Genomic DNA, 57,671 nt, shown 5'->3' on the forward strand with positions numbered 1-57,671 from the left:
GTGCTACGACCGGCTCACCTCGGACATCGCGGGTCATCGGCTGACCAACGAGGACATGGTCAACCTGCCGAACTGGCTGCCGCTGACCTTCGCGACGCCCGGCTGCCCGTGGTTCTCCCCCGGCACGGCGGACCTGCTCGGGTACCGGCAGGACCTGGACATGCGCCACGCCGTCCTGCACCGGCTGATCCGGTTCCGGGACGCCGAGGGCCGCGTCACGTCCGTACGGCAGCGCCGCCTGGTCTCGATGGCCGACCCCTACCTGGCCGCGCTGGAGACGACCTTCACGGCCGAGAACTGGTCGGGGCCTCTCCGCGTACGCTCCGGGCTCGACGGCCGGGTGGCCAACACGGGAGTGGCGCGGTACCGCGACCTGCGGGGCGACCACCTGACAGGGCACGCGACGGGGATCCGGGAACCCCTGACGTGGCTCCGCGCGCGGACCCGCTCCTCCGGCATCGAGGTCGCCCTGGCCTCGCGGGTCGACGTCTCCTCCGGCGGCGGAGGCGGGCCCGAGGCCGAGCGGCACGACGACCACGTCCAGGAGACACGCGTGCTGCCGCTGGACCGTGGCCACCCCGTCGCGGTCGTCAAGACGGTGGCGCTCACCACGTCGCGCGACCTGGCGCTCTCCGACGTGACCTCGGCCGCGCTGCGCCGGGCCGGACTCGCGCCCGGCTTCGGCGAACTCCTGGAACAGCACGAGATCGCCTGGCGTGACCTGTGGGAACGGGCCCGGCTGGAGGTGACGGGCCCAGACACCCAGCGGGACATCCGCCTGAGCACCTTCCATGTGCTGCAGACCCTGTCACCGCACACCGCCGACCTCGACGTGGGCGTGCCCGCACGCGGCCTGCACGGCGAGGCCTACCGGGGACACGTGTTCTGGGACGAGCTGTTCGTGCTGCCCTGGCTGACCCTGCGTTTCCCGGAGACCGCCCGCGGGGCGCTGCGCTATCGCCTGCGGCGGCTGCCGGAAGCCCAGGCCGCCGCCCGCGCGGCAGGCCTGCGGGGAGCGATGTTCCCCTGGCAGAGCGGCAGCGACGGACGCGACGAGACCCAGCGGTTCCACCTCAACCCCCGCTCCGGGCGGTGGACGCCCGACCACACCCACCTTCAGCGGCACGTCGGGCTGGCGGTCGCCTACAACGCCTGGCAGCACTACGCGATCACCGGCGACGTGGAGTTCCTCGCCGGGACCGGCGCCCACCTCCTGGTCGAGATCGCCCGCTTCTTCGCCTCGGTGGCGCGGCTCGACCCCCTGTCGGGCCGCTACGAGATCAAGGGGGTGATGGGCCCGGACGAGTATCACGACGGCTATCCGGGCGCGGCGTCCCCGGGCCTGGACAACAACGCGTACACCAACATCATGACGGTGTGGCTGCTGCTGCGCACCCGTGAGGCGCTCGACCTGATGCCGCGACGCGCACGGGAGGATCTGCGCCGCCGTCTCGCTCTGACGGACGTGGAGACCGAGCGGTGGGAGGACATCACCCGGCGGATGCGGGTGGACTTCCACGACGGCGTCATCAGCCAGTTCACCGGATACGAGCACCTGGCGGAGCTGGACTGGGATCGTCATCGGGGCGTGCGCCGGCTGGACCGGGCCCTGGAGGCCGAGAACGACAGCCCCGACCGCTACCGGGCGTCGAAGCAGGCCGATGTGCTCATGCTGTTCTACCTGCTCACGGCCCGGGAGGTGCGGCAGATCCTCGACCGGCTGGGCTATCCGGCGGCGCCGGGCCTGACCCGCCGCACCATCCGCTACTACCTCTCCCGCACCTGCCACGGCTCGACGCTGAGCGCCGTCGTCCATGCCTGGGTGCTGGCGCGCTCGGACCGCACCGGCTCATGGCGCTTTTTCACGGAGACGCTGACGGGCGACATCACCGACGTGCAGGGAGGGACCACAGCCGAGGGCGTCCACCTGGGCGCCATGGCCGGGACGCTGGACCTGGTGCAGCGCTGCTACCTCGATCTCGAGGCCCGGCCCGACGGCCTGCACCTGAACCCGGTGCTCCCGGAACAGCTGACCACGCTGTCGCTGTGCCTCCGCTACCGGGGCGCGGAACTCGTCGTCGACGCCGACCCGGCCCGCGTACGGATCGCCCGGGCCGACGACGGCCCCACCGCCCTGGACCTCGTGGTGCACGGCCACCACGCCCGGCTCCGGCGCGGCGACAGCCGTACGTTCCCCCTGCCGGAGCCGAAGCGCGACGGGTGATCGGAGGCCGCGTGGAGACACCGTCAGCTGGGCTGCCACAGCTCGATGCGGTTGCCCTCGGGATCAGTGACCCAGCCGAACCGGCCGACGCCCTCCATCTCCTCGGTCTCCTTGGCCACGTCCGCGCCCTTGGCGCGCAGCTGCGCGAGCATCGCGTCCAGGTCGCGGACCCGGAAGTTGAGCATCGTCCGCTGGGCCCGGGAGCCGAAGTACTCGGTGTCGGACTCGAAGGTCGCGAAGACCGTCACCCCGGCTTCCTGACGCCACATGCCGTTCTCGTCGGCGTCCAGGCCCAGGCACTCGCGGTACCACGCGCCCAGGGCCGCCGGGTCTGCGGCCCGCAGGAAGTATCCGCCGATTCCAAGCACACGTTCCATGTCGCTCATCCTGCCAGGACGGCGATCACCCGCCACACCGCTCGCCATGGCCGCGTCATCTCCGCGCGGTGCGGATGGTGATGCTGCCGTAGGGCAGGTCACCGGTGATCTGGACGTGCAGCCGGCCCGGACACCGGCGGCCCGCCGCCTTGGACGTCACCCTGCCCCAGCCGATGCGCACCCCGTCGGCGTTCGCGCTCGCGCCCGCGGGCAGGGTGATCGTGGCGCCGCCGTACGCGAGCCGGAGCTCGATGTCGATTCGCGGGTACGGGATGTGCGCCTGGGACAGGTCGAGCTTCACCCTGCCGTACTCGGAGTCGATGCGCAGCCGGCGCGGGACGTGCCAGTCGCCCACCCGCTTGACGAGCCCTCCGGTGGAGGCGATGCGCACCACTTCGTCGTCTTCGTCGTCGTCGGCCAGGCCGGCGACCACCGGCTCCAGCTCGCCCGGGGCGGTGGCGGTGAGCGCCAGTTCCAGCCGCCGTTCCAGCTCGGCGGGGCCGAGCCGACCGTCCGCGTACGCCTGCTGGACCAGCTCCACGGCCCTGTCCCGCTCCCGGTCGGGGACGCGTCCCATCGCGTGGCTCATCGGCTGACGGCTCTCTTGTACAGCCGCGTGGCCAGCGGCACGAACACGACCAGGAGCACGGCCGTCCACAGCAGTGACACCGGCACCGCGTGCCGCAGCGGCCAGGCGCCGGGCACCGGGAGGGCCGGGCTGGTGTTGCCGAACAGTTCGCGTGCGGCCTGGACGAGCGTCGAGACCGGGTTCCATTCGGCGATCGGCCTCAGCGGCCCGGGCAGCCGGGCGCTGTCGACGAAGGCGTTGGACAGGAAGACCAGCGGGAACGACATGATGGTGGCGATGTTGTTGAAGACCTCCGGCGTGCGGAGGGCCAGCGCGACCGTGGCCGTCACCCAGGAGAAGGCGTACGCGAACAGCAGCAGCATCAGGAACCCGAGGGCGGCCTCGAACGGCGAGCTGTGGACGCGCCATCCGACGAGCAGCCCGACGACGGCCATGGTGGCGATGCTGGTGACGTTCATGATCAGATCGCTGAGGGTCTGACCGGTCAGCACCGCGGAGGGCGACATCGGCAGCGTGCGGAACCGGTCGAAGATGCCCTTCTGCAGGTCCTGGGTCAGCGTGTATCCGGTGATCTGGGCGCTGGTGACGATGGCCATGACGAAGATCCCGGGCAGCAGGTACTCCCCGTACGACATGCCGGGCAGGCTGATCATGCTGCCGAAGACATAGGTGAACAGCAGCACGAACACGATCGGGAGCATGACCACGCCGCCCAGCAGGTCGGGAGCGCGCCGGATCTTCAGGGCGTTGCGCTTGGTGATCGTCACGCCGTCGGCGACGGCCAGCCGCAGGGTGTTCATCACGCGGTCTCCTTGCTCTTCTCGTCGGCCTTCTCGTCAACCTTCGCGCCGGCCTGGCGGCCCGTGAGGCTCAGGAACACGTCGTCCAGGGTCGGGCGGCGCAGACCGGCATCGCGTACGGTGATCCGCTCGGCGGCCAGGTGGCCGAGCGCCTCGGTCAGGGTGGCCGCGCCGCCGGTCACCGGGATCGTCACCCGCAGGGCCGCGGTGTCGATCAGCACATCCCCGACGGCCAGCGGCGCCAGCGTCCTGGCGGCGCTCTCCAGATTCGCCGTGCTCGTCACCGACAGCTGGATCCGGTCGCCGCCGACCTGGTCCTTGAGCTCGTCGGCCGTGCCGAGCGCGATCACGCGGCCGTGGTCGACCACCGCGATGCGGTCGGCGAGCCGGTCGGCCTCCTCCAGGTACTGCGTGGTGAGCAGCACCGTCGTGCCTCCCGCGACGAGCTCGGCGATGACCTCCCACAGCCCGATCCTGGCCCGGGGGTCCAGGCCGGTGGTGGGCTCGTCGAGGAACAGCACAGGCGGTGCGGCGACCAGTGCGCCGGCCAGGTCGAGCCTGCGCCGCATGCCGCCGGAGTAGCCGTGCACGGGGCGGTCGGCCGCGCCGGTCAGGTCGAAGCGGTCCAGCAGCTCGCGGGCGCGCTCCCTGCTGCGCCTGGTGCCCAGGTGGTGGAGGCGGCCGACCATCTCCAGGTTCTCGGCGCCGGTGAGGTGGTCGTCCACGGCGGCGTACTGGCCGGAGACGCCGATGTGCGCACGCAGCCGGTCGGCGTCACGGACGACGTCGAACCCGGCCACCGTGGCGTGGCCCGCGTCCGGTTTGAGCAGTGTGGTGAGGATTCGCACCGTGGTGGTCTTGCCGGCGCCGTTCGGGCCGAGCAGCCCGAACACCGTCCCCTCGGGGACGGTCAGCCCCATCCCGTCGAGGGCGGCGACGTCGCCGTACCTCTTGACCAAGCCCTCGGCCACGATCGCGTCTGGCATGAGAATCCCCCTGGTGTCAGGAACGGTGGACGACGATGTCGCCGTAGGTGGTGTGGGTACGAACCTCGACGATCCGGTCTGTCCGTCCGGGATCGTCGCCGGGGTCGTCGCCGGGGTCGAGGGAGACGTCCACGGTGCCGTACGTGGAGGCCACGTCCAGCCAGGCGGCGGTGCCCTCCCGGATCCCGACGTCCAGGCCGCCGCCGGTGGTCTCCATGGCGATCGAGCCGGACACCGCCTCGCCGATCCGCAGACTGGCGTACGCGGTCTTGGCGGCGACGCCGGCCAGGGCGCGGTCGACGGCGATGTCGCCGTGGGCGCTGTTCAGCCGCAGTTCGCCGGTCACCTCGCGGATGCGGACGGCGCCGTGGGAGGTCCTGACCGCGGCGGTGCCGTCGACCTCGCCGATGTGGATGCCGCCGTGGGTCGTGGTGACCTCGGCGTGCCCGGAGGCGCGGACGACCGAGATGTCGCCGTGGGTGCTCTTCACCCGGAGCCGACCGGCCTGTTCGACCCGGATGTCGCCGTAGGAGGTGGTGAGCGTCACCTCACCGAGCGGCCCGCGGCACAGGATGGTCCCCGCCGTCTTGGCGTCGACGCGGGAGCCGGCCGGCAGGTCGATCGTCACGTCGGCCGAGCCCGGGCCGAGCAGCAGCGAGCGTGCCCAGCTCGCGGGCGACTCGACGAGCCTGCCGAGCGAGAGCCCCCGCCCGGAGGCGGAGCCCGCGTGCTCCCTGTCGGTCCGCACCAGGAGCCTGCCGTCGGCGTAGTCCACCTGGATGTGCCGGGCGGCCTGCACGTCGGCGTCGTTGAGTTCGTCGCTCGGGCGGACGTCGACGACGGTGTCGGTGCGGCCGCTCGCGTTGATCCGGACGGTGGCGGTCGCGATGTCGAGGACGGCGAGAATGGGCTGCGGGGTGTCGAAGGCCCGCGTCCCGGCCTCCTTGCCGGCGCTCATCAGCGCACCCAGCCGCTGTAGCGGTTGCCGGTCCGTTGCGCCTGGCTCCGGCCGGAGCGGCGGTCGGCGGTGCCGGGGTCGAGGGCAGCGGCGACGGCGCGGACCAGCCAGGCGTTGACCGACAGCCCCTCACGTGCGGCCGCCTCCTCGATGCGCGGCTTGAGGTGCTCGGGGACCCGGAGCGAGATCCGGGACGTCCCGCCCTCGTCGGCGTCCGAGGGGGGCGGCGGTGCGGGCGGCCTCTCGGCCTGCCCGGTCTCGCCTCCTCCCTCGTACGGGCGAGGGCTCTGCGGTGGTGGCGTCACGACGAAACCGGGATCGCGCCCGCGTAGCCGCACCTCGACCGAGCCCGGCGCGAGGTCCTGGGTGATCTCGTCGGCGGCGGCCGACAGAGCCTCCAGCAGCGCGAGCCGGGTGGCCGATTCGAGCGTCGCGGCGAGGCGCTCGGCGAGCGAACGGACGTCCTCGCCGCCCGCCCCGGCGACCATCGCGAGCTCACGCCGCAGGTGATCGACATAAGGTGCAAGGTCCATGACGTCAGCATGACACCACATTGACGCCATAACAAGCCCGAAGATCCCGAGAAGTAGCGTCATCGAAGACGCCACATGCGTGACGGTGGCCCGGTGACAGCGCCCCTGACGAGATCCCCCGCCGGGGAAAGGCGCGTCTGCCTGCGGCTGCGCCGCCTCACGCCCGGCGGTGGACGATCACCGGCAGTAGGAGGAGCCGGGCGGCACGGCCACGAACCTGACCGGCACGGTGAATCCGAGCTGCGCCTTCACTCCGAAGCAGCCACCCAGGGCGTAGGCCTCGTTCAGGCGGTTCCTGGCCCTGTTGTACGGGTAGAGCAGCGCGATCGAGCACCCCAGGGCGACGAGCCGGTTGGGAACGCGGGCGCAGATGATGTCGGTGGTCGGCCCGGACAGCCAGTCCGCCCGGTCGGCCGCCCTTTTCATCGCGGCCGTGGTCGTGGAGGTGAAGTAGAACGAACAGCTCGACACCGTGCAGCCGCTCCACCGGGCCGCGGCGGAGGCGGCGGTCGCGGATGCGGTACGGGCGGGCGTCGTGACGGCGGCGAGGGCCACCGCGCACACAAGGGTCGTGGTGATCAGGCGAGCGGGCATGAACGCCTCCGGAGGGAGAGTCTGGGGTCGCCGCCCACAGTGCGAGCCCCTCCGCCCGTCCGGCCAGAAGGACCGGACGGCTATGGGGCGGCGCCCTCGTTCGCGCTGTTCAGACCGTGCTCGGCGGTGGTTCACGGGTGTCCGGAGGTCCGGACACCTCAGGCGCAGGTCGCCTCAGGGTCTTCACCGGGCGCGAACTGGTTCCACTCCTGCGGCGTCATGGCCCGTCCGGCCAGGGCGCACACGGCGCGGTACGGGTCGGCCGGCAACGGTACGGGCCAGCGCGTGATCGTGCCGTTCTCCGCGACGGCCAGCACGGTGGCGCCGTCCGCACCGAACGCCAGACCGTACGGCCGCTCGGGGTCTCCGGTGGGCTGTGCCACCGCGATCTCCCGCCGGGTACGCAGGTCCCACAGGCGCAGGATCCCGTCGGTGTCTCCGGTCGCCAGGTAGCGGCCGTTCGAGCTGACGGCCATGGCGACGACGGAGCCAGGGCTGGAAATGCTGCCGATCTGGCTCCAGTCGCCGACGCGCCACATGTGGATGACACTGCCGGTGCTCGCGCCGTTGGTCTCGGTGGTGATGACCAGCTTGCCCGTGGAATCGAAGACGGCGGCGACGACGTGGTCGTCGTCGGGGTGGCCCAGAACAGGTGAGGCCGCGATCCGCCGCAGCGTCGTGGTGCCGAGCAGGACGATCCTCTCTCCGACCGTGGCGATCACACTGCCGTCGGCGCTGATGGCAGTGGCACTGATCGCATCCGGATAGCGGTCGATCGCACCCTTCCGGCGGCGCGTGGCCAGGTCGACGATCACGAGCTGGCCGTCGTCACCGGCGAAGGTCGAAACGCCCTGCTCGTCGTCGGTGACATGGATGGCGTGGACGGCCAGGAGGCGACCGTCGTGGCTCAGCACCATCCCGTCGGGAGGCACATACATCTGATCACGCAGGCCGAGGCCCAGCCGGTCGCCTGTCGGCCGGCCGGTGACGGCGTCCAGCGGCCGCACCTCCGGTTCGATGTCACCCGGCCGGCCTGTCCACTCGATGACGGCCACGGCCCGTCCGTCACCGCTGATCGCGGCGCCGAAGGCGGACTGCTCGGCGCTGCGCGCGGGGCCGGGTGTCTGCGCCCAGACCGTGGTGTCCCAGATGCGGGCGCTCCGCTCATAGGCCGTGGTGACCAGACGGGTGCCGTCGGGGGAGTAGGCCAGGTCGGCGACGTAGGTGGTGTGGCCCCTCAGCACGGCACCCGCCTGCCGGAGGGTGCGGGTGTCGAGGAAGCGCACCGTGCCGTCGCCGCAGCCGATCGCGACGGTCCGGCCGTCGGGACTGTAGATCGTCGAGTAGACCGAGACGCCGACCCGCACCGGCTTGCCGAGCTTCGATCGACCGGTCAGGCGCCATCGCTGGACCAGGCTGCCCTCCTCGTTGAAGTTCCAGTACGCGGTCGTCATCGTCCGGCCGTCCGGGCTGAAGGCGAGTGCTCTCGCCGAGATGGGAGGCCCGAAGCTCCGGCGACCGGCCAGATCCCAGACCTGCCAGGTGGAGGAGTTGCTGAAGCGGTCGGTCTGGACGGCGATGGCTCTGCCGTCGGGGCTCAGCGTGGTCCAGACGTCGCTGCCACGCCGGAAGGGGCCGATGGGCTCACCCAGACGGCGCCACGTGCGGGTGTCCCAGCGCTGGACGATCTGATGGTCGTCCGCCGTGACCAGCTCCGCGCCGTCCCGGCTGAAGACCATCGAGGTCAGCTGGCCCTTGTGCCCGGTCAGCGGCGTGGTGAGAGGGCGTCCGGTGGCGACGTCGCGCACCAGGACGATCCCGTCGTGCTCCTCGTCGCCGTCACCCGAGGCGATGACGCGGTCGTCCGGACCGAACGTCACCGGATAGACGCCGGAGTGATGGCCGGTGAGCGGCGGGCCCTTGGGCCGGCCCGCGGCGTCCCACAGGCGCACCGTCCCGTCCATTCCTCCCGTCGCGACCATGCCGGTCCGCCCGACGGCGACCGCGGAGACCTCGGTGGACGAACCGTTCAGCACGGCCCGCAGCGGTGTGGCCAGCGCCGCCAGCATGCCGTACCTGGCCTCGTCGGTGTGCGCGTGGCGCCAGGCGGCCGCGGAGAGCAGGCCGGACAGAACCGGGTCGGCCGGGCGTATCACGTCGGCACGCGTCGACAGCAACCGCGAAAGGATCTCGCGGTGCTGCGTTTCGGTCCGGTCCGCCGCGCGCACCGCCAGCACTCCGGTGGCCGAGGCGGCCAGAGCCAGAGCCGTCATCAGGACCAGCGTCCCCCGGGCCAGCCGCCGCCGGCGCCTGGCCGTGCGCCTGGCCTCGGAGGCCGCGTTCTCGGAGGCGGCCAGGAAGGCGGGTGTGGCGGAGCCGTCGGCGGGATGCTGCCATGAGGCGGCGGCGTAGGCCTCGCGTGCCGCCTGCAGGCGGTTGCCGGCGTACAGGTAGGCCGGGTCGCGCCCACTGTGATCCCAATCGGTCGCGTCGGCCTCGAGCCGCTGCAGGACCACCAGGTCGGCGCGGTCCTCCTCCACCCAGGTGCGCAGCCGCGGCCAGCCGCGGATGAGCGCCTCGTGAGTGATCCGCGCGCTCTCCGCGTCGACGGTCACCAGGCGGGCCTGCGCCAGCCGGTCGAGCACCTCCTTGACACGCGGGTCGTCCGGCAGTTCGGCCAGCGGCATCCGCCGGGCCGTGTCCGCGGCGTCGACTCCCAGATGGACCAGCCGCGTGAGCAGTCGGCGGGCTGTCCGGCGGGAGGCCGGGTCAAGGGCGTTGACGGTGGCGTCCGCCGTCTGCGCCAGGGACCGGATGACGCCCCCGGACGCCCGATATCCGGCCAGTGTCAGGCGCGTCCCCTCTCGGTGCGTCCACGTCTGGCGCAGCACGTGTGACAGCAGTGGCAGCACTCCGACGGCATCGGCGTAGTCGCGGTCGCTGTACAGATCCTCGAGCAGCAGCTCGGCCAGGCCCTCCTCAAGGGTCAGGCCGGCCAGCCGTGCCGGGCCCCTGATGACCCGCAGCAGGTCGTCGCGCGTCATCGGCGTGACCACCACCGGCCGCTCGATCGCCGCGACGAGCTCCGGGTAGCGGGTGCAGTGGCCCAGGTAGTCGGCCCGGACGCCCAGGACGACCTCCAGTGGGCCCGCGCGCCCGCCGGCCCCGGACCCGGTGGCCAGGGCCGTCACGACCTCGATGAACCGCCCGCGGGCACTCTCGCGCGCGGAGGTGAACACGTCCTCGAACTGGTCGACGACGACGGCCCGGCCGGCCCATCGTCCCCTGAGGATCTCGCTCAGCTCGTCCGTGCTCACGTCGTGGCCGGCCCCGGCCAGGTCGCGGAGGGTAAGCAGCGGGTCGGCACCGGGTGTGAGGACGACAGGGGAGGTGGCGGCGTCCCGGGTCAGCGCGGACACCAGACCGGCCCGCAGCAGCGAGGACTTGCCGGAGCCGGACGGCCCCAGCACGATCAGCAGGCCGCCGGTGCCGGTCATCCGATCCAGCAGGGCGGCCGTGAGCGCGTCACGTCCGAAGAAGTAGTCGGCGTCTTCGGGACCGAAGGTCTCCAGGCCGCGGTAGGGCGCCGGTGGCTCGGCCGGGCGGGGAGCGCGGACCGCCGCCGGGCCGCGTTCCTCGGTCTGCTCGCGCAGTTCCCGGTACGCCTCGTCCCACGCCTCACGCTCGCCGAGCCCGTCGGGCAGAACCCGTCCCGCCGCGGCCGCCACCCTGAGGCAGGTGTCGACGAAGACTTCGAAGTTGTGCTGCTCGGGCAGGCTCGGCGAACTGGGGCTGGTCATGCCGCCCACCGTGCCGCGGGGCAACCGGATCGGCCTCTGTCCCGCACGGCGGCGAGGCGTCCGGGCGCTGGCCACTTCCAGCCCACGCACGGAGAGCCCGGAGGCATCCATCAACGCCCGTAATCGCCGGGCGAATCCGACCCTGGCGTCCTCCATGTGGCGAGTGTAGGTTCGGCGCCCTGGCTCCGCAGGTCTTCGCACACGCGAGGCGACGCCTCCGTACGGAGGACGGTCCGACCGTCGCCGGCCGGTGCCCGTCCGGTCTGTTTCAGGTCACCAGGCCTCTGCGGTAGGCGTAGACCACCGCCTGCACGCGGTCGCGCAGGTCGAGCTTGGTGAGAATGCGGGACACGTACGTCTTGACGGTCTCCTGGCTGATCACCAGTGCCGCGGCGATCTCGCTGTTGGACCGGCCGTCCGCGATGAGGCGCAGCACCTCCAGCTCACGCGGGGTCAGCGCGACGTCGTCCGGTGTGCCCGCGGCGGGACGGATGCGCGCCGCGTATCTGCCGACGAGCTGCCGCGTCACCTCGGGAGCCAGCAGCGCGGCACCGGTCGCGACGGTGCGGATGCCGTGCAGGAGCTGCGCCGGCGGCGCGTCCTTGAGCAGGAAGCCGCTCGCCCCCGCGCGCAGCGCCTCGTAGACGTACTCGTCCAGGTTGAACGTCGTCACCACGAGCACCTTGACGGGGTCCGCCACCCCGGCGCCGGCGAGCAGGCGGGTCGCCTCGATGCCGTCGAGCACCGGCATCCGTACGTCCATCACCACGATGTCCGGGCTCAGCCGACGGGCCAGATCGACCGCGGCGCGACCGTCGCCGCACTCGCCCACCACCTCCAGGTCGGGCTGGGCATCGATGATCGTCGCGAACCCGGTGCGGATCAGCGCCTGGTCGTCGCAGACCAGGACCCGGATCGGCGCGGTCACGACGGGCTCCCCGCGGGGATTCGCGCCCGCACGACGAAGCCGCCGTCCGTCCGCCGTCCGGCGCTGAACTCGCCGCCCAGGGCGTCGACCCGCTCGCGGAGCCCGGCCAGGCCCCGCCCGCTTCCGCCGGGCGAGCCGGCCCGGGAGGCGGAACCGCCGGTACTGACCTCCACGAGAATCTCCTCCTCGCCATAGCGCACGCGGACCGCCGTGGGGCTGCCGTGGGCGTGCTTGAGTGCGTTCGTCAGGGACTCCTGCACGACCCTGTAGGCCACGAACTCGGCGCTGCCGGCCGACTCCGCCCGCCTGCCGTCCTCGGCGAACTCCACCGGCTGCCCGGCCCGGCGCGTCTGCTCCACCAGCGTGTGGAGCTCGCCGACGGACCGCATCCTGACGTCGGTGTGGTCGGGGTTGAGCAGATCGAGCAGGTGCCGCAGGTCGGCGATGGCCCGCCGGCCGGTGTCGGTGACCGCGCTCAAGGCCGCGTCGAGGCGATCGGGCGCCGCGGTCAGGTAACGCGCAGCCTCGGCCTGCACGACCATCGCCGTCACATGGTGGGTCACGACGTCGTGCAGCTCACGGGCGATCCGGGTGCGCTCCGCGGCACGGGTGGTCTCGGCGACATGGCGGCGGCGTTCCTCCTCGGCGGCCCGGGCGGAGCGCAGCCAGGACCCGCTGCCCCACGCGAGGGCCAGCGCCAGGTAGAACACCGCGTAACCCTCCACCTTCTCGGCCGCGCCGATCCGCCCGAGCGCGTACGCCAGGGGCACGTACGCCGCGGAGAGGAGGACCACGGCGACGCGCCGGTGGCGCCGCAGATGGATGCCCGTGCTGATGAGCACGATGGGCATCGCGTTGCTCGCGAGCACGTGGTAGGCGCGGATCTGGTCCAGGACGAAGCCGAGCGACACCAGGGCCAGGCACACGGCCGGCCAACGCCGGCGCACGGCGAGCGGAAGGCACTCCAGGGCGATCACCACGTACGCCAGCGCGTCGAAGGGACGGGTCGGCAAGTCGCCGACCTGCGTCCCCTTGCCGTGGAGCGCCGGCAGGAACGACGCGACGGCCAGCAGCAGCCCGAACGGCAGATCCCGGACCACGACGTCGCACCGCCGCCACAGATCCGTGACCCGCCGTAAATCGATCACTGGGCGAGCGTAGCGGTCGCGCCGCGCCGGAGCGGGACCACGTTGCCGCGGCGGTGGGCCAGCCACATGAACACGAGCGTCAGCAGCAGGCCGAACACCACCGCGTACGGGCTCGCCTCCGGCCCGAAATCGCCGCCCGTGAGCAGGGCGGGACCCGACGTCACACCGTGCAACAGCCCCTGCGTCGCGCCGTTGCCCGAGACCTCGGTGCCGAAGATGCCGGCCGCGGCGAAGTTCCAGCCGAAGTGCACACCGATCGGCACCCACAGGGTGCGGGTGGCGGCGTAGGCGGCGGCGAGCATGCCGCCCGCCTCGATCGCGATGGCGATCGCGCCCCACAGGCTGGCGTGCTCGTTCGTCAGGTGCATCAGGCCGAACACCAGGCCGGTCAGCACCAGCGCGATCCACGTGCCGGTCCGCCCCTCGACGATCCGGAACAGGATGCCGCGAAAGATCAGCTCCTCCGTCACGGCGGCGGCGGCCATGAAGCCGACCTGCCCGACCGCGCCCGTCACCGAGCCGAGGCCGTCGACCCGGTAACCCCCCAGGAAGGCGATGTTCACGATGACGGCCGCGAACATCCCGACCCCGATCAGCAGCCCCCGGCCGACGGCGGCGACGGCACCTTCCCCAGCCACCTCCACCGGCGCGCGGCGCTCGGACCACCGCACCACCCGGGCGTACACGAACACCGCGAGCGCGGCTGTCGCGACACCGAGAACCAGGATGAGGAACGGGCTCCCCTGCACCGCGCCCACGATCGCGCCGCCGGCGAAGGCGATCAACGCGACGGGCACGAGCTGTTTCAACAACCGCATGACAACTCCCTGACGTGGGGGACTCCGCGACGGAGAGCCGCCGCTACGTCGGGAAACGCTAGGGATTCGACGGCCGGGAATCGTCCCCGCGCAGTGGACACTCGCGGGTAGCTCGCACGGGGGACAGGCGCAAGCAGTACTCCCCCGCGAAGCCGGTCCCGCCGAGTGAACGAAAAGGCGCGACCGAAAAAGATACGCCCCCTGGTCTTAATTGGGACATTCCTGCGTATCGCGTCCTTTTGCCTGGAACGCCGACAAGATTCCCGCGATTATCCGATTGACGGGTCGTCGGAGTGGGGGATCGATGGAAGTGCTGCTCGGCAACAGGCCCGTCTTCGCCAGCACCGATCTCGACGAGGTCCGTGACGAGGTGGCGAGGATCTTCTGCCCGCATCGGCTGGACCTGACCGGCGCGGCGTCCCTGCTGTCGGCGCGGTTCAACTCCATCCGGCTCGGCTCGGTCCGGATCAGTTACCTCGACTACGGGGCCGACGTCCGCATCGAACCCGGCGACCTCGGCACCTTCTTCCTGGTGCTGATCCCGCTGGCCGGGCGCAGCCTGATCCGCAGCGGGAGCCAGGAAGTCGTCTCGACCCCGACGACGGCCGCCCTCCCCTCGCCGACCCAGCATCTCGACATGCGGTGGGCGGCGGGCACCCCCAAGCTGATCGTCAAGTTCGAGCGCACGGCGGTCGAGCGTTCGCTGGAGCAGATGCTCGGCGAGCCGCTCGACCGGCCGGTCGTCTTCGACCTGGGCATGGACCTGACCGCGGGATGGACGCGCGCCTGGCGGGCGATGGCCGACCTGATCGTCCACGAGGCCGAGCACGACGACGGGCTGACCACGCAGCCGCTGGCCGTCGCCCACCTGGAGAACGCGCTGCTCACCTCCCTGCTCACGATGCAGCCCTCCAACTACCGGGAACGGCTGGCGGCGCCTCGGCCGCCCGTGCTTCCCAAGGTGGTGCGCCGGGCGCTGGAGTTCATCGAGCAGCACGCCCACCTCCCGATCACCACCGAGGACGTCGCGCGGGCGGTGGCGGTCAGCGGCCGCTCGCTCCAGGAGGGCTTCCGCGTCCACGTGGGCCGCACGCCGATGGCGCAGCTCAGAGAGGTACGGCTGACCAAGGTGCACGAGGAGCTGGCCGCCGGGGATCCGGCCCGCCACACCGTCACAAGCGTCGCCGCCCGCTGGGGCTTCCTCCACCAGGGCCGGTTCGCCGCGCTCTATCGCCAGAAGTACGGCCGGCACCCGTCGGAGACCCTGAGACGGGGCTGAGGACGGGGCTGAGGCGAACTCCGCGCCGGCTGGACGGAATCCGCGCTGAGTGGATGGTTCGCCGGGCCACCTCGCCCGTAGTTTCTGCTGAAACCCCTACTTTCAGCGGAAGGAAACACCCTCATGCGCAGAATCCTCGTCGTCGGTGCCGGTCAGGCGGGTCTGCACCTGGCCATCGGCCTGCTGCAGAACGGCTACGACGTCACCGTGGTCTCCAACCGCACCCCGGAGTCGATCCGCGACGGCCGGGTGATGTCGGGCCAGTGCATGTTCGGCACCGCCCGGGCACATGAGCGCGCGCTCGGCCTGGACTGGTGGGCGGACGTCTGCCCGCCCATCGAGGGCATCGAGTTATCCGTCCCGAGCCCCGCGGGTGGCAAGGCGCTCGGCTGGGCGTCCCGGCTGAGGACTCCCGCTCTCTCGGTCGACCAGCGGGTGAAGATGCCGGCCTGGCTGGACGAGGTCGAACGGCTCGGCGGCAAGCTCGTCGTCCACGACGCCACTCCGCGGGATCTGGAGACCTACGCGGCCCAGTACGACCTGGTCCTGGTCGCCGCGGGGAAGGGGGAGATCGCCTCGCTGTTCGAGCGGGACGCGGAGCGGTCGACGTACAGCACCCCGCAGCGGGCGCTGGCGGTCACCTACGTCAACGGTCTCACCCCCCGGCCCGAGCACTCCGCGGTCTGCTTCAACCTGCTCCCCGGCGTCGGCGAGTACTTCGTCTTCCCCGCTCTGACGCACGGCGGCCCGTGCGACATCATGGTGTTCGAGGGTGTGCCGGGCGGGCCGATGGACTGCTGGGGCGATGTGCGCGGCCCCGCCGAGCACCTGGCGCGCAGCCGCGAGATCCTGGAGACCTTCTTCCCCTGGGAGGCGGCACGCTGCTCCGGGATCGAGCTCACCGACGCCAACGGGGTGCTGACCGGGCGCTTCAGTCCCACCGTGCGCCGCCCGGTCGCCGTCCTGCCGTCGGGCGCCCCGGTGCTCGGGGTCGCCGACGTGGTGGTGCTCAACGACCCGATCACCGGGCAGGGCAGCAACAACGCCGCCAAGTGCGCCGCCGCCTACCTCCAGGCCATCCTGGAGCACGGCGAGCAGCCGTTCGAGTCGGCCTGGATGCGGCAGACGTTCGATCGCTTCTGGACGCAGGCCCAGCACGTCACCCGCTGGACCAACGCGCTGCTGGCCCCGGCCGAACCGCACCATCTGGCGCTCCTGGGCGCCGCCGGCCAGGTGCCGGAGATCGCCGCCCGCTTCGTCAACGGCTTCGACGACCCCGCCGACTACGCCGAGTGGTTCATGGACGCCGGCAAGGCACAGGCCTACCTCGACCGGGTCGCGTCATGAGATCGCTGCGCGATGCCTTGGGGCAGTTCGCCACCGGGGTCGCGGTGGTCACCACCGCGACCCCGAGCGGGGAACGGGCAGGAGTGACGGTGAACTCCTTCAGCTCGGTCTCGCTCGATCCGCCGCTGGTGCTGTGGTGCCTGTCGGATCGCGCTCCCAGCGCGCCCGTCTTCCTGCGCGCGGGGCGTTTCGCGGTCAACATCCTGGCCGCCGGTCAGGACGAGCTGTCGCGGCGGTTCGCGACGCCGGCGCCGGACAAGTTCGCCGGCGTGGACGTGCTCGCCACCCCCACCGGGCTGCCCATGCTCGCCGGAACCCTGGCCACCTTCTCCTGCCGTACGGTGTCCGTCCACGCCGGCGGCGACCACCACATCTTCGTCGGCGAGGTGGAGCACCACCAGCGGTCAGGAGGGGAGCCGCTGCTCTTCCACTCCGGCCGCTACCGCGCGCTCGCCTCCTCCCCGGGATGACGAGGAACGGACGCGTTCCTTCCGCCTCCCACGAGAGCCGGCGCCCCGGCCCTGTGGCGGCCGGGGTGCCGGTCTGAAATTTCAGCGCCGGATCGGACCGGGACGCGACCCACGCCGGCACGGAACGTGCGCGCTACCACGGCGACTCAGTCCTCTCACGAATCACCTTGCCACGTATCGCATTACTCGCAATACGCCTCCTTTGACACGCATATTCACTGCGAGATACCTGTATGTGGAACACAGGAAGGGCGCAAATCTCCCTGCCGAACTCGGACCACGATGGCGTTGATTCGCGTCACTTTCCGAGGCGTCGCGGCCGTTTTGGCCGGCCGTTTCGACCCGGATAACCGAGGAGGAAAGATGCGTGGCGAAAGAAGGGTCACCGGGAAATCCGGCTCCGGCGCCCTGTGGCGTGTGCCGGCGTGGCTGACCGCTGTGGTCGCACTGCTGACCAGCCTGGTGGTGACCAGTTCACCGGCGGCGGCCGGCCAGCCGTACGGGCCGTACACCTGTGCGAGCGGGTACGTGTGGCGGGAGGCCTACGCGGGCGACCAGGTCTGCGTGACGCCGGCGATCCGCACCCAGACCGCGACGGAGAACGCACTGGGCCCGTCCCGCCGGGAGCCGAACGGCGGCCCCTACGGGCCCGACACCTGCAAGCAGGGCTACGTCTGGCGTGAGACGCGGCCCTCGGACCACGTCTGCGTGACGCCGGCGAGCCGCGACCAGGCCTACAGCGACAACTCCAACGCCGTCCTGCGACTGGCGGACCCGGGCGGGACGCCGCACGGCGGCGTCAGCATCACCACCTCGCTCAACCAGACCGGTGGCCGCCTGTACGCCAACGGCAGCGGGCTCACGCCCAACGGCACAATATGGTTCTACGCGGTCGGGATCGGCACGACCGGGCCGTTCGTACTGGGTACGCGGACCGCCGACGCCTCCGGCAATCTGCCGGGATGGCAGTACGTCGCGGACGTCTGGTGCCGCAGCTACCAGACGGGGCCGGCCACCATCGTGGTCCTCGACGTGAAGGCGGGCCTCGTCACCACCGCGGGCACCACGACCGCGTTCCTCCACTGCGGCTGAGCCCGCGCGACATCACGGGCACGACCAGCGCGTACAGGCGGGCACGGCACCTTCCACGATGCCGTGCCCGCTGCGCCGCGCCGGCTTTCACACCGTGCGCAGGCGAGCGGCGACCGGCGATTAAGTGGGACATAAGGCATAAATAGGCCGGGAAACGAGCCTTCCCTGACCGGGTCCGCAGCGCTCATAATGCCATCAGGCCTGCGCCCGGTATCGGCAAGCGCGGCCCGGTCACCGTGGAGGTTTCGTGGCTCCCGAGAACGTCGGCCGTCTGCAGGAACCCGAGGAGCAAGAGCGCCTGATCGAGACGATCACCCAACTTGTGTCCAGTCGTGGTTGGGACGAAGCCGCGGCGACCGTTCAGAAGAATCACATCTTGTATGACCCAGAAGTCGATATGTGGTTCGCCGAGTTGATCAAGCACTCGGAGTCGATGGGCTATCACGAATTCGCGAAAAAGCTACCGCTGTGGCGTGATTTCCTGCAGATATGCAGAGAATTCGGCATCGTCAACGCGGTCGAGGCCGCAGGCGGCACCCTGGTCACCGCCCCCGAATCGATGCAGCCCCACGTGCGGCGGGCGGCTGAACTGGAGCAGCGGTACTCCGCGGGTGACCGTACGGCCCTGGAAGAACTGGTCGCCCTGTGGGCGAGGGTCGCGGAGGACCCGGCGGTCCGCCGAGATCACCTTCTGTTGCGCGCGGTGGCTCAGTACAACATGGGCGGTGCCCTGAGGCGCATGCCCGGCCAGGCGGCGAGGGCTGCCGCCGTGATCCGGACCGCCATCCGGCTCCTGCCCGCTTCCTCGGCGTACCGGTCGGCGTTCATGATCGGTCTGGCCCAGGCGCTGGCCGCGGAGCATGACCTGGCCGGGCTGCGGGAGGCCGTGGCGCTGGTGGAGGAGGCGGCACGGGCGGACCCCGGCACCGCCGCGCTGGGGGGCGCGGCGCTGCACGACGTCGGGGTCAGCGCCCACGAAGTCGGCGAGATCGAGTCGTCCCTGGAAGCGATCGACCTGAGCCTCACCGCTTTTCGGCTGCTGCACGAGGGGGTCTACCCGGATCCGGAAGAGCCTGGCGGTGCGGCGAGCGCGATGGTCCAGATTCTCCGCAACCGGCATCGGCTCTCTCGCGACCCGGACGACTTGTCCAAGGCCGTTTCCATGGCCGAATGGGCCGCCGCGCAAGTGCCCACGGGGTCGGCGGAGTGGGCGTCGAGGCGCAACGGGCTGGCCGTGTGCCTGCGCGTTCGCTACGACGAGGTCGGTGACCCCGCTGACCTCGATCGGGCGATCGACATACACCGGGATGCCCTCGGCCGGGTGGCGCCGGACGCCGAGATCCGCCCTTACCACCTGCATGGTCTCGGCGTGGCCCTGCGCCGGCGGTACGCCGTGCGCGACACCCCTGAGGATCTCACCCTCTGCTCGCGGGCCCACGAGGAGATGCTGGAGCTGGTCCGGCCCGGCGATCCCCTCTACCCGACCGCACTGGAAGGGTATGGCCACACCCTTCGCGCGTTGTACCAGGCGAACGGTCGCATCGGCCACCTCCGCCAAGCCGTGGCGCTGCACCGCGAGGGCCTGACGTACGAGGCCGGCCCGGGGCGGGTGTCGATGGTCTGCAACCTCGGCATCGACCTGCGGCAGTTGTACATGAGCACGGGGGACGTCGCGACGCTGGAGGAGGCGATCGACCTCCTGCGTGAGGCCACCGCGGGGCGACGGTCATCCACCGGGAACGACACGGCGCTGTTCACCCTGGGTTCGTGCCTCATGGACAAATATCAGGCTTTCGGCGACTCTGCGGTCGGTGCGGAGGCGATCCGGATCCTGGAGGACCTGCTGGCCCACACGCCGGAGAACTCCCCTGACCGCGAGGTCCGGCTCGGGAACCTCGCGGCAGCCCTGATCCTGCGGCACGTACACGAACCGGACACACACGCCGAGGATTTCCTCGACCGCGCCGAGCGACTACTGGAAGAGGCGGTCAGCCGGAGCAAGGGCCTCGACAGGGCCCGTCATCTGGTCAACCTCGCCCAGTGCGTCATGCAGCGCTCCGGCCACGAGAAGTCCGAACCCGGCATGCGCCGGCTTGTGGGGCTCATGGAGGAGGCGTGCGCGCTGTGCCCGGTCGAGGCGGCCAACGGCGCGGCGTACCGGATCAACCTCGCGATGGGTTACGCCAAACTCCACGAACTCACCGCGGATCCCGCCGCCCTGGCCCGCGGGCTCGGGCTGCTGCGGGAGGCCAGTGCCGCGGGCGTCGACCAGTATCCGCTCGCCGTTATGCGTTTGGCGCGGGGCTGGGGGGACCAGTCGTCCCATCGGGGTCGCTGGGACGAAGCGGCGGAGACGTACGGCTACGCCCTCGACGCGCTGGACCGGCTCGTCGACGAGAGTTCCGTGCGGGAGCACAAGCAGCAATGGCTGAGGCAGGCCGAGGGGCTGGCCGCCGCGGCGGCCGCCGCGCATGTGCGCGCCGGTGACCCGTGGAGTGCCGTCGTCGCGCTGGAACGCGGCAGAACCCGGCTGCTGGCCGACGCCCTCGGTGAGGATGCCGCGGAGACCGACCGGCTCGCGCGGGCACACCCGGCACTCGCCGAGGCGTACCGCTCGGCGGCCGCGACGCTGCGCGGAATGCAGAGCCTGAGCCTGGAGCCCATGCCCGGAGACAACCGGCCGCCGGCGCACGCGTTCGCCGAGGCGAGGCGGCACCGCGAGGAGGTGCTGCTGCGCATCAGATCCATGCCCGGATTCGAGCGCTTCCGCCTGCCCGACGCCGGCCGGGACGTCTCGAACGCGGCACGGCTCGGCCCGTTGCTGTACGTGGTTCCCGGCATCGAGGCCGGCTTCGCGTTGCTGGTGATCGGCGAATCCGTGCGCGTCCATGCCCTGCCCGCGCTGACCTGGGCTGAGCTCCGCCCGCGCATGACACGGTACTTCCAGGACTACGAACGTGCGGCCACCGACCTCCACCGCTGGCACAGGGCCCTCGACGACACCACCGCCTGGATGTGGGAAGCGATCATGGAGCCGCTGATCGACCTCGTGCCCGGCCGCGCCGAACTGACGCTGATCCCGACGGGGATGATCGCCTCGCTGCCGCTGCACGTCGCCTGGACCCCCGACGCCGGCACGGCGACCGGCCGCCGTTTCGCGCTCGACCACCTGCCCCTCGTCTTCGCCCCGAGTGCCAAGGCCCGCGCCGCCGCGGACCGAGCCGCTTCGACGGCCGTCTCGGCGCCTGCCGCACTTCTCGCCGTCGAGGACCCGCAACCGGTGGCCGCGGCCCCGCTGCGGTACTCGCGCTACGAGATCGACGCCGGCTGCGCGAGATTTCCGGAGGGCAGTCGCCTGACCGGGGAAGAGGCCTCCCGGGAGGCGGTGCTGGCCGCGCTGGACGGCCACACGGTGCAGCACTTCGCCTGCCACGGCTACGCGGACTGGGGGCAGGTCCTGGACAGCTACCTGTTGCTCGCCCACGATGAGCGCCTGACCCTGCGCGACCTGCTCGCCAGGCCGGCCGGGACACGCCGGCTCGTGGTCCTGTCCGCGTGTGAGACGTCGCTGCCGCACGTGGAACTCGCCGACGAGGTGGTCGGTATCGCCACCGGCTTTCTGCAGGGCGGCGCCGCCGGGGTCATCGGGTCGATGTGGCGAGTGCCGGATGTGAGCACCGCGCTGCTGCTCAGCCGGTTCTACATTCTGTGGCGGGACGGGGCCCATCCGGCCGAGGCGCTGCGTACGGCACAGCGCTGGCTGCGCGACGCCACCAACCGCGAGCTGCGGTCGGCCTATCCCGAGATCATGGACAGGTACGCCCCGATTCCGGAGCCGCTGCGGGAAGTGTGGGGCACCGGGCGAGACTTCGCCCACCCCGCGTACTGGGCCGCCTTCACCTACATGGGGGCGTGATGACCGGCCACGCGCGCTCGGTCGTCGACCTGGCGAAGGCCATCAGACCGGAACTGCCGGCGCTGCTCGGTGCGGAGGCGGAGGAGGTGGACACCGCCCTCGGCCGGCTGCTCGCGCGGAGCACGGAGGTCGAGCAGGAGATCCTGACCCTGCTGCAGCGGTGGCCCGCCACCCGCGAGTGGGCCTATTCCTACCTGGGGCGGACACACGACGGCGGACTGCGCGATCCCGGTGCCGCGTACTATCCCCTGACCGGCACCGGGGGCGTTGTGCACTCCGAGACCTACGTCTGCCCGGAATGCGATCAACGATGGCGCCGCCGTGCCGTGGGGCAGGCCGTTCCCGCGTGCCCGGAACACGACAAGCCTCTCGTCCGTACGCCGGATTCGGAGACATAGGTGGTGGACGGTCTGTGGAAGGGGCTGACGGACAGGATCGCGGAACGGTGGGCGAATGTCGTCCTCCTGCCGGCGGCGCTGTTCTGGCTGGGAAGCGGGCTGGTCTGGCTCTTCCACAACGGTTGGGGGCCCCAGGCGGCCGAGCGATGGATCACGCAGCACATGACTTCGTGGTGGACCGCGTCCGTCCTGGTGGTGGTGCTGCTGTCAGGGCTGCTGGCCAGACGCCTGACGGATCCGGCGCTCACCCTTCTCTCCGGCCGGTGGCTTCCCCGACTGGGCTGGTTGACGCGCCCGATGGCGCGCAGGTGGGCCAGTCGCGTCGCCCGGCGCGAGGCGCGCTGGCAGGTGCTCGCCTCTCGTAGCCGCGCCTGGGCGGAGGAGCAGGAGTTCGTGACGTTGGACGCGTGGCTGCGCACCATGCCGATCGACCCACAGCGGTGCCTGCCGACCCGCCTGGGCAACGCGCTGGCCGCCGCGGAGCGATGGCCCAGGGAGAAATACGGGTTGGACCCGGTGCGATGCTGGTCCCGGCTGTGGCTGGTGATGCCCGAAGACACCCGGCAGGAGCTGGCCAGGGCGCGCGGACGGCTGGAAGCCCAGGTCACCGCCTGGCTTTGGAGTGTGGCGTTCGTCGCCTGGACACCGATGGCGTGGTGGGCGGCCCCGGTCGGCGCGCTGGCGGCCTGGCTCTCGTATCGGGGCGCCGTCCGATGCGTGATCGAGCTCGGCGACCTGCAGGAGGCGGCCTTCGACCTGCATCGGACCGCCCTCTACCGCCAGCTGCGCTGGCCCCCGCCGGAGGACGCCGCCGCCGAGCACTCCACCGGCCGCCGGCTGACGGCGTATCTGTGGCGTGGTTCCGACGAGGCGGTTCCGCTCTCCCTGGACTAGGGCACGTGGCCGCGTACCCATACCGAGGATGGGATCGTGATGCTGCCCTGCGGTGGATCCGGAACGGGTCCGGATCCACCTTGCCGGTGACCGCTCATCGGCCGAACCTGCTCACCACAGCAGGCTCGGCCGGCGGCGGGCCGAGCGCGAGCGGCCGGCGGCGTCAGGACAGCAACGTCTCTCCGATCCACCCCTCCGGGCCGCAGCCGGGAGGAACGGCGAACACGGCGGAGCCGATCGGCGTCGTCCACTCGTTCAGCAGATCCGCCTCGGCCAGCCGCTCCTGAATCGGGATGAACTGCCGGGCGATGTCGGCCTGGTAGGAGGCGAACAACAGCCCGGTGTCGGCGGTGCCGTCGGCGGAGACCCCCTCGTCGTAGTTGTAGACACGACGGAGGATGCGCGCGCCCGGGTCGGCCACGTGCGCCCGGCGGATATGGGCGTACTCGGAGATGACCGGCAGTCCGGCGGGGGTGAGGCGCGCGAGGTCCGGTTCGTCGTGCTCGCGGGCGCCGGTGAGCGGAGCGCCGTCGGTGAGGCGGCGGCCGATCGTGAACTCCTTGGCGACGGTGTCGGCGGCGTCCCAGGTCTCCATCTCGGCGCGGATGCGCCGCAGGACCAGGGTGGTCCCGCCCCGCAGCCACTCCTGCTCCCCGGCGAACCAGACCGCCCGATCGAAGTCGGGTGTGCCGGCGACGGGGTTGACGGTCCCGTCGAGCTGTCCCATCACGTTGCGCTGTGTGGTGTGGGGCTGCTGGGAGTGCGCGGCCCGCCGGAAGCCCCGCTGGGTCCAGCGGACCTTCGCGAACGACCGGGCGTCCTTGACGAGCACCCGCAGCGCGTGGGTGACGGTGAGCGGGTCGTCCGCGCAGATCTGGACGAGCAGGTCGCCGCCCGTCCACCGCTCCTTCAGCCGGTCGATGCCGAACGCGGGGAGGGGAGCGACGGACTCCGGCCGCTGATCGGACGTCTTGGTGGCCGCGAACAGACCCGGTCCGAAGCCGAAGGTGACGGTCAGCCGGGCGGGCAGCACGGCCAGATGGGGCTCGGTGTCGGCGAGCGCGGGCTGTCCCTGGGTGATGCGCCGGGCATCGTCGGTGAGCACGCGCATCAGCCGCGCCACACTCTCCCGGTCCGAGCCCGACCGCAGGTCGAACGTCACGAACGTGGCGTGCGCCTGCGGCGCCGTCGCGACACCGGCCTGGTGGGCTCCGTAGAACGGCTCCACCGCCGTCGCCCGGGGCGAGTTCCCCTCCGGATCGACGGTACGGCCGGCCGTACTCGTGTCGTCGGCGCTCGCCCGCGCCACGACGGCCCCGCTCGTCGCGGCGGCGGCCACCACGGCGCCGCCGGACAGCAGCGCCCTGCGGCTCAGGCGCGGGCGGGGGAGACGCTCCGCCTCGTCATGCCGCTCACTCATCCATGCCGCCCATGTCGGCGCCCGGCTGGTAGTTCTCCTTGGCGCTGGCGAAGTCCTTGCCCAGAGCCGTGAAGGTGTAGGTACCGCCCCCCTTGAGCTCCAGCGTGAACGGCACCTCGGACCCCGGCTTGATCTCGGAGGGCACGTCCATGACCATGATGTGGTCGCCGCCGGGCTGCAGGACGTGGGAGCCGTGGGCGGGGACCACGAAACCGCCCTTCTTCGGCCGCATCACCATCTTGCCCTTGGACTCCACGACCTCGTGCAACTCCACCATGGGTGCCGCGGGCGTGCTGCCGGCGATGACGGTGACGTCCGAATCGGAGTTGTTGACCAGCGTGCCGAAGGCAGCGGTCATCCCCTTCTTGGCGGTCTTGACCCACGGGTCGGTGATGCTGAGCGCGGCTGGGGCGGATGACGGAGAAGCCGCCACCACCGACGGCGACGCCGCCGAGGCGGAGGACGGCTCCTCGGAACCGCAGGCCGCCGTGGCGGTCACTGCGCCCAGGCTGAGAACGACGAGCATGACACGGGAGAACATGAAGATCCCTTCACCCCGGCTGAGCCGGTACTGGTACCGCTGCACTGAACGATTTCGGCGTACGCGAGCGCACGTCGGACGCACCCGCCGCTGAGGGGGGTGCCGGTCACATCAGAGAGAGCCCGCCGACCAGGTGACGGTCAGGCAGGAACAGTGCGAACGGTGCCAGGAGGGCCGCGCCGGCCCACCGAATGGCCGAGCACGACCGGCCGAGCGACCACCCGGCGCTCGATCACCGGGACGACGACCGCGCCGTACGCCGGGTCCGGGAAGACGGCGAGCACGATGCGCAGCCGGACGGCCAGCCGGCGCAGCAGCGCCCAGAGCAGGGCCTCGCCACGCGCCAGCCACGCCGCCGTCAGTGCGACCGCCCAGCCGTGCATGATCAGCATGCCCAGGCCGGGCACCAGCCCGGAGTGGACATGCCCGCCGTGCATCGCGGAGCCGGCGGTGACCGGTTCCAGGGTGTGCGCGAACGAGAACAGCAGGTGGAGCGCCGCCTGTGAGGCCGCCAGGGCCGGCAGGATCACGGCCAGCGTCCGCTCACGCCGGGCGAGGGCGTGCGCGGGCAGGAAGGCGATGAGCAGGGCCACGAGAACGGCGAGCGCGGAGACCGATCCGCCGCCGACAGCATGCGCCCCGACGCCGAGCGCCACCGAGACCGCGGCGAACGCGGCGGCCCGTACGGCACGGAAGGGCATGGTGGCTCTCATGGCGCCGCAATCATCGCACAACGCCTCCCCGCCCCCCAGTGCGTACGGTGACATACGCCGCAACCGGGTCGAATACGTCCTGAAAGAGCGCGAGCGCCGGTGAGAACGAAAGGGCCTGTCGCCCGGCACCGCGATTCCGCCCTCGTGCAGTGGCCCGAGCCCGTCGTGAACGAGCGGACGGCGTGGTATTGGGGCTGACCAGCCTCTGTGCGATAGTCGTTTTCATCATGCGCGCCGCCTTACCCCTGCGACTCGCGCGGTCGGCCGCCTTCACGGTCGTCTGCGTGCTCCTCGCCGTAGGCGCGCACTGGTTCGCCGGCGGGGCCGCCCCGCCTCTCCCCGCCCTTCTCGTGGGCGGAGCGGCCGTCATGGCCACCGCCACGGCGATGGCGGGCCGGGAGCGGTCGCCATGGGTCGTCATCGGCCTGCTCCTGGCAGCCCAGGCATTCCTGCACGAACTCCTCGCGTCCCTCTCGCCGTCGGTGGAGTCGGCCGTGGCGCACTCGCACCGGCTGGGGGTGGGCGCCGGGATGCTCACCGCGCATGTCACCGCGGCGTTGGTCACGGGGTGGTGGCTGTCGCGGGGCGAGGCGGCGCTCTGGTCGATCCTGCGCAGGATCGGCACGGGAGCGATCCGCTGGCTCCGGGCCGTGCTCGCGGTGTTCCACGTCTTTGCCCGCCTACGCCCCCGCCCCCGGCTCGCGTCGTACGACCTCGACCGCGAGCCCCGGGGCGCGGCTGTCCTGCGACACGCCGTCATCCGGCGCGGACCGCCGGTTCTCGTGTTCCTGTGATTTTCTCCGAGCCCTTCTGAGGGTTCCTTCGCGCGGCCTACCCGCTTGGACGTCACGCCTGCCGGCGAAAGCGGCTCGCCTCGACGCCCCGCGGACCGTTCATGCCGGTCCGTACGGCCCGCGCGCCCGCAGGTACTCGCACATGATGACTGGAGATCCCCGATGACACCGCTGTCCGCCGTCATACGCCGGGCCACGGCCTCCCCGTATGCCTGGAGCCTGTCGTGAAGCGTCCCTCACTCGGAGCGGTTTTCCTGTTCGGCATCTCGTGCCTCTTCGCGGTGGTTCTCGCCGCACCCGCGTCCGCACACGACAGCCTGAAGAAGAGCACACCCGCCTCGAACGCCGTCGTCTCCGGGCTCGACGAGATCGAGCTGGAGTTCAGCGCGCATGTCAGCTTTCCCGTGGTCGTCCTGCATGACGCGACCGGACGCCGCTTCGAATCGGGGACTCCCCGCGTCAGCGACTCCACGGTGACGGAATCGGTCGCAGGCCCGCTTCCCGCGGGCGGCTACACCATCGCCTGGCGGGTCGTCTCCTCCGACGGCCACCCCATCCAAGGGGAGATACCGTTCGTCGTCCGATCGTCATCGGTGGCATCGGCCGGAGGCACGGCGCCGGCCGCCACCCCGGTGGCCGGAGGGGACCGCCCGGACCAGGAGACCGGCACACCGGGCTGGATCTGGGTGATCGCGATCGCGGTTCTCGGAGTGGCCGCCGTCCTGGTGACGCGGGCCAGGAAACCGGCGACACCACCCCTCCCGGGCAACTCGGAGGACCGCCCATCGGGTCACGGGAACGGTGAGGGCGAGTGACAGGGAAACCAGCCAGAGCGTTTCTGCTCTTGAGCCTTCTGTGCGCCGCCCTGGGAGTGTTCGCCGCACCGGCGCTGGCACACGACACCCTGCGATCGAGCACACCCGTCAGCAATGCCGTGGTCTCCGGCCTCGACCTCGTCGAGCTGGAGTTCAACAACAACGTGCGCTATCCCGTCGTGCTCCTGCACGACGCGGCCGGGCGGCGCTTCCCGTCCGGCACACCCCGAACCCGAGGCGCCAAGGTGCTCGTGGACGTCGACGAGCCGCTTCCCTCCGGGAGCTACACCGTCGTCTGGCGCGTCGTCTCCGCCGATGGCCGCCCCCTCGAAGGCGAGATCCCGTTCACCGTGCGGTCATCGACGGCTCCGCTGCAGGCTGCCCCCGTGTCCAGCGCCCCCGTGTCCAGTGCTCCGGCGCCGTCACGTACGCCTGCGAGCGCGATGGGCGAGACGGACGAGCAGGGCGGCCTCCCCGGCTGGACATGGGCGGCCATGGCAGGGGTGGCACTCGCCGGAGCCGGGGCACTGCTGATGTGGTGGAGGAGGAGACCCGCTCACAGAAAGTGGTCCTGACAGCGGGTGACCGTCGGACGATCCCGGCGAAGGACTGGACGATTTCGTCTAGTTTGTGGTGGTATGTCAGTAATTGTCAAGGCCGTTCCTCCGGCACGGCTCCAGCGGGCCGGCGCGCCGGAAGGTGGAGTTGCCACATGGCCGTTCGAAGGCCGGGGAAGGATTCTCCGCGGCTCACCGCCCGCGGGGCGGCCACTCGCGCGCGCATCGTCACGACCGCCGCGAACCTCATGTTCCGGCAGGGGGTGACGGCGACGACCCTCGATCAGGTGGTGGACGCCTGCGGCGTCAGCAAGTCGCAGCTCTATCACTACTTCCCGGACAAGGAAGCACTGATCACCGAGGTGATCGCGATGCGGGAGAACCACATGGTCTCCTCTCAGAAGCCGCAACTCGACCAAGTGCGCTCGATGCGGGATCTCGAGAGATGGCGTGACTCCATCGTGACGGGCCATTGGAAGCGCGAAGTGCCCTACAGATGCCCCATCGGCTCCCTGGCCACCGAACTCGCCTGCCGCTACGACGACGCCCGCCAGTCCCTGGCGGCCGTCTTCGCCAGGTGGCAGGAACTGCTCGCGGACGGCCTCGCCCGCATGCGGGAGAGCGGCGAGCTCGACCCCGGCGCGGACCCCGCGAAACTCGCCGTCGCCTTCATCGCCGCCATGCAGGGCGGCTACCTGCTCGCCGAGACCATGCAGGACGAACGACCCCTCGTCGTCGCCCTCGACATGGCACTGGACCACATAAAAGCCCAGGTCAAGACCCCTGTCGCCAGCTTGACACAAACGGACGACTGACCCCAAGGTGGACGAAATCGTCCAATTTGCCCATGGTGGTGGTCCACCGGGTGCGGCAGGAGAATGGTGAGCCAGATGCCGTCTCTGCACTCGATGCAGACGTACTACACGACAGCGGCGACGATGCTGCTGCTCCTGCTCACGGTCCTGGGCGGCGTGAGCCTGGACCTGGCGATCCGATACAGGGTCGAAGACCAGGTGTTCTTTGACGCCGAGCAGGTCGCCGCCCAGTGGAGCGCGCAGGTGCGCGGCGGCGTGCTGCCGAATCCCGACTCCGTCTCCGACACGGTCGACCTGGTCCAACTGGTGGACGCACGCGGCAGGGTCGTGGAGGCCAGCCCGGGCGCGACGGAGCGGCCACGGCTGAGCACGTTCCGGCCCGCACCCGACGACCGGCTCCAGCGGCGGGTCGAGTGCCACCCGGGCGAGCCGTGCCTCCTGCTCATGGCCAACCGCGTGTCGCCGGCCCCCGAATCTCCCGTCGTCTACGCCGGCACGGTCGAGCGGCCCCTTATCGCGACACACCGACTCGAATACCTCATCGCTGGGGCCGCGCTCCTCGTCATCCTGCTGGGCGGCCGCCTGATGTGGTGGATCATCGGCCGGGCGCTGCGCCCGGCCGAGCAGCAGCGCCGGCTCGCCTCCGTCACCTCCCACGAGCTCAGGACACCGATCGCCGGGCTGCGGGTGCAACTGGAGGAAGCACTGCTCCACCCCGATCACGTCGACCCCCGCGACACCATCCGGGGGGCACTGTCGGCCACCGGCCGGCTGGAGGCGATCGTGCAGGACCTGCTGACGATGGCCGGACTACGCGGAGGGCAGCCGGCGCCGCGCGAACCGATCGACCTCGTGGCGCTGGTCACCGAGGAGGTGGACGCCCACTTCGGCGGCACGCCGGTGGAGCTCTGCGCCACCGGGGACGTGTGGGCGCACGGCTCGAGGATCCAGCTGATCCGGCTGGTCGGCAACCTGCTGAGCAACGCGCGGCGGCACGCGGCGACCGGCGTCACGGTCTGCGTCGGATCCGCCGACGGCCAGGCGGTCCTCTCGGTGACCGACGACGGGAACGGCATCGCCCCCGCTGACCGTGAGCGGGTCTTCGAGCGATTCACCCGACTGGACGAGGGGCGGCGCCGGGACGCCGGCGGCACCGGGCTGGGGCTCGCCATCTCTCGCGACATCGCCCACGCCCATCGGGGAAGCCTGCGCATCGAGGACTCCCCGCACGGCGCGCGGTTCGTCCTCCGGCTGCCACTCCTCGACCGGAACGCGATCGGCGAGCGGAATCTCGCCCAGCGGGCGTGATGCTTCCCCTGGAGCCGACCGGCTCGGACCGCCGGGCATGGATCAGGATGCCGTGCAGGTGAGGGTGGGTGTGCCGCTGGTTCCGGTTCCGAGGAGGCCGAAGGTGGTGCCGGTTCCCGCGCCGAGTGCGCCGTTGTATCCGAGGTTGCGGGCGTCGATGGTCGATCCGCTCGTCGTCAGGGTGGCGTTCCACGCCGAGCTGACCTTCTCGTCTCCGGCGAAGGTCCAGCCGACCTTCCAACCGTTGATAGCCCTGGATCCGGCCACCACACGCACCTCCGCCTGGAAACCGCCGGGCCATTGCGAGACGACTCGGTAGGTGGCCGAGCAGCCGAGCCCAGGGTCACCGCTCGGGGACGAGCTGGGGCTGGGTGACGGGCTCGGCGAGGGGTTCCCCCCGCCGGTGAAGTTGACGTCACTGCAGAAGTAGTACGACTGGTCGAGGTGACTGGCCTGCCACAGCGTGAAGACGATGTGGTGGCCGGTGCGGCCGGGCGCGTACACCTGCACCGGCGTCGTGGTCCCGGTAGGCATCCTGCCCGTCTCGGTGACCAGTTCCAGGTCGCTCCACTTCAGCCGCTGAGTCAGCGGTCCCGCCACCGACTGCACCGCCGCTCAGACCCGGAGGCAGAGGAACAGGAAGGCGGTGCCTGGTCTGTCGGCGAACCGTGGGGCGGGAAGGCCGATGGCGGCGAGGGCGCGGCCGGTGAGCCGCACATGGCTCGACGCCCAGTCGGGATGACGGTCGAGCGGGCCGGACACCTCGCCGGGGATGGCCTCGACGACGTACTCGGCGTCGGGGTCGAGCCCCGGTAGTCGCATCGGCGCCGTCCGCTCCACGACGCCGGTCTCCAGCTGCACATAGGAGTACACGGCCCGGCTCCGGTCGCGGGCCACGATGCCGTGGACCCATGCGGCAGGGTCGGGGTGGTCGGCCCGCACCACCTCGCCGGTGTGCAGCAGTGGGCGTAATTCCTTGTACAGGGCGATCCACTCGGCCAGCGCAGCCCGCTCGGTGAGCGCCCATGCGGTGATGTCGGCCTCGATCCCGGCATGTCCGAACAAGGCGGTGGCAGCCCGGAAACCGAGCGTGGTGACGCGCCCGGTGAGGTGGGATGGGGAGGAGCCGACGTGTGAGCCGATCAGCTCGTACGGCAGCAGCAGGCTGGTCCACCGCTGGATGTGCTGGCGTTCGATGGGGTCGATGTTGTCCGAGCCCCAGACACGGTCGGTGCGCTCCAGAATGCCGAGATCGGCCCGGGCGCCCCCGGAGGAGCACGACTCGATTTCCAGCGTGGAGAACCGGGCGCGCAGCTCGTCCAGCAGCCGGTAGACGGCCTCGGTCTGCGCATGGGTACCGGGCACGCCTTCATGCACGGGCTCGGCCAGGTCACGGTTGTGATCCCACTTGATGTAGTCGATGCCGTACTCGGCCACCATGCTGCTGATCCGTTCCAGCAGGTAGGCGTACACCTCGGGATGCGCCAGGTCCAGAACGTGCTGGTTGCGTCGGGGTAGCGGCCACCGCTGCGGGTCGGCCAGCAGCCAGTCCGGATGGGCACGAACCAGATCGGAGTCGAGGTTGGCCATCTCGGGTTCGAACCACAGCCCGAACTGCATGCCGTGCTCGCGCACCCGCCGGACCAGTTTGTGCAGGCCGTCGGGCCAGACGGTCTCGTCCACGTACCAGTCGCCCAGGCCCGCGTCGTCGCTCCTGCGGTGGCGGAACCAGCCGTCGTCGACGACGAACCGCTCGGCGCCCACCTCCGCGGCGGCGTCGGCGAGCGCGAGCAGGCGGTCCTCGCGGTGGTCGAAGTAGACCGCCTCCCAGGTGTTCATCGTCACCGGGCGCGCCGATTGCGGATGAGTCGTCCGGGCGCGCAGCATGGCGTGGAACCGGCGGCTCAACCCGTCCAGACCGGCGTCGGAGGCCGCGAAGTACACCCACGGCGTACTGTACGACTCCCCCTGGCCGAGCCGTACCTCGCCGGGTTCCAGCAGCTCGCCGGCGGCGAGCACGCTGTCCCCCTCCGGGAGCCGCTCGACGTACTGGACCTGGTTGCCGCTCCAGGCGATGTGCACCCCCCACACTTCGCCGGTCCGGAACCCGAACCCCGGAGTGCCGACGACGAGCGGGCCGGCGTCGAACCAGGTCCGGCCACGGCGGCTCTCTCGCGACCAGGCGCCTTGGCGCAGCGGCGCCCGCTGCGGGGACCGCTCCCTGGCCCAGCGGCCGGCGAAGTCGAGCACCTCGCCGGCCTGCGCGGGCAGCGGCATCAGGCAGGCCAGGCGGTCCAGCGTGTACGGCGAGGTGGCGGTGTTGAGGAGCGTGTGTCGCATCCGCAGCACACCCTGAGGCGTCAGCTCGATCTCGGTGGTCAGGTCGAGGCCACAGTCAGGGTCCTTGGCAAGCGCCTCGACACGGCTTCCGTCCACGGTGACGGCCTCGGCCAAGGTGAACCGGGACGGACGCCAGCCGCTGTCGTGACGCCCGGACAGCACCGGTCGGCCGAACCAGCCGTCGCCTTGGCTGGGCACCACGTCCTGGCCGGGCACCGGCGGAAGCCCGGTGAGCGGTCCTGGGCAGACACCCCAGTACAACACCCGCGGCGGGCGCGGTCCGGCGAGTTCGAGGACGACGCCGACGCCGTCCGCGGACAAAGCGATCACCAAAGCTCCAAGCCAGGGGTGTCGGGTGGGCATGGCCCCGGAGAACCTGCGCCGACAGGTGGGTGGGGTGGCGCACTCCTCATCCGGCGCTCGCCGGTGCGGTGGTCCCTCGGGGGAGGAGCGTGGCGGTCGGGCACCGGCGTTCCGTGACCGTGCCTCCCTCGACGAGTTCCAGCAGAGACGCGGCGACCAACTGTCCGAACAGGTGCACGTCGAGACTCATGGTGGTGAGCGGAGGCGATGCCAGGCGGCACATGCTGGAGTCGTCCCAGGCGATCAGGCTGAGGTCGCGGGGAACATCACAACCCAGATCCTTGGCCGCGGCCAGGCCCGCGACCCCCATGAGGTCGTTGTCGTAGATGATCGCTGTGGGAGGGTCGGGCCGCTCCAGTAACTTGGCGGTGAGTTTCGCCCCCGATTCCTCCGAGTAGTCCCCCTCCAGCATGACCGGCTCGACGCTGGCCGACCTCATGCTGTCGAGCAGCGCTCGGGTGCGGATCCGTGTGTGGATCAGGGCGGTGGGACCGCTGACCCGTGCGATGCGACGGTGCCCGAGCCTGCTGAGGTGGGCGACCGCTTCCCGCACCGCGCCGACGTCGTCCGTGCGGACGGCCGGGGTGTCTCCTTCCGGCTCGCCCGCCACCACGGCCGGCAGTCCGATCTCGCGAAGGACCGCGGGTCTGACGTCCTCGACCGTACGGTTCACCAGCACCACGGCGTCGACCATGCGGTTGTCCGCCCACCGGCGGTACGCGGCGATCTCGGCCTCGTGTGTGTTGACGACATGCAACAGCACGGAACGGTCGTGCTCGGCGAGCAACTCCTCGATACCCGCGATGAACTCCAGGAAGAACGGTTCCGCACCGAGCAGGCGTGGTGGCCTGGCGAGCACCAGGCCGACAGGGGTACCCGCGCTCACGTCGCGACCGCCGTCAGGGCGTTGGCGCTGCACAGCACGCCGGGAGCGGTCAGGGCGGACGGGTCGTCCAGCACCTCGGAGGTTCGCACGAGAAAGGTGTGCGACTGTCCGGCCGGCAGTGAGACCAGCATGTCGTCCACCAGGGCGTCGGCGGCGACCTTGTCGGCCAGCAGCGCGATGTCGCGGGTGAAGGAGACGGCTCGCACCTCGACCTCGTAGCCGCCGGGCAGCCTGTTGACCGCCGTGACGAGCGGCGCGGGCTCGTACACCAGGTCCCGATCCTCCGCGAACACGTGACAGACGCGGACGTCACCGACGGTCATCACCAGCACCTCCCGCTTCACGTCGGCAGGCTCGAGCAGGTCGCCGGGCAGTTCGACGGTACCCACCGACCGGGGCGGCACAACGAGGGTCAGGTCGGCGCCGGCCAGTACGTTGCCGGCGAGCGTCTGCCGGATCGCGGCAACCGTCCCCGTCCAGGCATCGTCGTGATCGTTGACGGCGATCAGAACCGTCCGGCCGTCCCTCGGCTGAACGGTGAGCAGCCGAGGCGCGAAGGCGTGCTTGAGCGCGTAGTAGAGGGGCTTGGGCCGTCCGTCGCCGTCCACCGCCGCCCAGGATGTGACCGGCCAGCAGTCGTTGAGCTGCCACACCAGCGCCCCGGCCGTGCGCGGCCACCAGGAGCGGAAGTGCTCGACGCCGAACGCGACGGCGCGGGCCTGGTTGAGCTGTGCCGCCCAGTGCCAGTCCTCGAAGGCGGCGGGCACGGAAAGGTGCGGCTCCATCCCCCGGTCGAGCTTGACGTCGCCGTTCTCGGCCTTCTGATGGAGCAGGAACCCCGGTGAGTTCGGCGTCATCGGCTCGTCGTGGATCCACCTGGTCAAGGTGCGCCAGGTAGGCGGTGCCTGGAAGCCGAACTCGGCGCAGAAGCGCGGGATGTGGTCGCGGTAGTGGGTGTAGTCGACCTTGTTCCAGACGGCCCATTCGTGCCGGGTGCCGTGGTCGTCGTCGTTCGGCCGTGAGTTGCCGGGGCTGTAGGGGCTACCGGGCGTGTAGGGCCGGGTGGGGTCGAGCTCCGCCACGATCCTCGGCAGCAGTTCCGTGTAGTAGCCGAGGCCCCAGGTGCGTCCCTGAAGTGTGTCGCGCCAGCCGGGCCACTCCGCGAAAGCCTCCAGGTTCTCGTTGTTGCCGTTCCACAGTGCCAGCGAGGGGCGGGAGACCAGGCGGGTGACGTTCTCCCGCGCCTCGGCCTCGACCTCGCTCCGCAGCGGCTCCTCCTCGGCGTAGAAGGCGCAGGCGAAGGGGAAGTCCTGCCATACGAGCACCCCCCGCTCGTCGCAGACGTCGTAGAAGTCGTCGCTCTCGTAGATGCCGCCGCCCCAGACCCGCAGCATGTTCATGTTCGCGGCCACGGCCTGGTCGACTCTCCGGGCGATCCGCTCACGATCGACTCGGGTGAGGAAGTGGTCGTCGGGAATCCAGTTGGCGCCCTTGGCGAAGACGGGCCTGCCGTTGACGACGAAGGTGAACGGGCTGCCTGTCGAGTCGGGTTCGGTGTCGAGGGCGATCGTGCGGAAGCCGACACGTCGCTGGGCGATGTCCACCGGCTGGTCGTCCTCCAGCAGCGTGACCGTCAGGTCGTACAACGGCTGGTCGCCGTAGCCGACCGGCCACCACAGTCTCACCTGCGGTACCAGCACGGTGACCGTCGCCGCGCCTCCGGACACGGGCACCTGCTCGGAACGGCCTCCCACATCGGCCCTGATGCTGTAACAGCCGTCGCGGACGCGGTCGAGCTCCACGTGTACCTCGACGCGGCCGGTGCCGTCGGCGTCCACAGTGACCAGCGGGCGTACGCGGGAGAGCCGGGCGCTGTCCCAACGCTCCAGCCCCACCGGCTTCCAGATGCCGGCCGTCTGCAGGTCGGGGCCCCAGTCCCAGCCGAATGAACAGGCCATCTTGCGGACGGCGTTGTAGGGATGAGGGTAGGCGCGCATGCGCGAGCCCAGTTTCTCCTCGACCTTCTCGGCGTGGTTCAGGGCGGAGCGGATCGTCACCACGAGTTCGTTCGCGCCGTCCTGCAGGATCTCGCCCACGTCGAAGCGATATCCGCGGTGCATGTTCGCGGTATGGCCGAGAAGCCGTCCGTTGAGGTGCACCGTCGCGACCGTGTCGATGCCGTCGAACACCAGGTCCACTCGCTCGCCAGGCCGCGCGGCCGACGTCTGGAAGGTCGTCGCGTACCTCCAGTCGGCGCGGTGCATCCACACCAGTTCCGCTTCGTTCCGGTCCAGGTACGGGTCCGGGATGAGACCCGCCGCCATGAGATCGAGGTGAGAGCCGCCCGGCACCTGCGCCGGGATGTCGCAGTCGGCGACCGCCTCCGGGACGGGTCCTCCGGCCACCCGCAGACGCCACCCATCGTGCAACATCTCGCGGATCATGAGCCCTCTTCCCTCGGGTGCCGAGTAGCCGCCTGCGAGTACTTGCTTACTTAATCTATTGAAGTTAGTCAACCTCTGAAGCGACGAGGGAATAGGGAAGCGCGACGGGCTCGGCGTCCAGCCTCTCCGGCAGACGGGCGGCCTGGCTGAGGGGCACCAGTTCCGACTCCAGCACCAGCGCGGCGGCGCCGACGGCGGAAGCGGTGGCGGCCGAGCGTGAGAGGCGTACGTCCACAGGCTGCGCGGCGCGCGAGAAGGCCGTCCGCTGAAGCTCCTGCTGGACGACGGGGAGGTAGACCGAGCCCGCGATCGCGAAGCCCGGCCCGGTCAGCACGAGGACTTCGAGGTCCATGATGTTGGCCAGGCCACGGGCCGCCGCCGCGATGTAGCGGGCCGACCTCTCCAGCAGCGCCAGGGCTCCCGGCTCGCCCCTGGAGGCCGCCCGGCTGATCGCGGCGAAGTCGGCGACGGTCGAGACGCGCCTCCGGCGGGTCCCCAGGCCGACCGCCTCGGCCAGCGCGGCGTCCGCCTGCACGGCCGTCACCACCGCCGCTGTGCCGGCCATCACCTCCGCGCAGCCCCGGGCTCCGCACCAGCACTCAGGGCCGTCCATGTCGACGCAGATGTGCCCGAATTCGCCCGCGTTCCCGTTAGGGCCGCGGTAGGTGATGCCGTTGATGACCAGGCCGGCGCCGATCCCCGTACCGAGATGGACGACCGCCGCCGATGTGGCGCCGCCGAAACCGCCCGACCAGTGCTCACCCAGCGCCGCGGCGGTGGCGTCGTTGTCGAGCACCACCGGCAGGCCCGTCGCACGCTCCAGCGCTTCGCCCAGCGGGAACCCCTCCCAGTGCCGCATGGTCGGCGGAGCGAGACCCACCCCGGGAGCGGAGCTGCGCGGACCAGGAGAGACCAGGCCGACGCCGAGCACGCGTCCGCGCTGCACCCCGATGCTCTCGATCAGCCTGGAGATCTCCTCGGCCGTCCGCGACACGACGGTGTCCGGCTCCTCCGCGCCGGCGCCGCGCCGCACGATGCGGGCCACCACGGTTCCGGCGAGATCGGTCAGGACGTACGTCATGGCGCCGTGGTCGAGATGCACACCCACCGCGTAGCGGGCGGTGTGGTTGAGCTGGAGCAGGATCCGCCGCTTGCCACCCGTCGACTCGGCGCGGCCGGTCTCCACCACCAGGCCCTCCTCGATGAGCCGGCGGACCAGCGCCGAGATCGTGGGCCCGGTGAAGCCGGTGGCGGCGACCAGCCCGACGCGGCTGATCGTGCCCGCGGCCCTGATCGCGTCCAGGACGGCGGCCTTGCTGCTCGCGTGCGGCTTCGCCCTTGCTCCTGCGCTCACTGCCACCCCGCCTTGGCCTGAATCCCGTCGGCCTGCGGCGAGCTGCAAGCCCGCTCCGAGACCCCATAGAGCCGCACCCTACGCCGGAGCCGCCTGCTCTGAAATTTTCACGACCCGTTGACTTACTTAAGTCGGCAAATTAACAATGCTCAGCATCGTTCGAGAGGACTTCGCGCTATGTCCATCAAGACACCCCGCGCGGCGGCTGGACTCGCTGCGTTGATACTGGTCGCCGGATGCTCCTCGTCCGGAGGCTCGCCGGGGCAGACGGCCGGAGCGACGTCCGGGGCAGGCGGCTCGGCGGCCTCCTCCGAGCCTCTGGTCGTGTACACCGGCGGATCAGGTGACATCCAGCCGATCTTCAACCCGTACCTGCCGGGGGCCCTCGGCGGCGGGGGAACGATCTTCGAGCCGCTGTTCTTCTACAACACCGTGCGCAGCGAGGGCGCACCCAGGCCCCGGCTCGGCGAGAGCTTCTCCTGGAACGACGACGGTACGGAGCTGTCGATCTCGCTGCGCGGCGGCGTCAAGTGGTCCGACGGCCGGCCGTTCACCGCTGACGACGTCGTGTTCACGCTGAAAATGATCACTGAGCACAAGGCCATGAACGGCACGGGCTACCAGGGCAGGGCGACCGCCACCGACGCCACCCACGTTGTGATCAAGTTCGACGAGCCGGCCTTCGTGGACGGCCCGCAGGTGCTCGGCCGGATCTGGATCGTGCCCGAGCACAGGTGGAAGGACATTCCCGACCCCACGAAGGAGCAGCTGCGCGAGCCCGTCGGCACCGGGCCCTACCTGGTGGATGAGCTCAAGCCCCAGGCGTTCACGTTGAAGGCGAACCCGGACTACTGGGGTGGCGAGCCCGCCGTGAAGAAGATCCGTTTCCCCTCGCTGTCGGGCAACCAGTCCGGCGCCACCGCGCTCAAGGCCGGCCAGATCGACTGGCAGACCGGACCGGTGCCGGACGTCGCGAACGTGGAGCAGAGCTATCCCGGGTACAAGCTGATCACCACTCCGGTGAACCAGATGGTGCTGGACACCTGCGCCAATGCCCAGCTGGGGTGCAAGGGCCCGCAGACCGACCCTGCCGTCCGCCAGGCGATCTACCATGCCGTCAACCGGACCCAGTTGAACGCGCTGGCTTTCGAGAACACCAGCGCCGAGATCTCGCCGAGCATGGCCCTGCTGCAGCGGGACCAGGCGGTCATCTCCGGCCGGCTGCAGAACAAGGTCGCGCCGATGCGACCGGACGCGGCGAGGGCGCAGCAGATCCTCGAGAGCGCGGGCTACGCGAAGGGCGCCGACGGGATCTACGTCAAGGACGGCAAGCCCGTCAAGCTGACACTCAAGACGGTCGCAGGATGGACCGACTACATCACCGCGGCCGACACACTGGGCCAGCAGCTGGCGAAGGCCGGCATCAAGGTGACCGCGCAACAGCTGTCGTACAACGAATGGGCCGACGCGCGGGGGCGTGGCGACTTCGAGCTGATGCTCGACTCGTTGTACCAGGGCCCGGCCGCCGACCCGTTCTACGTCTACAGCTACTTCTACAGCACCGACAGTACCGACAAGGTCGGCGGGACGCCCGGCCCGAACGTCAGCCGCTTCTCCGATCCTGACGTGGACAGGGCCATCGCCGAACTGAAGAAGATCAACGTCTCGGACACCGCGGCGCGGCAGCCGTACTTCGACACTATCCAGGCCCGCGTCGAGCAGTCGATGCCCTATGTCCCGCTGCTCACCCAGGGGACGATCAACATCTACAACGCCAGGAAGTTCACCGGCTGGCCGACCAAGGAGGACCTGTACGCCTTCCCGGCGGCCTGGCAGGCCCCGGACGCCTCGGAGATCTATCTACGGCTCAGGCCCACGGGCAAGTGAGCCGATGCGGTACTACCTCCGCAAGTTCGGTTTCTACCTGGCCGCCCTGTGGGCGGCGGTCACACTGAACTTCTTCATCCCCCGGATGATGCCGGGCGACCCCGTGAGCATCCTGATGGCGAAGCTGCAGCAGCGGGGCGGCTCGGTGAACCCCGAGGCTCGCAGAGCCTACGAACTGCTGCTCGGCACCGACACGGGCGAGCCGTTGACCAAGCAGTATCTGTCCTATCTCGGCAACATGCTGCACGGCGACTTCGGAATCTCGGTCAGCGCCTACCCGGTGCCCGTCTCGGAGGTCATCGCGACCTCCCTGCCCTGGACGGTCGTGCTGGTGGGCATCGCGACGGTGCTGTCGGTCCTGGTCGGCGCCGGGCTGGGAACGGTGGTGGGTTGGCGGCGGGGCACCTGGCTCGACTCGCTGGTGCCCGCGACCACGGTGCTGGCGGCGGTGCCGTACTTCTGGCTGGCGCTCGTCCTCGTCGCCGTCTTCGGTTCCGCGCTGGGCTGGTTCCCGCTCATCGGCGGCTACGACGTCGACTTCACCCCCGGGTGGAACCTCGACTTCCTCGGCTCGGCCGTCCACCACGGCATCCTGCCCGCGCTCACGATCGTGATCTCTTCGGTGGGCGGCTGGCTGCTGGGACTACGCAACATGATGGTGTCCACGTTGTCCGAGGACTACGTGCTCACCGCCACCGCGAAGGGGTTGCCGGACAGGCGCGTGATGATCTGGTACGCCGCACGCAACGCGGCACTGCCGTCGATCGCCGGGTTCGCCATCTCCCTCGGGTTCGTGGTGGCCGGCTCCATCGTCACCGAACAGGTGTTCTCCTACCCCGGCATCGGCTCCAAGCTGCTTGAGGCCGTGCAGAACAACGACTACGCGCTCATGCAGGGCATCTTCCTGGTCACGACCGTGGCGGTGCTCGGAGCCAATCTGGTGGTCGACCTGCTCTACGGCGTCGTCGACCCCCGAACCCGCGCGGGAGGGAACGCATGACCGATCCCGGTCCGGATTCCCCGGCGCCCCGGCGCGCCGCGCTGCCCCGGTTGTCGCCCAAACTGGTCACCGGGCTCGCCCTGATCACCGCGATCATCCTGTTCGGCGTCGTCGGCCCGCTCTTCGCCGGCGATCCGGACGCGATCAACGACATCGGACTGACCTCGCCCGGCGGAGGCCACGTCCTCGGCACCACGCAGATGGGCCAGGACGTGCTGGCCCAGATCGCGTACGCGACCAGGGGATCGCTTTACATCGGCGTGCTCGTCGGCGTGATGGCCACGGTCCTGTCGGCGCTGTTCGGCATCGTGGGCAGCTATGCCGGCGGCGTTGTGGACGAGGCGTTCTCCCTGTTCTCCAACGTCATGCTGGTTATACCCGGCCTCCCACTGGTCATCGTCATCTCCGCGTTCGTGCCGCCCGAGCAGCGGGGGGCGTGGACCATCGCGGTGGTGCTCGCGATCACCGGCTGGGCCGGGTCGGCCCGGGTGCTTCGCGCGCAGACGCTGACGTTGCGCAACCGGGAGTACGTCCTGGCCGCCCGCGTGGCGGGGGAGCCGGCATGGCGGATCATCACCGTCGAGATCCTGCCGAACCTCCTGCCGCTGCTGGCCTCCCAGTTCGTCTTCTCGGTGATCGCGGCGATCCTGTCAGAGGCCGGTCTGTCGTTCCTCGGGCTTGGCGCTTCGAACTCCTCCACCCTCGGCACGATGCTCTACTACGCCCAGAACGGCTTCGCGCTGCAACGCGGCGCGTGGTGGTGGTTCGCGCCACCGGGCCTGATCATCGCGCTGTTCGGATGCGGCCTCGCACTGATCAACTTCAGCATCGACGAGATCACCAACCCCAAGCTGCGCGCCGTACCACGCCGGATCCGGCACCCGCGGCGCGAGCCTGCGCCGGTCGGGCGGCCCTCGCAGGACGTCGTCGTGAGTGTGCGGAACCTGTCGGTGACCTACGGAAACACGGTACAGGCGGTCAAGGACGTGTCGCTGGAGGTACGGCGGGGCGAGATTCTGGGCCTGGCCGGCGAGTCGGGCAGCGGCAAGACGACGCTCGCATACGCGATCAACCGCCTGCACCGGCCGCCGGCGGAGGTCACCGCCGGATCGGTCACCTTTCATCACCGGGACGGAGGGGACACCGACATGCTCGCCCTGCCGTCCGGCGAGCTGCGGGCCTTCCGGTGGTCGCAGATGTCGGTGGTGTTCCAGGGAGCGATGAACTCGCTGAACCCTGTCATGACGATCCGGGCGCAACTGGAGGACGTGCTCACCACGCATCGCCCCCAGCTCTCGCGGAGCGATCGCCGGGCGCGCTGCGCCAGGGCGTTGGAGCTGGTGGGCGTGGACCCCGCGCGGCTGCGCTCCTACCCCCACGAGCTGTCCGGAGGCATGCGGCAGCGCGTCATGATCGCAATGGCCATGCTGCTCGACCCGCAAGTCATGATCATGGACGAGCCGACCAGCGCCCTGGACGTGGTGGTGCAACGAGGCATCCTCCGCGAGATCCTGCGCCTGCGCGACGAGCTGGGATTCGGGATCGTGCTCATCACCCACGACCTTCCCCTTCTGCTTGAGGTCAGCGACCGCATCGCCGTGATGCTGGGCGGGGAGATCGTCGAGTGCGCGGCGGCCGAGGAAATCCTCGCCAGACCCCGCCATCCCTATACCCGGCGCCTGCTCGAAGCGTTCCCCAGCCTCACGGGTGAGCGCGGCGCGTTCGTCCGCACCGGTGAGGCCACCGGAGGTGCACGGTGACCACGCTCGACGTGCGGGACCTCGTCAAGGACTTCCGCATCCGGACCGGTCTGCGCGGACGGCGGCTGCGGGCCGTGGACCACGTCTCGTTCACGCTTTCGCCCGGTCGTACGGTCGCCCTGGTCGGGGAGTCGGGTTCGGGCAAGTCCACGATCGCCAGGATCATCGCCCGGCTGGAACGGCCCACCGCCGGACAGGTCGTCTTGAACGACGACGGCGGCCGGGTGTCCGATCGGGCGTACCGCGACCACGTGCAGATGGTGTTCCAGGACCCGTTCTCCTCGCTGAACCCCTTCCACACCGTGGAGCACCATCTGATCCGCCCGCTGCTGCTGCACGGGCAGGCCCGCACCGGAGCCGAGGCCCGGGAGAAGGCCGGCGACCTGCTGGAACGGGTCAACCTACCGGCACGCGACATCGTCCACCGCCGCCCGCACGAGCTGTCCGGCGGCCAGCGGCAGCGGGTCGCCATCGCCCGCGCGCTCGCGCCGGGGGCGAAGGTGATCGTGGCCGACGAGCCCGTGTCCATGCTGGACGTCTCCATCCGGCTGGGCGTGCTGAACCTGCTGGCGCGCCTGCAGCGCGAGGAGAACCTCGCCGTCCTCTACATCACACACGACCTGGCCACCGCACGGCACTTCTCCGACGACATCCTCGTGCTCTACCGGGGCCGGGTCGTGGAGCGCGGCCCGGCCGACGAGGTCATCCTCGCCCCGCGGCACCCCTATACCCGGCTCCTGGCCGCCGCCTCGCCGGACCCGGAGGCGCGCGGCCGTTCGTTCGACATCGATGCGGCGGCTGTCGTGGCCGCCGGCGAGGCTCCCGCCTACGACCATCGGATCCAGTCGTGAGGCGGCAGATCTCCGGATCCGCAAAGGAGAAAGAGGAAAGCCCCATGAAACACCGCGTCGCGTTAGTGACGGCGGCCGTCGGCCTCGTGGCCGCGGGCGCCGCGCTCGTGAATGCACCGGCCTCGGCCGCCGCCGGCGGCTGCTCAGTGAAATACAAGGTCGCAGGTGAGTGGTCGGGCGGCTTCCAGGGTGACGTCTCGATCACCAATCTGGGCGACCCGCTGACCAGCTGGACGCTGGAGTTCGATTTCCCCAGTGCCGGTCAGGGTGTGAACAATGGCTGGAGCGCCGGCTGGTCGCAGTCCGGCACGCACGTCACCGCCAAGAGCCTGAGCTGGAATGCCAACGTGGCCACCGGCGCCTCGGTGTCGATCGGCTTCATCGGCAAGTGGAGCGGGAGCAACCCGGTTCCCACCGCGTTCAAGGTCAATGGCGTCGCCTGCACCGGCCAGTCCCCCAGCCCCAGCCCCAGCGCAAGTCCCAGCGCGAGCCCCAGCGCGAGCCCCAGCTCAAGCCCCAGCCCTGATCCCGTTGGCCCCGCACCCCAGGTGCACGTCTCCGGCAACAAGATCGTGACGGCGGCCGGGAAGCCGTACCGGCTGCTGGGCGTCTCCCGCTCCAGCGGCGAGTTCGCCTGCGTCCAGGGCAAGGGGATGTGGGACTCCGGCCCGGTGGACCAGGCGTCGGTCGACGCGATGAAGAGCTGGAACATCCACGCCGTCCGCATCCCACTCAACGAGGAGTGCTGGCTCGGCCTCAACGGCTCGCCCAGCGGCGCCCCCTACCAGCAGGAGGTCAAGAAGTACGCGGACCTGCTGGTCGCCAACGGCATCACGCCGATCCTCGACCTGCACTGGACCTCGGGCGCCTTCAGCAACGGACCGGACTGGCACTGCAAGGACGCCACCGCGACGTGCCAGAAGCCGATGCCGGACGCGCAGTACGCTCCCCAGTTCTGGACCGGCGTCGCGAAGACCTTCAAGGGCAACAACGCGGTGGTCTTCGATCTGTTCAACGAGCCGTACCCGGAGGTCGGCAGCGACTGGAACAAGACCCTGGGCTGGCAGTGCCTGCGAGACGGCGGCACCTGCACCGGCATTCCCTATGAGGTGGCCGGCATGCAGGACCTCGTCGACGCGGTCCGGGCGACCGGCGCGACCAACCTCCTCATGGTGGGCGGCCTGGAGTGGGCCAACGACATGCGGGAGTGGCTGGCGTACAAGCCGAACGACCCGCTGAACAACATCGCCGCATCCTGGCACTCCTACAGCTTCAACGCCTGCGCCACGGCGGCCTGCTGGGACAGCCAGGTCGCTCCGCTCGTCGCGAAGGTCCCCGTGGTGACCGGTGAGTTCGGCGCGGACAACTGCGGCTACGACTACATGGACCAGCTCACGAAGTGGGCGGACAAGAACGGCGTGTCGTACCTCGCCTGGACCTGGAGCCCGTGGGGCTGTAGCACGGGCGCGGTGCTCATCAAGGACTACGCCGGCACCCCCGAGCCTGGCATCGGCGAGGGCTACAAGGCGCACCTGCTCACCCAGAACCCGTACGCGTGATCACCTGTCCTGACCGCAGGTGACTGTGCCGGGCCCAGCCACCGGACCGCGGTGGCTGGGCCCTTAACGGCTCGCCAAGGAGCGTCACATGACCAACCCTCGTATGCACGCCTTCAGGAGCCGTCTGGGCGGCCTGGCCTACGGAGGCGACTACAACCCTGAGCAGTGGGACCGCGCCACCTGGCGGGAGGACGTCCGGCTGATGCGTGAGGCCGGGGTGAACCTGGTCTCGCTGGGGATCTTCGCCTGGGTCGCGATCGAACCGGAGCCCGGGGAGTACGAGTTCGGCTGGCTCGACGAGGTCATGGACCTCCTGCACGAGGGCGGCGTCAGCGTCAACCTGGCCACCCCCACCGCCGTGCCGCCCGCCTGGCTCACCCAACTGCACCCGGAGGTCTTCCCCATCATGGAGGACGGCCGGCCTCTCGGCTTGGGCAGCCGTCAGCACTTCGACCATGCCTCCCCTGTCTACCGTGAGTACGCCGCGAACATCGTCACCCGGCTCGCCGAGCGCTACTCCTTCCACCCGGCTCTCGCGATGTGGCATGTCAACAACGAGTACGGCCCCACGTCGTACAGCCAGGCCGCCGCCGGCGGCTTCCGCCGCTGGCTCCGGCGCAGGTACGGCGACCTCGCCGGCCTCAACGCCGCCTGGACCACCAGCTTCTGGGGCCAGGTCTACACGGACTGGAACCAGATCGAGGTGGCCAACGTCATGAACGTCTGGATGAACCCCGCTCGCCGCCTCGACTTCCGGCGCTTCACCTCCGACTCCCTGCTCGAGTGCTACCTCGCCGAGCGTGACATCCTCCGCTCCTTCCGCGACGACATCCCCGTCATGACCAACCTGATGTCCTTCTACCCGCACGCGGACTACTGGAGGTGGGCATCGGAACAGGACGTCGCCGCCCTCGACGTCTACCCCGACCCCGGCGATTCCGAATCGTACATATCGACCGCATTCCACTACGACATGTTCCGCTCACTGAAGAACGGTCAGCCGTGGATGGTCATGGAGCAGGCCGTGAGCGCCGTCAACTGGAGAGACGTCAACCTGGCCAAGGAACCTGGGCGGATGCGGCTCGGCTCGCTGCAGGCGCTGGCACGTGGATCCGACTCGGTGATGTTCTTCCAGTGGCGGGCCGCCCGGGGCGGGGTGGAGCGCTTCCATTCCGCGATGGTTCCTCACTCCGGGCCGGACTCGCGGACCTTCCGGGAGATCGCCGACCTGGGACGCGAGCTGAGCCTCCTCGCCCCGGTGGCGGGTACGACCATGAGGTGCGCCGACGTCGCGATCCTGTTCGACTGGGATGGCCGGTGGGGGCTGGAGGACACCGGATGGCTGCCCCGTGACGACTTCGACTATGGCGAGATCGTGCTGCGCCACCATCGGCCGCTCTGGGAACACCACCACACGATCGACGTCGTGTCTCCCGGAAGCGACCTGGCGCCGTACAAGGTCCTGATCATCCCCAACGCGTACCTGATCGACGACGAGGGCGTCGCGGCCGTCACCGAGTTCGCCCGCGCCGGTGGCACCGTCGTCATGTCCTTCTTCTCAGGGGTCGTGGACGAGTGCGACCGCGTCCGCCCCCACGGCTATCCGGGGGCATTCCGCCACCTCATCGGGGCAAAGATCGACGAGTACTGGCCGGCGCGTCCCGGAGAGCGGTTCGCGGTCCGGTTCGCCGACGGGCGCACCGCCACCGCGAGCTGGTGGCGGGAGGACATTCATCTGGAAACCGGCACCGCGCTGGCGAGATACGCCGACGCGCCGCTGGCAGAGCGCGCCGCGATCGTCGAGAACGCCTACGGCTCCGGCCGGGTCGTCTACTTCTCGACTCTCCTGGACGACGCCGCCTTCCATGCCGTCCTTCTGGAGCAGATCCGGATGGCCGGGGTCACGGATCCCTTCCCGGGCCTGCCCACCCACGTCGAGTGCACGGTACGGGAGGGCGATCGGAACGAGTACCTCTTCCTGCTCAACCACAGCCCCGACGTGGACGTCGCCGTTCCCCTGGACCGCTCGGGCATCGACCTGCTGACGGGCGCCGCGGCAACCGGGGAGATCACATTGGCTCCCCTCGGCGCCGCCGTCATCCAGACGACACGGCGCACCAGCGGAGAAGGACCGCGGTGACCCCGACCGGATTCGGGCGCCCCTCCTGATAGACGGCTGCGGCGACGTCAGGCTCGTACGTCCAGTTCGAGGAGGGCCAGCTCGCCCTGCAGGACAAGCACGGCGCCGCCGATCGCCGCCGCGTCCGAGCTGTTGACCGAGGTGACCACCCGGACCGGGTGCGCCCGCCGGGCGAAGGTACGCCGTTGCACCTCCTCCTCGATCACCGACTGGTAGATCGACGCTGCGGCGGTGAAACTGGGGCCGGCGAGCACGATCAGGTCGAGGTCGAACAGGCTCGTCATCGTGACGGCGGCGGTACCCAGATGGCGGGCGGAGCGCTCGATCAAGGTCCGTGCCGCTGGGTCTCCGGCGACGGCGGCGGTCGCGATGCGGGCGAACCCGCTCATGACGTCGGTATCCGCAGGGTCGAGTTCAAGCCGTTGACCGAGGCTCGATTCCTTCAGCGCCTGCCTTATCACGGCGGCGGGTTCCACATAGTTTCCAAGGCAGCCGTAGTTGCCGCAATCGCATGGTCCTCCATTGAAGTCGATGGTGATGTGGCCGATCTCGACGGCGTTGGAAGAGACGCCGCGGTACACCTCGCCGTCGATGACGACGCCCCCGCCGAGGCCACTGGCCATGTAGAGGCACCCGTATGTACCGGACTCCACCGCCCCCAGCCAGTACTCGCCGATCGCCGCGGCCGCCGCGTCGTTGTCGAGCAGCACCGGCAGGCCCAGGAGTTCGGACAGGCGCGGCGCGACCGGATATCGGAACCACTCGGCGGTCGGCTGGTGGGTCAGCAACACGCCCGCCTGCCGGTCCTGTGGTCCGTAGGTCGCCAGCCCCACGCCGAGCACTCTGCCGCGATCGACTCCGGCGGTCTCGATCAGGGCGTCCACACGCGAGGCCACCAGCGAGAGTGCCTGCTCGGGAGGCAGCAGCGCCGTTCCGGGGAACGCGGTCCTGGCCACCTGCCGGCCGGTCAGATCGACGATGACGATGATGCAGATGTTGCGTTCGAACAGCACTCCCACGGCGTACCGGGCGTGCGGGTTGATCTGCAGCAGCGTCGGAGGCTTGCCTCCGGTCGACGCGCCGCGCCCGACCTCGACGACCAGCCCCAGGTCCATGAGCTCACGAACGACCTGGGTGATGGTCGCCGCCGTGACTCCGGTGTCGGCGGCGAGCTCGACCCGGCTGATGGTGCGTGCCTTCCGGATCCTGTTGAGCACGATGCCGCGGGTCTTCGGCCTCCCCGCCCCGATGGGGCTGGTCGCCATTCGGCCTCCCTTGAAGCCACCGACCGACCACAGGTGCGAGGCTCGGTGGGGACGTGTCTCACGTGATTCAGCGACAACGGTTCATCGATCAATCAATGAACTATTTTCCCACCGTCCCATGGAGTTGTCGTATCCGGCCACGTGACCGGCAGTGGCGACCGCGCTGAGATCGATGTCGAGTGATCGGCGACGCCGACCACGCGCCTGTTGTAGCGATGGAGCGACTGCAATCGATAGGCAGGAGGAGAGGGGATGACTCCGGCGGTTGTGGGGGATCGAATGGAACCTGACGTCGGAGAGCGGCCAGATGACGATGCCCGAGCGGCAAGGGCACGGATCACTTCGCTCGTGCAGCGCGCGGGCAGCAAGCTGCTGGAGCTGTCGCCACATGCAGTGGTGGTGACTCTATGCGTCAGTGCCCTGGCGCCCCTGGCATCTGTGGGAGCCACCGGCCTTGCAGCAGCGGGAGTCCAAGTAATCTCTGGGGTCGGAGGCAACATCCTGGCCGACGTCATCGGCAAATCGATGCAGGCTTTGCGACGCCGTACCGCCGGTCACCAACCCTCGCTTGAGGCAGTTGAGCACGAGATTACCGAAAGGCTTTTGGAAGCGCTCGACGCCAATGATGAGCAAGCACGCCACTTGCGTGAGGAGATCGCTGGCCTGCTTCATCGGATCGATGCAGCAGGGGCGGCCTTGGAAGCCGCGGTGACGAGCGGCGACCAGCGATTGCAGGATCATCTCACCAGGGCGTTCGCGGAGTTGGGTGCGAGCTTCGCCGAGTTCCGGTCGCTGCTGGGGGACATCGACAGGAAAGCCACCCAGCTCCAGGAGAGCCTGTACCGTCAGGAGGCCCTGCAGCGCCATGACCGGGACATCGCGCTTCAGCAGTCGGTCCAATTGACCTTGATCCGCGAACAGATATCCGTCATCGAACGGCGAACCCGGCAGGAATCCCTGGAGGAGTCCGTCCATCCTCCCTGGCTGGACGGCTGTCCCTACAGAGGGCTGTGGCCATTCGAGGAGAACCACGAGACGATTTTCTACGGCCGGGAGCAGACGACGGCCAAGCTGCTCGGCAGGCTGGCTGAACGCCTGTCCCTTCCGGGACTCGTGATGGTCACCGGAGCCTCCGGCGCAGGCAAGTCGTCCCTTCTCCGTGCGGGGCTGCTGCCCGCGTTGGCACGGGGCCTGCTCCCAGGCGCGCCCGGCTCGGAGCAGTGGCCGCGTCTGGTGATGAACGCGACCTCGACGCCACTCGACGAACTCGCGGTCCGTCTCAGCGTTCTGAGTGGACTGGAGCCCGGCGCGGTGCGCCGCTCTCTGGAGTCCAATCCACAGGACGCGCACATGACTGTACGGCATGCCGTCCTCGCCGACGCCGCTCGGCGCAATCGGCGCGAGGCAGGGCGGCTCGTCCTGGTCGTCGATCAGTTCGAGGAGGTCTTTCTGTCGGCGAGCATGGCCGACCGGCAGACGTTCATCGCGGCGCTGGCGGCGGCCACAGGACTGGCGCCGGGAGGAGATCCGGCCGCGCTGGTGCTCCTGGGAGTGCGCGGCGACTTCGTCGCCGAGTGCGGTGCTCATCCCGAGCTCGCCAACGCTGTGGAGAGCGCTCAATTCCTGGTCGGCCCTATGACCGAGTCCGAGCTCCGCCGTGCCATCACCGGGCCCGCGGCTGCCGCCGGCCTGGAGCTGGAACCAGGCCTGGTCGACATCGTCCTAGGCGATCTGCGCTCGCATGCCGGTACGGACCGGTACGGCGCCGGCGTCCTGCCGTTGCTTTCCCAGGCCATGCTCCTCACCTGGGAGAAACGTGAGGGTCACACGCTGACCAGCCGCGGCTACGGGCTGACCGGAGGAGTCTCACATGCCGTCCGGTCAACCGCCGAGACCGTCTACAGCGAGCTGTCCGCCGATCGGCAGCGGATCACGCGCCAGATCTTCCTGCAGTTGGCCGTCATCGGCCCGAACGGCCGGCCGGCCCGTCGTCGCGCAACCCGAGCCGAGCTGTATGGCGAGCATGGAGCGAATCGCCACCGAGACGTAGATGCTGTGTTGAACGCCTTCTCCACCCGACGGCTGGTCGTGCTGAACGCTGACGCAGTCGAGATAGCTCACGATGCGCTGCTGAGCGAGTGGCCCAAGCTCGCCTCCTGGCTGGAAGAGGGACGAAGCGACCACATCGTCTTCCGGCAGTTCCTTGACGCTGCCGACGACTGGCACAAGGGCCGGGACTCGTCGTTTCTCTACCAGGGCACACGCCTGGCCGCGATCACAGAGGCTTTCCCGCGCTGGAACGCCGATGATCTTCGGCGCTCCCTCCTGACCGGGATGCATCGGGCGTTTCTTCATGAAAGCGAAAGGGCGGCCACCAGAAGGGCACGGATCCGCCGCGTGATCACCGCCTCCCTCGCTGTCCTGTCGCTCGTATCTCTCGGGGGCAGTCTGATCGCCGCGGATCAGGCCGGCGAGGCCACCCGCCAGAAGAACGCCGCCCTGTCGCGGGAGCTCGCCCAGCGGAGCGAGACCCTGAGCGAGAGGGATCCTGCCCTGTCGCGGTTGCTCGCCGCCACAGCCTGGAAGATCGGCAACACCCCTGAAGCATGGCGGAGCATGGTCGGCGCGGTGTTCGACCCCGCTCGCGCCGTGTTCACCGGCCACACCAGCCACCTCGGAGATGTGGCGTACAGCCCCCACGTGGCCTTCAGCCCAGACGGCAGAGTCGTGGCCTCCGCGCAGGGCGACATCATCCAGCTGTGGGACACCCACGCCGGGCGGCCGATCGGACGTCCGATGACCACGCCGAAGGCACCGGTCAACCAGGTGGCCTTCAGCCGTGAGGGCGCGCTCCTCGTCAGCGCCAGCGGCTCCAGCACGATCGACTCCGCGGGCGGGCAGATCTGCGTCTGGGATGTCGCCACCCAGCGCCTGGCCGGTGACCCGCTCACCGCCACGACCGACTTCCCCGATCAGACCGTCACCTTCTCCGCACTGGCGCTCAGCCCCGACGGCAGGACCCTGGCCGCCAGCGGCGACGGCGACATGTTCCTGTGGGACCTGGCCACCCGGCGCCAGATCGCCCGATTCACCGCCACATCGGCCAACCACATCGCCTTCAGTCCGGACGGACGCAGCCTCGCAAGCGCCGAGGACGACGGGACCGTACGTCTCTGGGATGTGGCCGGACAACGAGAGATCGGCCCGGACATGGTCAACCGCACCGGCAACATCGAGGCATGGAAGGTCGCCTTCAGCCCCGACGGAGTGACCCTGTTCAGCACGGACAGCGACGACACCGTGCGCTTCTGGGACACCGCCACACACCGCCAGGTCGGAGAGCCCATCACCAAGGCCGGTCCGGCACTGGCCCTGAGCCCGGACGGCACGATCCTGGCGACCGGCGGCGTCGACGACGCGGTCGTGCTGTGGGACGTGACGACCCGCCGTCCGCTCGGCCAGCCACTCATCGGGCACACCGGCAGCCCCCAGGATGTCGCGTTCTCGCCCGACGGTAAGACTTTGGCCAGCATCGGTTCCGACGGAACCGTCCGCATCTGGGACCTCACCACCGGCCGGCAGATCGGCCGCTCTGTCACCGCCCCCGGCACCGGCTCCATCTACGCCATGGCGTTGAGCCCGGACGGTGGGGCCTTGGCCACATCCAGTGTCGTCGGTGCGCGACTGTGGAACCTCGCCGCACGCAGGAACCTCGGCGAAACCGTGGCGAAGGAGAAGCTGGGAAACGGCGGTCCAGTGGCGTTCAGCCCGGACGGCCAGGTGCTGGCGACCGGCGAGACCGACGGCGCCATCCGCCTGTGGAACGTCGACACCCAGCACCAGATCGGCTCGCCCCTGTCCGGTCACCGTGCCGGCTCCGCCGGTACCGCATGGGTGCTCGCTCTGGCCTTCAGTCCCAATGGCGGGCTCCTCGCCAGCACCGGGTTCGACGACACGCTCCGTTTCTGGGATGTGCGCACCCACCGGCAGATAGGCCCGGCGCTGCCGGGCGCCGGCGGCTCCGCGCTCGCCTTCAGCCCTGACGGAAGGTACGTCGCCGCTGGCATGCCTGACGGGACGATCCGCCTACTCGACGTCAGCACTCACCGCCAGATCACCGCGCCGCTTCGCGGCCACACGGACGAAGTCACGGGGGTGACCTTCAACGCGGACGGCACCATCCTCGCCGGCGCGAGTACTGACCGCACAATCAGCCTCTGGGATACGCGCACGCGCCAGCCGATCGGGCAACCGCTGGTCGGGCACACGGACACGGTCCGGATGGTGTCCTTCGCCCCGGACGGCCGCCTGCTGGCGAGCGCCGGAGAAGACGGGACCATCCGGCTGTGGGACGCCCGCACGGGCCAGCAGATCGGCAAGCCGTTGACCGGCCACGACCAGGACGTCTCAGGCGTTGCGTTCACTCCTGATGGCAGGACCCTCGTGAGCACGGGATACGACAAGACGATCCGCCTGTGGAATGTGGCTCGACCTGGAGATTTGTTCGCGACGGTCTGCGCACTGGCACAACGCGCGATCACCCGGGAAGAATGGGACCTCTACGTACCGGGCGAGACTTATACGCCCATCTGCGCTGGCGCCCACGGCGTGAGATGAGGAGCGGCCGTGCGCTGGCCTATCTGGTGCACAGATTCCTCGGCGAGTGGTTCGGCAGCGTGCTGTTCACGTAAGCCTTCGGCTACCTCGTCATGCTGGCCCCCAGCTTGGGACGCGGTCCCAAGTTGAGCACCTTGGCGTAGTTACTATTCCTGGGTCGACCCACGGGGCGACCGCCAAGGCGATCGGCAGTACTTTCCCGCGATCGAATCATGCTCGTCGAGCACGCTCAGCACGTGGGCTGAGCGCCCCTGCCGGTGTCAGCTGTATCGCTCGACGAGCGCGTTGCCGATCGAGGCCAGGTGGTCTCGCACACCCGGGGGGCCGGTCACTTCGAGCCATTCGACCAGCCCGGCGAGTTCGCCGGCGAGGGTGTAGTCGTCGTGGCCGCGGATCACGACGTCGATGCGTCCGTCGGTCGTGGTGCCTCCGACTTCGAGTCGATCGCCGAACCCGATCCGGAGAATGCCTATGGCGTGGGGCGCACAGACGGCCTGGGCCTCCAGAGGCGTTCGTCTGCGGTCGATCTCGTCGGCGATCTCGCGCCAGCTCTCGGCGAGGTCGAAGTCCTCGGGCCGGTGCACGGGATCGCCTGTCGGGTCGGCGGATGTCACGCGGTCGATGCGGAAGGTCCGTCGGCCGGTCTCGGTGTGGGAGACGAGATACCACGCCGGGCCTTTGGCGACGATGCCCAGCGGGTGGACGGTCCTCTCGGTTTCGGCGCCTTTGCTATCGACATAGCCGAGCCGCACCTGGACGCCGCGGATCACCGCGTCCTGGAGGTCGTCGAGGAAGCGGGGTGGTCGGTGCTCGACCCGGCTCGACCCCCATCGTCGCGGGTCCATGACCAAGGATGATGCAGCTGCTTCGGCTTGGGCGCGGAAGGGTTCCGGCAGGGCTTGGACGAGTTTGCGCAGGGCTGCTTTCACGGCCGGGGTCGCGGCCGAGGCCGGGCCGGCGACCAGGAACAGGGCGCGGGCCTCACCCGCGGTCAACCCGGACAGGTCGGTACGGGCGCCGCCCACCAGGCGCCAGCCGCCGCCCCGTCCTTGCGAGGAGTACACGGGCACCCCGGCCATGGCCAGGGCGTCGAGGTCGCGGCGGGCGGTGCGCTCGGAGACCTCCAGCTCCCGGGCGACCTCTGCCGCTGTCACCTGCTCACGCCGTTGCAGCATGAGGAGGACGGCCACCAGCCGGTCGGTTCGCACGCCCATAAAACTCCCACACAAACCGGTCATGAGGTGACCGGTTTCGGCGTCAGGATGGCGCCATGACCTCAACCGATTTCCCCAAGCCCACCCTCATTCCGGTCAACGGTGTGGAACTCGAAGTCTTCGAAGCGGGCCGAGAGAACGCGGGAAGGCCCATCGTGCTCTGCCACGGCTGGCCGGACCACGCCTTCACCTGGCGCCACCAGATGCCCGTCCTCGCCGCGGCCGGCTACCACGTCATCGCCCCGAACCAGCGCGGCTACGGCAACTCCTCCCGCCCAGCCGAGGTGACGGACTACGACATCGAACACCTGTCGGGTGACCTCGTCGCGCTCCTGGACCACTACGGATACCAAAACGCCACCTTCATCGGCCACGACTGGGGCGCGTTCGTCGTCTGGGGCCTGACCCTGCTGCACCCCACCCGTGTGAACAAGGTGATCAACCTGAGCTTGCCCTACCAGGAGCGCGGGGAAAAGCCGTGGATCGAGTTCATGGAAGACATGCTCGGCGGCGACTTCTACTTCGTCCACTTCAACCGGCAGCCGGGCGTCGCCGACGCCGTATTCGAAGACAACACCGCCCAGTTCCTCCGCAACCTGTACCGGAAGAACCAGCCGCCGCCGGAGCCTCAGCCGGGCATGGCACTGATCAACCTCGCCAGAGCGCAAACACCCCTTGGCGAACCCATCATGAGCGACAGCGAACTGGCCGTCCTCGTCTCCGCCTTCGAAACATCCGGATTCACCGGCGGCATCAACTGGTACAGGAACCTCGACCGCAACTGGCGCCTCCTGGCGGACGTGGACTCGATCATCCACCAGCCCGCCCTCGTGATCTACGGCGACCGGGACCCGGTCGCGAGGTCGGAAAACCTGGCAGAGTTCGTGCCCAACGTGGAAGTGGTCCGCCTGGACTGCGGCCACTGGATCCAGCAGGAAAAACCCGAAGAAACAAACCAGGCCATTCTCAACTGGCTGGACAAGCGGGATGACGCCTAACGTCTGGTGATCCCAGCCTGCGAAAACGCCTGGCCACTGACGATTCTGGGCTCATTACCGGCAAGGCAGCTACCACCAGCCGCCAGCTGTGACTGATCCGCAGGTCAGGGCGCTGGTGCTCAGGTCTCCGGGTTGCGGATGATGCGGTGGATGGTGGAGCGGCCAACACTGTTGTCCCACGCGTAGGAGCCACCTCGGGAGCCACCCGAACGGGTGATCACGAGCCGTACGAGCCTGAACTATGAGCTGCCTGCCGACCAGCGGGTAGTTCTAGGAGCTGTTCAGAGTTCGGATCACGTGGCCGAGCGTGAGCGGCGGTGGCGGCGGCAGTGGTTCGGCGTTCCCGGCGCCGAAGGACTGCAGCAGGTACGCCACCAACCGCCGCGACGCCGCCTCCACCCCCTCCCCCGCGCCGGCGATGAGGCCGCAGTTGGCCCTGAACAGCAGCACCAGGTCCGCGACGTCGAAGTCGGCCCGCAGCCGGCCCGTGGCCTTGGCCCGCCGTACCATCTCGGCGAAGCCCCGCTCGGCCCGCAACCGCGTGCGCTCGTAGTCGATCGCGTCCGGGAACGCGGTGAGGAAGGCGTCGGTGAACCCCCGGTCGGCGACCTGCATCGCGCACACCTTCTCGATCGCCCGGCGGAACCCCCGCCACGGATCCGGGTCGGCCAGAGCGTCGTCCACGACCGACGCGCACGCCGCCAGCTCGTCCCTGAACACCTCCGTGATCAGGGACTCGCGGGACGGGAACCGCCGGTAGAGGGTGGCCACCCCGACCCCGGCGCGCCGGGCGATGGCCACCATCGGCGCGTCCAGACCGCGCGCGGCGAACGTCTCCCGCGCTGCGTCGAGGATGCGCACCCGGTTGTGCCGCGCGTCCGCCCGCAGCTCCTTGGCCGACGCCAACTGAGAGGGATGATCAGCCATATTTCTCACATTAGCGTAAGTGGACTGGCCCATCCGGTTATCGAGCTAGCGTTTCCCGTATGGAGACGAATCAGATGCGCGCGGCCTTGTTCGACCGGTACGGACCGCCGGAGGAGCTGTACGTGGGCACGGCGCCGAAGCCGGTCCCCGCTCCCGGACAGGTGCTGGTGCGGGTGCACGCCGTCAGCGTGAACGGCGGCGAGGTGCACGGCCGGACGGGCCGGCTGCGCCTGGTGACCGGGCTGATGCAGCGGGGCTTCCCGAAACGGGTCGGGATCGACCTCACCGGCGAGATCGTCGCCCTCGGCCCCGGGGTGACCGGCCCGAAGGCAGGCGACCGGGTGTGGGGCGTGCTGGGACGCACGTTCGGGAGCGCCGCCGAGTATGTGGCGATCCGCCCCCGCCGTCTGTCCCCGGCCCCGGCGGGACTCGACCTGGTGACGGCCGCGGCGCTCCCGGTGGGCACGACGGCCATCACGGCGCTGCGCGACCTGGCCGCGCTCAGGCCGGGCGAACGCCTGCTCGTCCGGGGTGGCAGCGGCGGCGTGGGCGTCGTCGCGGTACAGCTCGGCCGGGCGCTCGGCGCCCACGTCACCGCCCTCGCCGGGGCACGCAGCCTCGACCTCGTCCGCGACCTCGGCGCGCACGAGGCGTACGACTACGCCGACGTCGCCCCGGCGGACCTGGGCAGGTTCGACGTGATCCTGGACACCGCCGGCACCGAGCACGCCGCCTTCCGACGCCTGCTGACGCCGTCCGGCCGGATGGTGGCGATCGCCTTCGACCACCGCAGGATCGCGGCGTCCCTGGCGTACATCGCCGCCTCGGCCGTTCACGGGCGGCGGCGGGTGCGCTTCTTCAGCGGCAACCCCACCACCCGGCTCTTCACCGACCTCACCCGGTACGTGGACAGCGGCGCCATCCGCCCGGTCGTGGACACGGTCTTCCCCTTCGAAGACATCGCCCAGGCACACCGGACACTGGAGAAGGGCGGGGTACGCGGCAAGGTCGTCGTAAGGATCGCCTGAGAACGGTACGGCGCGCGTCGCCGGACACGCCGAACGTCCACCGCAGCGCCGCCGTCGGGAACGAGGACGGCTAGGGCCTGTATCGAAGTCCGTGGTGGGGTGTGGGTCGGTTTGAGGTGGGGCGTCGGGGAGTCGGAGAGGTCGTAGATCGACAACGCAAGAGGTCTCCGGTAATTGGTTGATCGACCAAGAAAAACCTGAAACCGGAGACCTCGTGGCCACCTTAGCGGTGACGAGGCGGTTCGACCTCACCGATGCCCAGTGGGCGGTACTGAAGCAGCTGCTGCCGGCGCCCACACGGTTGGGGCGGCCGTCGCTGTTCAGTAAGCGGCAGTTGATCGACGGGATCCGCTGGCGGGTACGGACCGGCGCGCCTTGGCGGGATGTGCCCGCCTGCTACGGATCCTGGTCAGCGGTGTATGCGCTGTTTCGGCGCTATCAACGCGACGGGACCTGGCAGCAGATCTTGACCGCGTTGCAGGCCCTGGCGGACGCGGCCGGGCGCCTCACCTGGGACGTCAGCGTCGATTCCACCATCGCCCGCGCGCATCAGCACGCCGCCGGGGCGCGGAAAAGGGGGATCTTCAGGCCGAGCCGCCCGGCGGCAGAGCCGGTACCGAGCCGGCCGATCATGGGCTGGGGCGTTCTCGTGGCGGGCTGACCACCAAGCTGCATCTGGCCTGCGAGCAGGGGCAGAAGCTGCTGGCGATCGTGCTGACCGCCGGGCAGCGCGGTGACAGCCCGCAGTTCACCGCGGTCCTCGGCGGCATCCGGGTGCCCCGCCTGGGCGTGGGGCGGCCCCCGCACCCGCCCCGACCGCGTCCTGGCCGACAAGGCCTACGCTTCCGCGGCCAACCGCGCTTACCTGCGGCAGCGCGGGATCAAGGCCACCATCCCCCGCAAGGCCGACCAGGACGCCAACCG

44 protein-coding genes and 1 pseudogene (2 of these 45 cut by a window edge) are annotated in these 57,671 nt (G+C 70.2%); 23 read left to right on the forward strand and 22 right to left on the reverse strand.

The window, feature by feature from the left end; translation table 11 throughout:
• On the forward strand, window positions 1-2,224 hold the 3' portion of the coding sequence (locus tag HHX33_RS20515; protein WP_259402684.1) for a glycoside hydrolase family 65 protein. The gene continues 143 nt to the left of window position 1, outside the view; 2,224 of the gene's 2,367 nt are visible here — the last part of the coding sequence; its start codon lies beyond the left edge, outside the window; it ends in the stop codon at window positions 2,222-2,224.
• A gap of 23 nt (window positions 2,225-2,247) precedes the next feature.
• Here the strand turns inward: HHX33_RS20515 and HHX33_RS20520 are convergent, their stop codons facing one another.
• From HHX33_RS20520 to HHX33_RS20570, 11 genes are all read right to left on the reverse strand, one after another.
• Window positions 2,248-2,601, reverse strand: a complete 354-nt coding sequence (locus tag HHX33_RS20520; protein ID WP_182876024.1) for a VOC family protein — start codon at window positions 2,599-2,601, stop codon at window positions 2,248-2,250.
• A gap of 55 nt (window positions 2,602-2,656) precedes the next feature.
• Window positions 2,657-3,178, reverse strand: coding sequence for a DUF1707 SHOCT-like domain-containing protein (locus tag HHX33_RS20525; protein WP_259402670.1), 522 nt, complete (start codon window positions 3,176-3,178; stop codon window positions 2,657-2,659).
• Between the two features lie 8 nt (window positions 3,179-3,186).
• Window positions 3,187-3,990 (reverse strand): ABC transporter permease, encoded by an 804-nt coding sequence (locus HHX33_RS20530; RefSeq protein ID WP_182876087.1) that lies wholly within the window; start codon window positions 3,988-3,990, stop codon window positions 3,187-3,189.
• Window positions 3,990-4,976 carry an ATP-binding cassette domain-containing protein gene (locus HHX33_RS20535; protein WP_182876026.1) on the reverse strand — a complete coding sequence of 329 codons (987 nt, stop codon included), beginning with the start codon at window positions 4,974-4,976 and terminating at the stop codon, window positions 3,990-3,992. Before HHX33_RS20535 ends, HHX33_RS20530 begins: the two co-directional genes overlap by 1 nt.
• 16 nt (window positions 4,977-4,992) lie before the next feature.
• Window positions 4,993-5,934, reverse strand: coding sequence for a DUF4097 family beta strand repeat-containing protein (locus HHX33_RS20540; RefSeq protein WP_182876027.1), 942 nt, complete (start codon window positions 5,932-5,934; stop codon window positions 4,993-4,995).
• Window positions 5,934-6,467 carry a toxin-antitoxin system HicB family antitoxin gene (locus HHX33_RS20545; RefSeq protein ID WP_182876028.1) on the reverse strand — a complete coding sequence of 178 codons (534 nt, stop codon included), beginning with the start codon at window positions 6,465-6,467 and terminating at the stop codon, window positions 5,934-5,936. The genes HHX33_RS20540 and HHX33_RS20545 overlap by 1 nt, the downstream gene beginning before the upstream one ends.
• Window positions 6,468-6,644: 177 nt before the next feature.
• Window positions 6,645-7,061, reverse strand: coding sequence for a hypothetical protein (locus HHX33_RS20550; RefSeq protein ID WP_182876029.1), 417 nt, complete (start codon window positions 7,059-7,061; stop codon window positions 6,645-6,647).
• 158 nt (window positions 7,062-7,219) lie between these two features.
• Window positions 7,220-10,861: a hypothetical protein gene (locus HHX33_RS20555; protein ID WP_182876030.1), complete on the reverse strand. Its 3,642-nt coding sequence runs from the start codon at window positions 10,859-10,861 to the stop codon at window positions 7,220-7,222.
• A 268-nt stretch (window positions 10,862-11,129) separates the two neighbouring features.
• Window positions 11,130-11,789: a response regulator gene (locus HHX33_RS20560; protein WP_182876031.1), complete on the reverse strand. Its 660-nt coding sequence runs from the start codon at window positions 11,787-11,789 to the stop codon at window positions 11,130-11,132.
• A complete protein-coding gene (locus tag HHX33_RS20565; protein WP_182876032.1) occupies window positions 11,786-12,937 on the reverse strand; it encodes a sensor histidine kinase in 1,152 nt (383 codons plus the stop codon). The genes HHX33_RS20560 and HHX33_RS20565 overlap by 4 nt, the downstream gene beginning before the upstream one ends.
• Window positions 12,934-13,755: a CPBP family intramembrane glutamic endopeptidase gene (locus HHX33_RS20570; protein WP_182876033.1), complete on the reverse strand. Its 822-nt coding sequence runs from the start codon at window positions 13,753-13,755 to the stop codon at window positions 12,934-12,936. Before HHX33_RS20570 ends, HHX33_RS20565 begins: the two co-directional genes overlap by 4 nt.
• A 304-nt stretch (window positions 13,756-14,059) precedes the next feature.
• On the opposite strand from HHX33_RS20570, the gene HHX33_RS20575 reads away from it, so the two are divergent.
• From HHX33_RS20575 to HHX33_RS20605, 7 genes are all read left to right on the forward strand, one after another.
• Window positions 14,060-15,034, forward strand: coding sequence for an AraC family transcriptional regulator (locus HHX33_RS20575; RefSeq protein ID WP_182876034.1), 975 nt, complete (start codon window positions 14,060-14,062; stop codon window positions 15,032-15,034).
• A 123-nt stretch (window positions 15,035-15,157) separates the two neighbouring features.
• Entirely contained in the window at window positions 15,158-16,381 is a 1,224-nt protein-coding gene (locus HHX33_RS20580; RefSeq protein WP_182876035.1) for a styrene monooxygenase/indole monooxygenase family protein, read from the forward strand.
• The gene (locus HHX33_RS20585; protein WP_165900614.1) at window positions 16,378-16,851 is read left to right on the forward strand and encodes a flavin reductase family protein; all 474 of its coding nucleotides are present in this window, start codon (window positions 16,378-16,380) and stop codon (window positions 16,849-16,851) included. Before HHX33_RS20580 ends, HHX33_RS20585 begins: the two co-directional genes overlap by 4 nt.
• A 363-nt stretch (window positions 16,852-17,214) precedes the next feature.
• Window positions 17,215-17,943, forward strand: coding sequence for a hypothetical protein (locus HHX33_RS20590; protein ID WP_182876036.1), 729 nt, complete (start codon window positions 17,215-17,217; stop codon window positions 17,941-17,943).
• A 376-nt stretch (window positions 17,944-18,319) separates the two neighbouring features.
• The gene (locus tag HHX33_RS20595; RefSeq protein ID WP_182876037.1) at window positions 18,320-21,859 is read left to right on the forward strand and encodes a CHAT domain-containing protein; all 3,540 of its coding nucleotides are present in this window, start codon (window positions 18,320-18,322) and stop codon (window positions 21,857-21,859) included.
• Complete coding sequence (locus HHX33_RS20600; protein ID WP_182876038.1) at window positions 21,859-22,257, forward strand: hypothetical protein; 399 nt, start codon at window positions 21,859-21,861, stop codon at window positions 22,255-22,257. Before HHX33_RS20595 ends, HHX33_RS20600 begins: the two co-directional genes overlap by 1 nt.
• Window positions 22,258-23,151, forward strand: coding sequence for a hypothetical protein (locus HHX33_RS20605; protein ID WP_182876039.1), 894 nt, complete (start codon window positions 22,258-22,260; stop codon window positions 23,149-23,151).
• A gap of 163 nt (window positions 23,152-23,314) precedes the next feature.
• Here HHX33_RS20605 and HHX33_RS20610 read toward each other — a convergent pair whose 3' ends face one another.
• From HHX33_RS20610 to HHX33_RS20620, 3 genes are all read right to left on the reverse strand, one after another.
• Window positions 23,315-24,571, reverse strand: a complete 1,257-nt coding sequence (locus tag HHX33_RS20610; RefSeq protein ID WP_182876040.1) for a Dyp-type peroxidase — start codon at window positions 24,569-24,571, stop codon at window positions 23,315-23,317.
• Window positions 24,564-25,112, reverse strand: coding sequence for a copper chaperone PCu(A)C (locus tag HHX33_RS20615; protein ID WP_182876041.1), 549 nt, complete (start codon window positions 25,110-25,112; stop codon window positions 24,564-24,566). The genes HHX33_RS20610 and HHX33_RS20615 overlap by 8 nt, the downstream gene beginning before the upstream one ends.
• 140 nt (window positions 25,113-25,252) lie before the next feature.
• A complete protein-coding gene (locus HHX33_RS20620; protein WP_182876042.1) occupies window positions 25,253-25,825 on the reverse strand; it encodes an MFS transporter in 573 nt (190 codons plus the stop codon).
• A 227-nt stretch (window positions 25,826-26,052) separates the two neighbouring features.
• Here HHX33_RS20620 and HHX33_RS20625 point away from each other — a divergent pair, with 227 nt between their 5' ends.
• The 5 genes from HHX33_RS20625 (at window position 26,053) to HHX33_RS20645 (ending at window position 30,114) form a co-directional block, all read left to right on the forward strand.
• Complete coding sequence (locus HHX33_RS20625; RefSeq protein ID WP_182876043.1) at window positions 26,053-26,619, forward strand: MFS transporter; 567 nt, start codon at window positions 26,053-26,055, stop codon at window positions 26,617-26,619.
• Window positions 26,620-26,843: 224 nt separating this feature from the next.
• Window positions 26,844-27,434, forward strand: coding sequence for a copper resistance CopC family protein (locus tag HHX33_RS20630; protein WP_182876044.1), 591 nt, complete (start codon window positions 26,844-26,846; stop codon window positions 27,432-27,434).
• Window positions 27,435-27,463: 29 nt separating this feature from the next.
• Window positions 27,464-28,009, forward strand: coding sequence for a copper resistance CopC family protein (locus HHX33_RS20635; protein ID WP_182876045.1), 546 nt, complete (start codon window positions 27,464-27,466; stop codon window positions 28,007-28,009).
• A 137-nt stretch (window positions 28,010-28,146) separates the two neighbouring features.
• Window positions 28,147-28,806 (forward strand): TetR/AcrR family transcriptional regulator, encoded by a 660-nt coding sequence (locus HHX33_RS20640; protein WP_182876046.1) that lies wholly within the window; start codon window positions 28,147-28,149, stop codon window positions 28,804-28,806.
• Window positions 28,807-28,881: 75 nt separating this feature from the next.
• Window positions 28,882-30,114: a sensor histidine kinase gene (locus HHX33_RS20645; protein WP_182876047.1), complete on the forward strand. Its 1,233-nt coding sequence runs from the start codon at window positions 28,882-28,884 to the stop codon at window positions 30,112-30,114.
• Window positions 30,115-30,156: 42 nt separating this feature from the next.
• Here the strand turns inward: HHX33_RS20645 and HHX33_RS20650 are convergent, their stop codons facing one another.
• The 5 genes from HHX33_RS20650 to HHX33_RS20670 form a co-directional block, all read right to left on the reverse strand.
• Window positions 30,157-30,714 (reverse strand): cellulose binding domain-containing protein, encoded by a 558-nt coding sequence (locus HHX33_RS20650; RefSeq protein WP_182876048.1) that lies wholly within the window; start codon window positions 30,712-30,714, stop codon window positions 30,157-30,159.
• A gap of 15 nt (window positions 30,715-30,729) precedes the next feature.
• A complete protein-coding gene (locus HHX33_RS20655) occupies window positions 30,730-32,817 on the reverse strand; it encodes an alpha-galactosidase (protein ID WP_182876049.1) in 2,088 nt (695 codons plus the stop codon).
• 46 nt (window positions 32,818-32,863) lie between these two features.
• The gene (locus HHX33_RS20660) at window positions 32,864-33,703 is read right to left on the reverse strand and encodes a LacI family DNA-binding transcriptional regulator (RefSeq protein WP_182876050.1); all 840 of its coding nucleotides are present in this window, start codon (window positions 33,701-33,703) and stop codon (window positions 32,864-32,866) included.
• Complete coding sequence (locus tag HHX33_RS20665; protein ID WP_182876051.1) at window positions 33,700-36,147, reverse strand: glycoside hydrolase family 2 protein; 2,448 nt, start codon at window positions 36,145-36,147, stop codon at window positions 33,700-33,702. Before HHX33_RS20665 ends, HHX33_RS20660 begins: the two co-directional genes overlap by 4 nt.
• Window positions 36,148-36,211: 64 nt before the next feature.
• A complete protein-coding gene (locus HHX33_RS20670; RefSeq protein WP_182876052.1) occupies window positions 36,212-37,501 on the reverse strand; it encodes an ROK family transcriptional regulator in 1,290 nt (429 codons plus the stop codon).
• A 177-nt stretch (window positions 37,502-37,678) separates the two neighbouring features.
• Between HHX33_RS20670 and HHX33_RS20675 the strand changes: the two genes are divergently transcribed.
• From HHX33_RS20675 to HHX33_RS20700, 6 genes are all read left to right on the forward strand, one after another.
• Window positions 37,679-39,388 (forward strand): ABC transporter substrate-binding protein, encoded by a 1,710-nt coding sequence (locus HHX33_RS20675; RefSeq protein ID WP_182876053.1) that lies wholly within the window; start codon window positions 37,679-37,681, stop codon window positions 39,386-39,388.
• Between the two features lie 4 nt (window positions 39,389-39,392).
• The gene (locus HHX33_RS20680; protein ID WP_182876054.1) at window positions 39,393-40,388 is read left to right on the forward strand and encodes an ABC transporter permease; all 996 of its coding nucleotides are present in this window, start codon (window positions 39,393-39,395) and stop codon (window positions 40,386-40,388) included.
• Window positions 40,385-42,148, forward strand: a complete 1,764-nt coding sequence (locus tag HHX33_RS20685) for a dipeptide/oligopeptide/nickel ABC transporter permease/ATP-binding protein (protein WP_182876055.1) — start codon at window positions 40,385-40,387, stop codon at window positions 42,146-42,148. Before HHX33_RS20680 ends, HHX33_RS20685 begins: the two co-directional genes overlap by 4 nt.
• Entirely contained in the window at window positions 42,145-42,999 is an 855-nt protein-coding gene (locus HHX33_RS20690) for an ABC transporter ATP-binding protein (protein ID WP_182876056.1), read from the forward strand. Before HHX33_RS20685 ends, HHX33_RS20690 begins: the two co-directional genes overlap by 4 nt.
• Window positions 43,000-43,043: 44 nt before the next feature.
• Complete coding sequence (locus tag HHX33_RS20695) at window positions 43,044-44,558, forward strand: cellulase family glycosylhydrolase (RefSeq protein WP_182876057.1); 1,515 nt, start codon at window positions 43,044-43,046, stop codon at window positions 44,556-44,558.
• Between the two features lie 88 nt (window positions 44,559-44,646).
• Entirely contained in the window at window positions 44,647-46,698 is a 2,052-nt protein-coding gene (locus tag HHX33_RS20700) for a beta-galactosidase (protein ID WP_259402671.1), read from the forward strand.
• Window positions 46,699-46,745: 47 nt separating this feature from the next.
• On the opposite strand, the gene HHX33_RS20705 is transcribed toward HHX33_RS20700, so the two are convergent.
• Window positions 46,746-47,963 (reverse strand): ROK family transcriptional regulator, encoded by a 1,218-nt coding sequence (locus tag HHX33_RS20705; protein WP_182876058.1) that lies wholly within the window; start codon window positions 47,961-47,963, stop codon window positions 46,746-46,748.
• Window positions 47,964-48,242: 279 nt separating this feature from the next.
• Here HHX33_RS20705 and HHX33_RS20710 point away from each other — a divergent pair, with 279 nt between their 5' ends.
• Window positions 48,243-52,580 carry an AAA family ATPase gene (locus HHX33_RS20710; RefSeq protein ID WP_182876059.1) on the forward strand — a complete coding sequence of 1,446 codons (4,338 nt, stop codon included), beginning with the start codon at window positions 48,243-48,245 and terminating at the stop codon, window positions 52,578-52,580.
• 260 nt (window positions 52,581-52,840) lie between these two features.
• On the opposite strand, the gene HHX33_RS20715 is transcribed toward HHX33_RS20710, so the two are convergent.
• A complete protein-coding gene (locus HHX33_RS20715) occupies window positions 52,841-53,794 on the reverse strand; it encodes a helix-turn-helix transcriptional regulator (RefSeq protein ID WP_220502030.1) in 954 nt (317 codons plus the stop codon).
• A 56-nt stretch (window positions 53,795-53,850) separates the two neighbouring features.
• Between HHX33_RS20715 and HHX33_RS20720 the strand changes: the two genes are divergently transcribed.
• The gene (locus HHX33_RS20720; RefSeq protein ID WP_182876061.1) at window positions 53,851-54,792 is read left to right on the forward strand and encodes an alpha/beta fold hydrolase; all 942 of its coding nucleotides are present in this window, start codon (window positions 53,851-53,853) and stop codon (window positions 54,790-54,792) included.
• A gap of 270 nt (window positions 54,793-55,062) precedes the next feature.
• On the opposite strand, the gene HHX33_RS20725 is transcribed toward HHX33_RS20720, so the two are convergent.
• On the reverse strand, window positions 55,063-55,719 hold the full coding sequence (locus tag HHX33_RS20725) for a TetR/AcrR family transcriptional regulator (RefSeq protein WP_220502014.1): 657 nt from the start codon (window positions 55,717-55,719) through the stop codon (window positions 55,063-55,065).
• A gap of 59 nt (window positions 55,720-55,778) precedes the next feature.
• Between HHX33_RS20725 and HHX33_RS20730 the strand changes: the two genes are divergently transcribed.
• Together HHX33_RS20730 and HHX33_RS20735 are read left to right on the forward strand one after the other, a co-directional pair.
• Complete coding sequence (locus HHX33_RS20730; RefSeq protein WP_259402672.1) at window positions 55,779-56,747, forward strand: NAD(P)-dependent alcohol dehydrogenase; 969 nt, start codon at window positions 55,779-55,781, stop codon at window positions 56,745-56,747.
• 229 nt (window positions 56,748-56,976) lie between these two features.
• Window positions 56,977-57,671 (forward strand): annotated as a pseudogene (locus HHX33_RS20735) (IS5 family transposase); it runs 187 nt beyond the window's last position.

This window comes from Microbispora sp. H10670 (assembly GCF_014161385.1).
GTDB classification, from domain to species: domain Bacteria; phylum Actinomycetota; class Actinomycetes; order Streptosporangiales; family Streptosporangiaceae; genus Microbispora; species Microbispora triticiradicis.

Coding starts and splice junctions, on each gene's coding strand:
- HHX33_RS20720 (WP_182876061.1), top strand. CDS start 53,851: ATGACCTCAACCGATTTCCCCAAGCCCACCCTCATTCCGGTCAACGGT.
- HHX33_RS20725 (WP_220502014.1), bottom strand. CDS start 55,719: ATGGCTGATCATCCCTCTCAGTTGGCGTCGGCCAAGGAGCTGCGGGCG.
- HHX33_RS20655 (WP_182876049.1), bottom strand. CDS start 32,817: ATGCCCACCCGACACCCCTGGCTTGGAGCTTTGGTGATCGCTTTGTCC.
- HHX33_RS20520 (WP_182876024.1), bottom strand. CDS start 2,601: ATGGAACGTGTGCTTGGAATCGGCGGATACTTCCTGCGGGCCGCAGAC.
- HHX33_RS20625 (WP_182876043.1), top strand. CDS start 26,053: ATGCGCGCCGCCTTACCCCTGCGACTCGCGCGGTCGGCCGCCTTCACG.
- HHX33_RS20600 (WP_182876038.1), top strand. CDS start 21,859: ATGACCGGCCACGCGCGCTCGGTCGTCGACCTGGCGAAGGCCATCAGA.
- HHX33_RS20535 (WP_182876026.1), bottom strand. CDS start 4,976: ATGCCAGACGCGATCGTGGCCGAGGGCTTGGTCAAGAGGTACGGCGAC.
- HHX33_RS20585 (WP_165900614.1), top strand. CDS start 16,378: ATGAGATCGCTGCGCGATGCCTTGGGGCAGTTCGCCACCGGGGTCGCG.
- HHX33_RS20710 (WP_182876059.1), top strand. CDS start 48,243: ATGGAACCTGACGTCGGAGAGCGGCCAGATGACGATGCCCGAGCGGCA.
- HHX33_RS20545 (WP_182876028.1), bottom strand. CDS start 6,467: ATGGACCTTGCACCTTATGTCGATCACCTGCGGCGTGAGCTCGCGATG.
- HHX33_RS20645 (WP_182876047.1), top strand. CDS start 28,882: ATGCCGTCTCTGCACTCGATGCAGACGTACTACACGACAGCGGCGACG.
- HHX33_RS20640 (WP_182876046.1), top strand. CDS start 28,147: ATGGCCGTTCGAAGGCCGGGGAAGGATTCTCCGCGGCTCACCGCCCGC.
- HHX33_RS20575 (WP_182876034.1), top strand. CDS start 14,060: ATGGAAGTGCTGCTCGGCAACAGGCCCGTCTTCGCCAGCACCGATCTC.
- HHX33_RS20540 (WP_182876027.1), bottom strand. CDS start 5,934: ATGAGCGCCGGCAAGGAGGCCGGGACGCGGGCCTTCGACACCCCGCAG.
- HHX33_RS20530 (WP_182876087.1), bottom strand. CDS start 3,990: ATGAACACCCTGCGGCTGGCCGTCGCCGACGGCGTGACGATCACCAAG.
- HHX33_RS20705 (WP_182876058.1), bottom strand. CDS start 47,963: ATGGCGACCAGCCCCATCGGGGCGGGGAGGCCGAAGACCCGCGGCATC.
- HHX33_RS20580 (WP_182876035.1), top strand. CDS start 15,158: ATGCGCAGAATCCTCGTCGTCGGTGCCGGTCAGGCGGGTCTGCACCTG.
- HHX33_RS20615 (WP_182876041.1), bottom strand. CDS start 25,112: ATGTTCTCCCGTGTCATGCTCGTCGTTCTCAGCCTGGGCGCAGTGACC.
- HHX33_RS20620 (WP_182876042.1), bottom strand. CDS start 25,825: ATGAGAGCCACCATGCCCTTCCGTGCCGTACGGGCCGCCGCGTTCGCC.
- HHX33_RS20700 (WP_259402671.1), top strand. CDS start 44,647: ATGACCAACCCTCGTATGCACGCCTTCAGGAGCCGTCTGGGCGGCCTG.
- HHX33_RS20570 (WP_182876033.1), bottom strand. CDS start 13,755: ATGCGGTTGTTGAAACAGCTCGTGCCCGTCGCGTTGATCGCCTTCGCC.
- HHX33_RS20665 (WP_182876051.1), bottom strand. CDS start 36,147: ATGATCCGCGAGATGTTGCACGATGGGTGGCGTCTGCGGGTGGCCGGA.
- HHX33_RS20550 (WP_182876029.1), bottom strand. CDS start 7,061: ATGCCCGCTCGCCTGATCACCACGACCCTTGTGTGCGCGGTGGCCCTC.
- HHX33_RS20715 (WP_220502030.1), bottom strand. CDS start 53,794: ATGGGCGTGCGAACCGACCGGCTGGTGGCCGTCCTCCTCATGCTGCAA.
- HHX33_RS20680 (WP_182876054.1), top strand. CDS start 39,393: ATGCGGTACTACCTCCGCAAGTTCGGTTTCTACCTGGCCGCCCTGTGG.
- HHX33_RS20695 (WP_182876057.1), top strand. CDS start 43,044: ATGAAACACCGCGTCGCGTTAGTGACGGCGGCCGTCGGCCTCGTGGCC.
- HHX33_RS20675 (WP_182876053.1), top strand. CDS start 37,679: ATGTCCATCAAGACACCCCGCGCGGCGGCTGGACTCGCTGCGTTGATA.
- HHX33_RS20525 (WP_259402670.1), bottom strand. CDS start 3,178: ATGGGACGCGTCCCCGACCGGGAGCGGGACAGGGCCGTGGAGCTGGTC.
- HHX33_RS20610 (WP_182876040.1), bottom strand. CDS start 24,571: ATGAGTGAGCGGCATGACGAGGCGGAGCGTCTCCCCCGCCCGCGCCTG.
- HHX33_RS20730 (WP_259402672.1), top strand. CDS start 55,779: ATGGAGACGAATCAGATGCGCGCGGCCTTGTTCGACCGGTACGGACCG.
- HHX33_RS20590 (WP_182876036.1), top strand. CDS start 17,215: ATGCGTGGCGAAAGAAGGGTCACCGGGAAATCCGGCTCCGGCGCCCTG.
- HHX33_RS20555 (WP_182876030.1), bottom strand. CDS start 10,861: ATGACCAGCCCCAGTTCGCCGAGCCTGCCCGAGCAGCACAACTTCGAA.
- HHX33_RS20685 (WP_182876055.1), top strand. CDS start 40,385: ATGACCGATCCCGGTCCGGATTCCCCGGCGCCCCGGCGCGCCGCGCTG.